The 48,168-nt window shown below is 43.2% G+C and carries 42 protein-coding genes and 4 tRNA genes (1 of these 46 running past the window's edge); 27 read left to right on the top strand and 19 right to left on the bottom strand.

Annotated elements, in window-relative coordinates; genetic code table 11:
- Window positions 1-97, top strand: a 97-nt coding sequence (locus tag EYW48_RS05310; RefSeq protein WP_130200936.1) for an IS3 family transposase, incomplete at its 5' end; no start/stop codon positions are given.
- A 56-nt stretch (window positions 98-153) separates the two neighbouring features.
- Here the strand turns inward: EYW48_RS05310 and EYW48_RS05305 are convergent.
- Window positions 154-2,112: a methyl-accepting chemotaxis protein gene (locus EYW48_RS05305; protein ID WP_261927408.1), complete on the bottom strand. Its 1,959-nt coding sequence runs from the start codon at window positions 2,110-2,112 to the stop codon at window positions 154-156.
- 222 nt (window positions 2,113-2,334) lie between these two features.
- Here EYW48_RS05305 and EYW48_RS05300 point away from each other — a divergent pair, with 222 nt between their 5' ends.
- From EYW48_RS05300 to purT, 9 genes are all read left to right on the top strand, one after another.
- Entirely contained in the window at window positions 2,335-3,018 is a 684-nt protein-coding gene (locus tag EYW48_RS05300) for an NAD(P)H-binding protein (RefSeq protein ID WP_277431972.1), read from the top strand.
- 220 nt (window positions 3,019-3,238) lie between these two features.
- Complete coding sequence (locus tag EYW48_RS05295; RefSeq protein ID WP_171979627.1) at window positions 3,239-4,606, top strand: L-cystine transporter; 1,368 nt, start codon at window positions 3,239-3,241, stop codon at window positions 4,604-4,606.
- Between the two features lie 154 nt (window positions 4,607-4,760).
- Window positions 4,761-6,185: an exodeoxyribonuclease I gene (sbcB, locus tag EYW48_RS05290; RefSeq protein ID WP_277431971.1), complete on the top strand. Its 1,425-nt coding sequence runs from the start codon at window positions 4,761-4,763 to the stop codon at window positions 6,183-6,185.
- 135 nt (window positions 6,186-6,320) lie between these two features.
- Window positions 6,321-6,686: a CidA/LrgA family protein gene (locus EYW48_RS05285; protein ID WP_053309370.1), complete on the top strand. Its 366-nt coding sequence runs from the start codon at window positions 6,321-6,323 to the stop codon at window positions 6,684-6,686.
- A complete protein-coding gene (locus tag EYW48_RS05280; RefSeq protein ID WP_053309369.1) occupies window positions 6,686-7,366 on the top strand; it encodes an LrgB family protein in 681 nt (226 codons plus the stop codon). The genes EYW48_RS05285 and EYW48_RS05280 overlap by 1 nt, the downstream gene beginning before the upstream one ends.
- 209 nt (window positions 7,367-7,575) lie before the next feature.
- Window positions 7,576-8,463 (top strand): cytidine deaminase, encoded by an 888-nt coding sequence (gene cdd / locus EYW48_RS05275; protein WP_053309368.1) that lies wholly within the window; start codon window positions 7,576-7,578, stop codon window positions 8,461-8,463.
- Window positions 8,464-8,635: 172 nt separating this feature from the next.
- On the top strand, window positions 8,636-9,511 hold the full coding sequence (locus EYW48_RS05270) for an AEC family transporter (protein ID WP_176245723.1): 876 nt from the start codon (window positions 8,636-8,638) through the stop codon (window positions 9,509-9,511).
- A gap of 118 nt (window positions 9,512-9,629) precedes the next feature.
- Complete coding sequence (locus EYW48_RS05265; RefSeq protein ID WP_171979623.1) at window positions 9,630-10,943, top strand: ferric reductase-like transmembrane domain-containing protein; 1,314 nt, start codon at window positions 9,630-9,632, stop codon at window positions 10,941-10,943.
- Window positions 10,944-11,048: 105 nt separating this feature from the next.
- Window positions 11,049-12,224 (top strand): formate-dependent phosphoribosylglycinamide formyltransferase, encoded by a 1,176-nt coding sequence (purT, locus tag EYW48_RS05260; RefSeq protein WP_277431970.1) that lies wholly within the window; start codon window positions 11,049-11,051, stop codon window positions 12,222-12,224.
- 51 nt (window positions 12,225-12,275) lie between these two features.
- Here purT and EYW48_RS05255 read toward each other — a convergent pair whose 3' ends face one another.
- A complete protein-coding gene (locus EYW48_RS05255) occupies window positions 12,276-12,926 on the bottom strand; it encodes a thiopurine S-methyltransferase (RefSeq protein WP_176245720.1) in 651 nt (216 codons plus the stop codon).
- A 350-nt stretch (window positions 12,927-13,276) separates the two neighbouring features.
- Here EYW48_RS05255 and EYW48_RS05250 point away from each other — a divergent pair, with 350 nt between their 5' ends.
- Window positions 13,277-14,053: a phosphoribosylglycinamide formyltransferase gene (locus EYW48_RS05250; protein WP_176245719.1), complete on the top strand. Its 777-nt coding sequence runs from the start codon at window positions 13,277-13,279 to the stop codon at window positions 14,051-14,053.
- A 56-nt stretch (window positions 14,054-14,109) separates the two neighbouring features.
- Here the strand turns inward: EYW48_RS05250 and ihfA are convergent, their stop codons facing one another.
- The 3 genes from ihfA to pheS form a co-directional block, all read right to left on the bottom strand.
- The gene (ihfA, locus tag EYW48_RS05245; RefSeq protein ID WP_053309362.1) at window positions 14,110-14,406 is read right to left on the bottom strand and encodes an integration host factor subunit alpha; all 297 of its coding nucleotides are present in this window, start codon (window positions 14,404-14,406) and stop codon (window positions 14,110-14,112) included.
- Window positions 14,407-14,826: 420 nt separating this feature from the next.
- The gene (pheT, locus tag EYW48_RS05240; RefSeq protein ID WP_277431969.1) at window positions 14,827-17,214 is read right to left on the bottom strand and encodes a phenylalanine--tRNA ligase subunit beta; all 2,388 of its coding nucleotides are present in this window, start codon (window positions 17,212-17,214) and stop codon (window positions 14,827-14,829) included.
- A 19-nt stretch (window positions 17,215-17,233) separates the two neighbouring features.
- Window positions 17,234-18,217: a phenylalanine--tRNA ligase subunit alpha gene (pheS, locus tag EYW48_RS05235; RefSeq protein WP_053309359.1), complete on the bottom strand. Its 984-nt coding sequence runs from the start codon at window positions 18,215-18,217 to the stop codon at window positions 17,234-17,236.
- A gap of 251 nt (window positions 18,218-18,468) precedes the next feature.
- On the opposite strand from pheS, the gene EYW48_RS05230 reads away from it, so the two are divergent.
- On the top strand, window positions 18,469-18,951 hold the full coding sequence (locus EYW48_RS05230; protein ID WP_277431968.1) for a GNAT family N-acetyltransferase: 483 nt from the start codon (window positions 18,469-18,471) through the stop codon (window positions 18,949-18,951).
- On the opposite strand, the gene EYW48_RS05225 is transcribed toward EYW48_RS05230, so the two are convergent.
- The 8 genes from EYW48_RS05225 to uvrY all read right to left on the bottom strand — a co-directional run bounded on the left by EYW48_RS05225 (window position 18,952) and on the right by uvrY (window position 24,355).
- Entirely contained in the window at window positions 18,952-20,061 is a 1,110-nt protein-coding gene (locus EYW48_RS05225) for a GGDEF domain-containing protein (RefSeq protein ID WP_261927416.1), read from the bottom strand. It abuts the gene before it with no gap.
- Between the two features lie 533 nt (window positions 20,062-20,594).
- Window positions 20,595-20,670: transfer RNA gene (locus tag EYW48_RS05220), tRNA-Gly, on the bottom strand.
- 23 nt (window positions 20,671-20,693) lie between these two features.
- Window positions 20,694-20,780: transfer RNA gene (locus tag EYW48_RS05215), tRNA-Leu, on the bottom strand.
- Between the two features lie 86 nt (window positions 20,781-20,866).
- Window positions 20,867-20,942: transfer RNA gene (locus tag EYW48_RS05210), tRNA-Gly, on the bottom strand.
- Between the two features lie 3 nt (window positions 20,943-20,945).
- Window positions 20,946-21,019: transfer RNA gene (locus tag EYW48_RS05205), tRNA-Cys, on the bottom strand.
- A gap of 255 nt (window positions 21,020-21,274) precedes the next feature.
- Entirely contained in the window at window positions 21,275-21,832 is a 558-nt protein-coding gene (pgsA, locus tag EYW48_RS05200) for a CDP-diacylglycerol--glycerol-3-phosphate 3-phosphatidyltransferase (protein WP_168521808.1), read from the bottom strand.
- Window positions 21,833-21,878: 46 nt separating this feature from the next.
- A complete protein-coding gene (gene uvrC / locus EYW48_RS05195; RefSeq protein WP_274678124.1) occupies window positions 21,879-23,711 on the bottom strand; it encodes an excinuclease ABC subunit UvrC in 1,833 nt (610 codons plus the stop codon).
- Window positions 23,711-24,355 (bottom strand): UvrY/SirA/GacA family response regulator transcription factor, encoded by a 645-nt coding sequence (gene uvrY, locus EYW48_RS05190; protein WP_053309355.1) that lies wholly within the window; start codon window positions 24,353-24,355, stop codon window positions 23,711-23,713. The genes uvrC and uvrY overlap by 1 nt, the downstream gene beginning before the upstream one ends.
- Before the next feature lie 441 nt (window positions 24,356-24,796).
- On the opposite strand from uvrY, the gene EYW48_RS05185 reads away from it, so the two are divergent.
- Window positions 24,797-27,160 (top strand): DNA polymerase II, encoded by a 2,364-nt coding sequence (locus tag EYW48_RS05185; RefSeq protein ID WP_277431967.1) that lies wholly within the window; start codon window positions 24,797-24,799, stop codon window positions 27,158-27,160.
- Between the two features lie 81 nt (window positions 27,161-27,241).
- Here EYW48_RS05185 and EYW48_RS05180 read toward each other — a convergent pair whose 3' ends face one another.
- The gene (locus EYW48_RS05180) at window positions 27,242-28,009 is read right to left on the bottom strand and encodes a nucleotidyltransferase domain-containing protein (protein WP_171979619.1); all 768 of its coding nucleotides are present in this window, start codon (window positions 28,007-28,009) and stop codon (window positions 27,242-27,244) included.
- A 134-nt stretch (window positions 28,010-28,143) separates the two neighbouring features.
- Here EYW48_RS05180 and yeiP point away from each other — a divergent pair, with 134 nt between their 5' ends.
- Both yeiP and EYW48_RS05170 read left to right on the top strand, forming a co-directional pair.
- Entirely contained in the window at window positions 28,144-28,710 is a 567-nt protein-coding gene (gene yeiP, locus EYW48_RS05175; protein WP_168521802.1) for an elongation factor P-like protein YeiP, read from the top strand.
- Window positions 28,711-28,712: 2 nt separating this feature from the next.
- Window positions 28,713-29,033, top strand: a complete 321-nt coding sequence (locus EYW48_RS05170) for an HI1450 family dsDNA-mimic protein (RefSeq protein ID WP_053309351.1) — start codon at window positions 28,713-28,715, stop codon at window positions 29,031-29,033.
- 90 nt (window positions 29,034-29,123) lie between these two features.
- On the opposite strand, the gene yqfB is transcribed toward EYW48_RS05170, so the two are convergent.
- The gene (yqfB, locus tag EYW48_RS05165; protein WP_053309350.1) at window positions 29,124-29,459 is read right to left on the bottom strand and encodes a N(4)-acetylcytidine aminohydrolase; all 336 of its coding nucleotides are present in this window, start codon (window positions 29,457-29,459) and stop codon (window positions 29,124-29,126) included.
- A 175-nt stretch (window positions 29,460-29,634) separates the two neighbouring features.
- Here yqfB and hutC point away from each other — a divergent pair, with 175 nt between their 5' ends.
- The 6 genes from hutC (at window position 29,635) to EYW48_RS05135 (ending at window position 36,844) form a co-directional block, all read left to right on the top strand.
- Window positions 29,635-30,348: a histidine utilization repressor gene (hutC, locus tag EYW48_RS05160; RefSeq protein WP_168780604.1), complete on the top strand. Its 714-nt coding sequence runs from the start codon at window positions 29,635-29,637 to the stop codon at window positions 30,346-30,348.
- Between the two features lie 127 nt (window positions 30,349-30,475).
- A complete protein-coding gene (hutI, locus tag EYW48_RS05155; protein ID WP_168786669.1) occupies window positions 30,476-31,690 on the top strand; it encodes an imidazolonepropionase in 1,215 nt (404 codons plus the stop codon).
- The gene (hutG, locus tag EYW48_RS05150; RefSeq protein ID WP_277431966.1) at window positions 31,683-32,696 is read left to right on the top strand and encodes a formimidoylglutamase; all 1,014 of its coding nucleotides are present in this window, start codon (window positions 31,683-31,685) and stop codon (window positions 32,694-32,696) included. Before hutI ends, hutG begins: the two co-directional genes overlap by 8 nt.
- Window positions 32,697-32,768: 72 nt before the next feature.
- A complete protein-coding gene (gene hutU / locus EYW48_RS05145; RefSeq protein ID WP_168521793.1) occupies window positions 32,769-34,466 on the top strand; it encodes a urocanate hydratase in 1,698 nt (565 codons plus the stop codon).
- Window positions 34,467-34,477: 11 nt separating this feature from the next.
- Window positions 34,478-36,010 carry a histidine ammonia-lyase gene (gene hutH / locus EYW48_RS05140; RefSeq protein ID WP_277431965.1) on the top strand — a complete coding sequence of 511 codons (1,533 nt, stop codon included), beginning with the start codon at window positions 34,478-34,480 and terminating at the stop codon, window positions 36,008-36,010.
- A gap of 108 nt (window positions 36,011-36,118) precedes the next feature.
- Window positions 36,119-36,844 carry a DUF3581 domain-containing protein gene (locus EYW48_RS05135; protein ID WP_277431964.1) on the top strand — a complete coding sequence of 242 codons (726 nt, stop codon included), beginning with the start codon at window positions 36,119-36,121 and terminating at the stop codon, window positions 36,842-36,844.
- 39 nt (window positions 36,845-36,883) lie between these two features.
- Here the strand turns inward: EYW48_RS05135 and EYW48_RS05130 are convergent, their stop codons facing one another.
- The gene (locus tag EYW48_RS05130) at window positions 36,884-37,345 is read right to left on the bottom strand and encodes an isoprenylcysteine carboxylmethyltransferase family protein (protein WP_168521789.1); all 462 of its coding nucleotides are present in this window, start codon (window positions 37,343-37,345) and stop codon (window positions 36,884-36,886) included.
- A gap of 103 nt (window positions 37,346-37,448) precedes the next feature.
- Window positions 37,449-40,484, bottom strand: coding sequence for an FAD-binding and (Fe-S)-binding domain-containing protein (locus tag EYW48_RS05125; RefSeq protein WP_277431963.1), 3,036 nt, complete (start codon window positions 40,482-40,484; stop codon window positions 37,449-37,451).
- 204 nt (window positions 40,485-40,688) lie between these two features.
- Here EYW48_RS05125 and EYW48_RS05120 point away from each other — a divergent pair, with 204 nt between their 5' ends.
- The 6 genes from EYW48_RS05120 to EYW48_RS05095 all read left to right on the top strand — a co-directional run bounded on the left by EYW48_RS05120 (window position 40,689) and on the right by EYW48_RS05095 (window position 45,696).
- Window positions 40,689-41,378, top strand: coding sequence for a DUF3334 family protein (locus EYW48_RS05120; RefSeq protein ID WP_053309342.1), 690 nt, complete (start codon window positions 40,689-40,691; stop codon window positions 41,376-41,378).
- A gap of 126 nt (window positions 41,379-41,504) precedes the next feature.
- Window positions 41,505-42,188 carry a DUF2786 domain-containing protein gene (locus EYW48_RS05115; RefSeq protein ID WP_053309341.1) on the top strand — a complete coding sequence of 228 codons (684 nt, stop codon included), beginning with the start codon at window positions 41,505-41,507 and terminating at the stop codon, window positions 42,186-42,188.
- Between the two features lie 86 nt (window positions 42,189-42,274).
- Window positions 42,275-43,273 carry a J domain-containing protein gene (locus EYW48_RS05110; RefSeq protein ID WP_277431962.1) on the top strand — a complete coding sequence of 333 codons (999 nt, stop codon included), beginning with the start codon at window positions 42,275-42,277 and terminating at the stop codon, window positions 43,271-43,273.
- Between the two features lie 165 nt (window positions 43,274-43,438).
- Complete coding sequence (locus EYW48_RS05105; protein ID WP_080996297.1) at window positions 43,439-43,621, top strand: hypothetical protein; 183 nt, start codon at window positions 43,439-43,441, stop codon at window positions 43,619-43,621.
- A gap of 323 nt (window positions 43,622-43,944) precedes the next feature.
- Complete coding sequence (locus EYW48_RS05100; RefSeq protein WP_053309339.1) at window positions 43,945-44,343, top strand: hypothetical protein; 399 nt, start codon at window positions 43,945-43,947, stop codon at window positions 44,341-44,343.
- Between the two features lie 249 nt (window positions 44,344-44,592).
- A complete protein-coding gene (locus EYW48_RS05095; RefSeq protein ID WP_176312151.1) occupies window positions 44,593-45,696 on the top strand; it encodes a phosphoribosylaminoimidazolesuccinocarboxamide synthase in 1,104 nt (367 codons plus the stop codon).
- A gap of 66 nt (window positions 45,697-45,762) precedes the next feature.
- On the opposite strand, the gene EYW48_RS05090 is transcribed toward EYW48_RS05095, so the two are convergent.
- Entirely contained in the window at window positions 45,763-46,140 is a 378-nt protein-coding gene (locus EYW48_RS05090) for a hypothetical protein (protein ID WP_053309337.1), read from the bottom strand.
- 203 nt (window positions 46,141-46,343) lie between these two features.
- Window positions 46,344-48,168, bottom strand: the 3' portion of a protein-coding gene (locus tag EYW48_RS05085) for a helicase-related protein (RefSeq protein ID WP_277431961.1). The gene runs 524 nt beyond the window's last position; 1,825 of the gene's 2,349 nt are visible here — the last part of the coding sequence; its start codon lies off the right edge, out of view; it ends in the stop codon at window positions 46,344-46,346.

Below are 48,168 nucleotides of genomic sequence, written 5' to 3'. Positions count from 1 at the left end.
CTTCGAGTACATAGAGGTTGATTATAATCGGACGAGAAGGCACAGTGCTCTTGGGTATCTAAGCCCTGTTAACTTTGAACAGCAAAATGTCGCTTAATGTGGTGTCCAGTCTTGCTGGAGCAGATCAGTCTTTTGTTGTTCTAACACCATTTATTAGTGGGTTTTGAACTTACTCACCAAATTATTTAAATCAACCGCTGAACTCGCAAGGCTTTGTGAGTTCAACTGAGCTCTGCTAGATACATCATCAACTTTTTGTGTATCTTCATGCACTTGCTGAATATTGCGATTAATTTCTTCAGCAACAAGGTGTTGCTCTTCTGCTGCGGTTGCAATTTGCGTATTCATGTCATGGATTGCTGATACTGATTGATAAATACCACTGAAACTCTCATTAACTGATTCCGTGGTTATCACTGTTTTTTGTGATGCATTTAAGCTAATTGTCATTTGTTCTGCTACCTCTTTAGTCCTATTTTGCAGACGAACAACTAAACCGTTTATCTCTTCAGTTGAATCCTGTGTGCGTTTAGCAAGAGCACGAACCTCATCAGCCACCACCGCAAACCCTCTCCCTTGATCACCAGCACGAGCGGCCTCTATCGCTGCATTTAATGCTAGCAGGTTAGTTTGTTCGGCAATGCCGCGAATAGTATCTAAGATCACGGTGATACCTTGGCTATCACCCTCGAGCTCTTCAATCGTTATTGAAGATGCTGAAATATAATCGGCTAATTGATTCACGCTAGAGACAGCGGTATGAATATTTTGTTGGCCTTCACTAACCAATTGCTGACTATCATTAGCGGCTTGTGCCGCCGAACTACAGAGTGTTGCTACTTCATTGGCCGTTGCAACCATCTCATTAAATGCCGTTGATACCATTTCAACAGCTTGATTTTGGCGTTGAGAAACTGCCAATAAATCTTCAGAAATCGTCGCTGCTCTTTGCGCCGATTCTCCCATTTGTTCTCCAGCTTGCCCTATTTGCTGTACAAGTTGTCGAATTGCTTTCAAAAAAGCATTGAAATAGCCAGCTAATTGGCCAGTTTCATCATTCGAACGAATTGCCAGTTCTTTAGTCAAATCTCCCTCACCTTCAGCAATCTCTTGTAACCCCTTTGAAACCAAACTAAGTGGTTTAGCTATCAATCCGGCTAAGAAAAGAGCACCAATAATAAAAATTACAGCCAAAACAAAAACAATCGCTAGAATGTATTTGATTAAGTTATTGCTTTCTGCCATGACCTCTTCGGCGGTGATAAGACCGACAAATTTCCAGCCTAATTTTTCAGAAGGTAAAACATTTGCCATATATTCGACACCATCAATCTGAACATCAATAAACCCTGAAGAGGTTTGGCCTATGGTTTTATACGCTGATGCTAAAGAATTAAGTGCTTTAAAATTATTGTTGGGGTTTTTAGCATCAACCAGCACATTACCACTATCTTCTACCATCATGATGTAACCGGTCTCACCTAGCTTTATCTCCTTGACAATATCGGTAAGCGTTTTTAGCGATACATCAATTGCAACTACGCCAGCATTTTGAGTTGTACTTGTATTGAAAGAAAGCACGTTACTGACAATTGTTGCATCATCAGGCTCCCAGTAATAAGCTTGAGTGCGTTTTATCTCTCCTGGATTGGACATCGCGGTTTTGTACCATGGACGAACACGAGGGTCGTAGTTGTTTGATGCTTTACCTGTTGGCCATTGTATGTATCCCCCCTCTCTCGTCCCCATATAAACGTAAGCGTAGCCCTTATGTGACTTACCCATGAGATCGAGCTGTTGATAAATTCCACGCTCCACTATGCCATTTTGATCTGGTGTCATCGTTACTGATTGTTTATCAATATATTGGGTAATGGAACTGTCCACTTTTTGTAATGAAGGCGAGTTTGCTAACATTTTTACATTTTGCTCAATACCCGAAAAATAGATGGCGATGGCGTTATCAACCTGGCTCATTTCCCCATGACTTCGTTCAATAAAATCACCAACAGCTTGCGCACGTAAGTTCATCACCATTACTGTTGAAACAATCGCAACAGGGATAATAGTCGCAGAGACCAATCCGAGCAGAAGTTTGGATTTAATTTTCATCGTTGGTACACCTTATCCCTGTGTTTTGTTGAGGCTTATTTTACCCCTCCATATTAATAAGTTAGTTAATAAATGTGAGTATGCAATGTTACTTAAGCACTAATTCTAAAATAATAGTACTGCTATACTGAGATACCATCGGCTAAACCCCCTAACAGAAATACACGCAAGTAATCTGTATTGACATACAATAACGATAAGTAGAAAAAAATAGAGGCAACGATGGATAAGCGAAGTATGGCTGTGATCATGGCTGGTGCGTCAGGTCTGGTTGGACAGCACGTGCTAGAAATGATGCTAAAGGAACAAGCCGTCTCTCGTATCTATTCGCTGGTACGAAAAAGCTCTGGAATTAAACACAAGAAACTGCACGAGTTTATTCAAGCTGATTTACAAATCACTCATTGGGATGAAGAAAATATCAGCCCCGAGCTTGGTGTTATTACTTTAGGCACTACATTAAAACAAGCAGGCTCAAAAAAGGGGTTAGAAAAAATAGACTACGAATTAGTATGCCAAGTCGCGCAAACTATGAAAACACTTGGCGTAAAGCGTTTAGCGGTGGTTTCAAGCCTTGGGGCCAAAGTACGATCATCATCTCATTACTTAAGATGTAAAGGACGTATGGAAGAAGCTATACGTCGCATGGGTTTTGAACAAATAACCTTTGTTAGGCCTGGACCACTGGTTGGCAAAAGAGCTATTGAACGTACCGATGAAAAATGGACACAGCGTATCCTTTGCTTGATGAAACCACTATTGGTCGGACGGATGAGAAACCTAATTCCGATCTCAGCTCAAGATGTAGCGCGAAGCCTTTTATATAGCCTTTTTCAACAGCAAGTTCGCCATATTGAAGTTCTACATTCTTCCGAGATGTTAACACTGCTTAACAAATACCGATAAATAAGTCAGATTTCAACCAAAGTGCATTAAAATCAATCAAAACAAAGGTATTGATAACCTTTTGTTCTAAATAATATTTATTTCATATTTTCATTCACGCTATTTGTCCGATATGTTCACCCTCAATTACTCTTTCTTTTATAAAACCCAAAGTCGGTGAAGTTGTTTTAAAAATGCAACGTTATCGCACTGGGTACCCCAGTTTTTAAGGATGTCTCACATGTCAGTTGCAGTTATCGCCTCATTAGCGGTATTTGTTGGCATTCTGTTTTTTCTATTCGGACAACAGAAAAAAGCCCACACTCTTTCTCGCCTAGTGCTCCTCGGTTTAATCTTTGGTAGTGCCTTTGGTCTCGCTTTACAGCTCGTTTTTGGTGAAGGTAACCCTATCATCAAAGAAACATTAAGCTGGGTAAATGTTGTTGGTAACGGTTACGTTGGGCTACTAAAAATGGTCATCATGCCGTTGGTCTTAGTTTCCATGATCGCCGCGGTGGTGAAATTAGATAAAGGTGGCTCACTGGGTAAAATCTCGGGACTGACAATTTCTATCCTCCTGTTCACAACTGCAATCTCTGCGTTGATTGGTGTTGCTGTCACACAAACTTTTGGCCTCACCGCCGAAGGTTTGGTTGAAGGTGCACGAGAAACCGCGCGCATTGCGGTATTGGAAAGTCGAGTTTCAACGGTGAGTGATCTCACCATTCCTCAAATGCTATTGAGCTTTATTCCAACTAATCCTTTTGCTGATTTAACAGGGTCTCGTTCGACCTCTATCATTGCCGTGGTGATTTTTGGTGTGCTAACCGGTGTTGCAGCACGAAAAGTGATGCAAGAAAAAGAGGAGCTCGCGTCTCCGATTCGCACTTTTGTTGAAGCGGCGCAATCAATTGTGATGCGTCTAGTAAAAATGGTTATGGCGCTGACCCCTTATGGTATTGCCGCTTTAATGGCGAAGGTTGTTGCAACATCAAGCGCTGGTGACATTCTGAACTTACTCGGCTTTATCGTCGCATCTTACGTCGCAATTGCACTTATGTTTGTCGTACATGGCATATTAGTGTCGTTTGTCGGTGTAAACCCAAAAGAGTATTTCCAAAAAATTTGGCCAGTACTGACTTTCGCGTTTACTTCACGCAGCTCTGCGGCCACCATTCCTTTGAACGTAGAAGCTCAGATCACTAAACTTAATGTTCCACCAGCAATAGCAAATCTCTCCGCTTCTTTTGGTGCGACAATTGGCCAAAACGGTTGTGCGGGGATTTACCCTGCAATGCTAGCGGTAATGGTTGCGCCGACGGTTGGTATTAACCCAATGGACATCCACTTTATTTTGTCTCTTGTTGGTATTATTGCGATTAGTTCGTTTGGCATTGCCGGTGTGGGTGGCGGCGCAACCTTTGCGGCGCTTATCGTACTACCTGCCATGGGTTTACCTGTAACAATTGCCGCTTTGCTTATCTCGATCGAACCACTGATCGACATGGCTCGTACCGCATTGAATGTCTCAGGGGCGATGACTGCGGGGACAATTACTAGCCGTCTGCTTGGTGATAAAAGACCACAAGTACAACAGCAGCAAGCGTAAGCGCTTACTGTTGATTACTCGTGAACAACCGATGCCTATGCATCGGTTTTTTCTTTTTCGCTGATGATTACAGATCCATATCGCTTCACACATTGCTATGTAAGACGGGCAATGGTCTAATAAACCTAACCTTTCAGCAACTGGATACTATTGAATGCGACAAGAGCACACGCCTACTTTCTTCTTTTTTGATTATGAAACTTGGGGAGTAAGCCCAGCAAAGGATCGCCCTAGCCAATTTGCTGGTGTTCGCACCGACATGGATTTCAATATTATTGGCGAGCCGTTGGTTATCTATTGCCAACTTCCTGCTGATTACCTCCCCTCTCCAGAAGCGGCGCTTATTACTGGTATTACCCCACAAAAAGCGATGAGTCATGGTATTAGCGAGCCAGAATTTATAGCTAAAATACACGCTGAGCTATCAACCCCTAATACCACCAGCCTTGGCTATAACAGCATTCGATTTGACGACGAAGTCACACGCTACACTTGCTACCGAAATTTTATTGATCCGTATGCATGGAGCTGGCAAAAAGGCAATTCACGTTGGGATTTACTTGATGTTATGCGTGCATGCCATGCATTACGTCCAGAGGGTATCAACTGGCCAGAAAATGAAGATGGGTTCACCAGTTTTAAATTAGAGCATTTATCTGTCGCTAACGGTATCGAACACGCGAATGCTCATGATGCAATGGCCGATGTTATCGCTACTATCGAACTTGCAAAAAAAGTCAAAGCCGCGCAGCCTAAGTTGTTTGATTACTTTTTCAATATGCGCCACAAACGTAAACTCAATGACCTCGTTGATATAGTCAACATGACGCCACTGATGCACGTTTCTGGCATGCTCGGCCGTGAATGCCAATACACCAGTTGGATCGTACCAATCGCCTGGCACCCCACTAACCAAAACGCGGTGATTGTGGTTGATCTTGCGAAAAACCCGCAACCATTGATAGACCTAAACGTCAAAGAGTTACAGCAACGCTTATACACAAAACGAGACGATCTTGCACCGGATGAGCTGCCCGTACCAATCAAGCTGGTGCACCTTAATAAATGCCCCATTTTAGCACCGGCCAAAACGTTAACCGCGGAAAATGCAGAAAAGATAGGGATTGATCGAACGGTATGTTTGCAAAACTTAGCCGTGATTAAACAACACCCTGAAATCCGAGAAAAACTGGTTGGCCTTTACAGTATCGAGCGAGAGTATCCGGCCAATGATGATGTCGATAGCCAGCTGTATGACGGATTCTTTTCGCCTTCGGATAAAGCCGCTATGGATATTATCCGTGAGACCGACCCGGTAAATTTATCTGCTTTAGAGATTAGCTTTAGTGATAAACGGATTGAGCCCCTACTATTTCGTTATCGCGCGCGCAACTACCCTTTGACACTGAGCGATGAAGAACAACAGCGTTGGGCTGCATATTGCCGTGAATATTTTGAAAATCGTATTGAAGAATATAGCCTCAATTTGGAAAACTTAGTTCATACCTATGAGAGTGACGAAAAGAAAATCGCTATTTTAAAATCCGTTTACCATTACGTGGAAACTATTACCCGTTGAAAATATGACTAGCTGGCAGTAAGACGATTTAACTATTTAGGCAACAGCATGCGAAGCGGTTGCCTAGCTCATTCAGTCTTACCTTGTTAACCAACAGCACTCAACGTTTCTGACTTAGACACGGCACAATTTTTTATGTTGAATACATTCGCAAAATACATTGTCTCATTAGGCCTAATTCTACTTTGCCTACTAGCGGGCATTAACCTACAAACTTGGCTTGGTATCTCTATTCCAGGCAGCATCATTGGTATGCTGATCCTATTTGCACTAATGGCCAGTGGATTGGTCCCTGTAGAGTGGGTTAAACCAAGTGCTAGCCTGTTTATTCGTTACATGATTTTGCTTTTTGTTCCGATAAGCGTTGGCTTAATGGAGCATTTTGAGATACTCATTAACAATGCGTTACCGATACTTGCTAGTGCCGTTGGTGGCACATTAATTGTGCTTGTTTCTCTTGGCTGGCTGCTGGATCGTTTTTTGAAAAAGGGGAATAAGTAATGTGGCTGCTAGTAACTATCTTGGTGTTTTTTTTCACGCGCTGGCTTAGCAAAAAATGCAAAACACCACTGATGAACCCTTTATTAATCAGCCTTGTAATCATTATTCCTATTTTGCTGTTTTTTAAAGTCCCTTTTGAAACCTACTATGCAGATAATCAATGGTTAAGTTTGCTATTGCAACCTGCCGTGGTAGCCCTTGCTTATCCTTTGTATGAACAACTGCCACAAATACGTTTGAACTGGCGCATCATTACATTGGCCTGTGGTGTAGGCAGTGTTATGTCGATGCTGACCGCCAGTATGATCGCTGTGTATATGCAAGCCGATATTCAGTTAATCGCCAGTTTGCTGGGTAAATCCGTAACTACACCGATCGCAATGGAAGTGTCGAGTAACTTAGGAGGAGAACCTGCGGTTGCCGCCATTTTGGTGGTTATAGTTGGATTATTTGGAGCGATTCTCGCCTACCCTATCTATAACCTGTTAGGTATTACGCACCCGATCGCTAAAGGATTAACAATGGGAACCGTATCGCACGCCTTGGGTACCGCCACCTGTGCTGAGAAAGATCCTCGTGATGCCGCTTTCAGCTCTCTGGCTTTAGTCGTGTGCGGTGTCATTACATCGGTTTTAGCGCCAAGCTTTTTTGCCTTTTCAGTGTGGTTAGCAAGCCTATAATCATTACAATAACCGATAGATTACAAACAAACATTGACAGGAAGTATTTGACATCTTTCACTTAATCTCAGGCTGCAATCGATATCATGTGTGACCTCACTCTAATTATGAAAAATGAAATATCGTTACATTTATCAATGTGATCACAATCACGGAGAATTTTCATTTGTCACCTAGAATAGACTTCAATACATTGATAAGGATTCACTATGAAAAGCCGTATTGAACAAGCACTAGCTGATACACCAAAACCGATTGCAGAGTTTTTGGCCGCTATTATGCTGTCAGATGACTTTGATGCAACTCTATCACCAGAACAGTTTGAGCAGTTGCTTGCAATATCTGGATTAGAAGACTCGGAATTACGCCTCGCCTTGCTGCCTTTCGCTGCAGCTTATGCTTATGTGCCACTTTCTAACTTCTATGTGGGAGCAATTGTAAGAGGCTTATCCGGTCGCTTATATTTTGGTGCCAATATGGAGTTTTCCGGCGCACAGTTAGGCCAAACCGTTCATGCGGAACAGTGCGCAATCAGCCACGCTTGGATGAAAGGTGAACAAGGTATAACTGATGTCACCGTGAATTTCAGCCCATGTGGTCACTGCCGTCAATTTATGAATGAGCTAACCACCGCTAAATCACTGACCATCCAATTGCCAGAACGTGACGAAAAATCTCTCGATGAATACTTACCTGATTCCTTCGGACCTTCTGATCTTGGTATCGAATCAGGCCTGATGGCGAGTGCAGATCATGGCAAAATGACCAGTGAGGGTGATCAATTAATACTGGCCGCGCTAACAGGTCTAAACCGCAGCTATGCTCCTTACACAAAGAACCTAAGCGGTGTTGCCTTACGAGTCGAAAGTGGCAAAACCTTTATTGGCTCTTATGCTGAAAACGCGGCTTTCAATCCGAGCCTACCACCACTACAAGTTGCCTTGACACAGTTAATGATGAGCGGTGAGAGTTTTGACCAAATTACTTCCGCGGCACTAGTAGAAATGGCCGAGGGAAATATTAGTCACCTCGCAGATACACAATCAACTCTCGAAGTGATTAACCCTGACATTCCCGTTTCCTACCTGATGGTTTAACCACATCATAGTGGCATAAAAAATCCTCGAGCAATCGGGGATTTTTTATTGGCGGAAAAACAACAAGCGATACTCATACCATTTAATAAAAATCCCTTCAAAACCATGACGGCATTGTGAAAGGCTGTTAATTTAGCGTAAGGGTTTCATTTAAAGATCAACGGATTGATTTATGTTTGAGCAAGTGGTTAATATTCTTTTCCCGGTCATAGCCTTAGTGGGCGTAGGGTTCATGATAGGTCGTTGGCAAAAACCAGATTTTCGCCCCATTAATCGCATCAATATGGACGCTTTCGTTCCGGCTCTTGTTTTTTCATCTCTAGCAACCATGCCACTCGACACTCAGCAACTTCCCTTGATTGTAGCTTCTTTAGTGGCCGTTTTGATCCCCGCTCTTTTGATGATTCCCATTTGTTTGATGATGAAAATTAACTATAAGGCGTGGGCTCCATTACACATGTTTCGCAATAGCGGTAATTTAGCGATTCCGCTTTTCACCTATACATTCGGCGAGTCTGCATTAGGGTCAGCCGTCTTATTATTTGTGGTTTCAGCATGTCTACATATTAGCCTTGGCCTAGCACTTCTTAGTAAAGGCAATCCATTTAAGCAGATCATTTCTACGCCGTTATTCATCGCTGCCGCTATTGCTATGACATTGAATGTATCGGGCATTACCGTTTGGAAACCTCTTTATGAAGCGACATCATTACTGGGGCAAGCCGCGGTTCCCGTGATGTTAATTTCTCTCGGTTCTCAGATGATCAATTTGAAATTATCAGGGTTCAAAGTCGGGGCGATTTCTAGCTTGTTATCTTTAGCCACTGGGGCAGTGAGTTTTCTGCTGATTTACTACTTCATTCCATTACCCACTATGCAGCTACAAATGATGGTTTTGTTCACCATGCTCCCCCCTGCCGTCATGAACTATCTGTTTGCAGAACGTTTTAATATTGAACCAACAAACGTCGCGTCAATGGTATTGTTTGGTAATTTCTTTTGCCTAATTACACTACCAATTCTACTCACTGTTGCCCTCTTGCTATAGTTTATCTTACTTATAGAACAAGCAAGAACCATTGAATGTAAAGATTGGTGAATTAGGTTCACAGAGCATCACCAGAGGTCTAAGATAATAACCATGTCAATTTTGTGGGTTATCAGTCATGAAAATGATCTTCTTGGTTTGCCTATTGCTTTGGTTGCCCTCAGTGGTGGTGACATGGGATAACACCGTAGACTTCTTCTACTGGCGACATCACTTTGTTATCTTGACTGGCTTCCTTGCTTTAGCCTATATGAGTGTTGCAATGCTGACCGCAATGCGCTTTTCGAAAGTGGAGCAATGGCTAGACGGGCTGGATAAAAGCTACGCGGTACATAAATCGCTCGGGATACATGCCACAATAGCTTTAACCTGCCATTGGCTACTTATGAAAATTCCCAAATGGCTAATATTATTGGGTTGGCTCGAACGACCGCACCGACAAAATCGTATCCACCAAATACAAGATGCTATTCCTTGGGCCGCACTAGCTAAAGATGTGGGAGAGTTCGCTTTCTACGCATTCGTTATTTTTGTTGGAATCAGTTTGTTTCAGGCGATCAGCTATCGCCATTTCAAATTCACACACAAACTTGGCGGTGTCATCTTCATGGCCGGAGCGTTCCACTCCATTGTCTTAATTGATATTAGTTCGGAAACGATGGGCATGAATATCGTCATTGTTAGCCTAGCGCTACTTGGTTCGGTTTGCGCCCTGATCTCCTTATCAGGACGCATCGGGCAAGCAAACAAAGTGACCGGGCAAGTTAGCCATGTTCAACCGATCTTAGATGAAAGCGGTCATGGTGATATTGTGCACTTTTCAATTCAGCTATCTAAACCTCTCTCTTACCAAGCTGGGCAGTTTGCTTATTTAAGTTTTGATGATAAAGAGCCACCTCACCCATTTTCCATTTTGTCTTACCAGAGGCATAACAATCACATTGAGTTTGCCGTAAAAGATCTTGGTGATTATACCCACCACTTAGTCACCTCTATCTTCGTGGGACAAAAGGTAACGGTTGAAGGTGGATATGGGAAATTCAACATACCCACTAGTCGTGAGCAAGTATGGGTTGGAGCTGGCATTGGTATCGTACCTTTTCTTGCTTGGTTACAAAGACTTAGCTCTACTCCCCATAATAATAGCCAGCACATCACACTCTATTACTGCCGTGAATCAGACCATCAACAATATTTTGTTGAATTACTCAATCGGCTGGTTCCAAAACTACCCAATGTGACGTTGCAAGTGTATACCGCCAGTCATAACCAACGTTTATGTGCCCAACGAATCGCAAACCAATTAGATTTACAACAAGGTGAAGTGAGTTTTTGTGGCCCAAAAATTTTTGGCCAAACGCTCAAAGAGCAGTTAATCAGCATGGGGTTAGATCGCTGTCATTTTCATAATGAACTCTTTAACATGCGCTAAAAACATTGATTGCAGCACAAAAGCAAACGTTTGCTTTTGTGCTGATTTTCAGTATCATTCTGGCTGTTTTCGCTATTACTTTTTGCATGAATGTAAGGATTCACTATGTTTGGTACTGCTACACGTGAAAATGCCACTCGCGTTTTACTGCTTGGTTCAGGAGAATTAGGTAAAGAAGTGGCGATTGAATGTCAACGTTTGGGTTTAGAAGTGATCGCATGTGATCGTTATGCCGACGCACCAGCGATGCAAATTGCACACCGTAGCCATGTAATAGATATGCTCGATGGTGATGCGTTACAAGCAATCATTGAACTAGAAAAACCAGACTACGTTGTACCAGAAATCGAAGCGATTGCCACCAGTAAACTTGTCGAATTGGAAGCGCAAGGCCTTAACGTTGTCCCTACAGCTAAAGCTACTCAACTGACGATGAACCGAGAAGGAATTCGTCGCCTTGCCGCAGAAACACTCTCCTTACCGACATCGCCTTACCAGTTTGCCGACAGTCACGACGATTTTATCGCAGCAGTAGAACAAGTTGGGATTCCATGCGTAGTAAAACCCGTCATGAGCTCGTCTGGTAAAGGACAAAGTGTGATCAAGTCTTCCGAGGATGTGGAAAAGGCATGGACTTACGCTCAAGAAGGCGGCCGAACAGGAGCTGGTAGAGTCATCATTGAAGGTTTTATCGATTTTGACTACGAAATTACGCTACTCACTGTGCGTGCCGTTGATGGTGTGCACTTTTGCGCCCCAATCGGACATCGCCAAGAAGACGGTGACTACCGCGAATCTTGGCAGCCTCAAGCGATGTCAGCTAATGCCATTAAAGCCGCAGAGTACGTAGCAGAACAAGTTGTGAATGAATTGGGCGGTTACGGTCTGTTTGGAGTAGAACTGTTCGTAAAGGGTGATAAAGTGATTTTTAATGAAGTCTCACCTCGCCCGCATGATACAGGAATGGTGACCTTAATTTCTCAGGACATGTCTGAATTTGCTTTGCACGTGCGAGCTTTTACCGGCATGCCAATCCACTCCATCACTCAATATGGTCCCAGCGCTTCAGCGGTAATTCTTGGACAAGGTTCATCAAACAATATTCGCTTTGATGGCATTGATGAAGCTCTTGCCATGCCGAAAACTCAAATTCGCTTGTTTGGTAAACCTGACATTGATGGCCGACGTCGACTCGGTGTGACCTTGACGCGTCGCTCTTGTATTGAAAGCGCAATTGAAGATGCGATTGATAGTGCCAAAAAAGTCAAAGTCATTTATTAACTTATATTGACCTCTAAGTAAAATAGGCAGATACCCTGCCTATTTTACTATTTAATTTGCTTCAATAAGCCATACGTCTTCAGCAAAACGAGTCAACCCTTGCTTATTGATTTTAGGGTGTGATTCATCAGCATCATCACGTGATAAATGGGTCACTGTATAACCCGAATACAACTGGCGTATTTCCTCTTCAGACACACTAAAAGGAGGGCCAGGCATTTCATCTTGCACATAATCCAAACTAACCAGCAAAATACGACCTTTGGGCTTTAAAAGTGATTTTAGCCTATTTGCATATTCAATTCGCATTTCTGGCGGTAAAGCAACCAAAGCTGCTCGATCATAGATGATATCAACCGCTTCCATAGGGGCTGTAAAATAATCACCTGAATAGATCGATAATTCATCAAACTGGTAAAGTTCATGCCAACTGTTAATGCGTGTCACTTGTGGTGTATAAAAATGTTCGGAAAAAAATGAACGAACCGCGATTTCACTCAGCTCTACACCTTGAACGGCATCGTGCTTGGAGGCTAACCAAATTAGATCTTCACTCTTTCCGCACAAAGGAACAAATACACTATCTTCTCGCTGCGGCTTAGTATACCCCCAAAACTCAATCAACAACGGGTTTACATCCTCTAAGTGGAAACCTATTTGGTTAGCAGCCCATTTGTTGTGCCAAAATTCAGGATCTTTCATCTTATTGCTTGCTCTCATCACTCATGTATACGTGCCGTTAAACGACGTAAGTTAACTAGCCTAACCTATCTATTGCGCATCTGGTAGCATCAAAACAAATTCATTCATGTTTGGTTAATCTTCACCCGATATACTTGGTTACAACTTGATGAGAACAAAACCACTGCCTCAACGTCAAACTACGTGAGCAACTTCAAAGTTAACAGTTTTACTGATTCATCAAGATTGAGTTTCACTGATTGAACCCAAGATAATCTTTAGATATCTCCGGTTCGTTACAGAATTCGGACTAGACGTTTTTAGGATCTTTTAAGTTTCCCTTTTGCCTAAACGTCCCGTAAGGAGAGTCAATGAGCTTATTTCTACGTACCACAGCATTGATGCTACTGGTATTAAGCCGTGCACCAGCGTTTGCTGCCGTTCCACTGATTCCGGAAAGTACTCCTGAAATCAACGAATCTCAACAAGATCAATTATCATCAAAACTCTTCAAACATAGCCTTAGCGGTCTCTACGGAATTCAATCGATCAACACTCAGCCCTTACAACCTTATAACGATTTTGAAGTACTCTATAGCAAAGCGCATCAAGCTCAGTTTGAACTTGAAACTCTATGTAAGAGTGCAGCGCTATTAACGTCAACTGAAGCATATTTCGCGGGTGTTAAATCAAGAGATCGAGCACTGACAAAAATTGAACATGAACTCGATGGACGCGCAGATAGGATTACCGATTTAGCTCGAGCAACCATTGTCGCTAACGACGTGCCTAGCCTAGTTGAAGCTTATGAAGTATTAAACCGTGAAGCGACGATTGTTAAAGTAAAAAATCGCTTTAAATCACCAGGCGCTTCTGGCTATCGCGATTTAAACTTGCTAATACAACTGCCTAAGACCAATGTCATTGCAGAGGTACAATTACACCTCAAAGCGATTGCCGATGTGAAAAATGGCCCAGAGCATGAGTTGTATGAAAAAATTCAACAATTTGAGCGTAATGCTGCCAGCGAACGCCGTGCGTTGAATGAATTTGAAATGGCGAAGATAAATCAGTTCAGACGTCAATCTATAGAGCTTTATCAAAATGCATGGCAACCCTATATAACCACTCATATTCAAGCAGCTTAAGACTCCACTTAAGATAAATGCAAAAAGACCACGCTAGGCGTGGTCTATTGCTCGGTCTATTTTTCGACTTTAATGTTCTCGACTCGGGCTTTCAATTTCTGCCCTGGGCGGAACGTTACGACACGTCGAGCGGAGATAGGAATATCCTCACCTGTTTTTGGGTTTCGACCCGGACGTTCATTCTTGTCTCGAAGGTCAAAATTACCAAAACCAGATAGTTTTACCTGTTCGCCACTTTCAAGCGCCTTGCGAATCTCTTCGAAAAACACTTCAACCGTTTCCTTGGCATCCCGTTTACTGTATCCAAGCTTTTCAAACAGGTTTTCAGCCAATTCGGCCTTTGTGAGCGCCATAAAACTTCCCTCAAAGCTATGTTAAACCTTGCTGCCTGTCAGCAGCACCAAAGCATTTTCGCTTAGCCAATCAACAACATATCGGCTCTACTTGAAAAGTGTATGCCAAGCTTCTGATTTTCGCCAACTTTTTTATTCTCAACAAAATTAATAATTTCATCAAAAAGACGCATATCATGGCTATATAGCTAGTGTTTGACATTAAAGATTTCAAAAAAGTACTGATAATTTAGTGGGTTATGTCGAATTTACAAACCAACACAGAATTTCACACTATGGATGACTATCAAAATTTTTTATGAAAAAATTTATTTTCTATAAAATCATAGACTTGTTGGCTGGAAAATTCATTGTTCAACGCAATAAAAAAAAGCAGGCTCTAGTGAGCCTGCTACCTATAGCTAATTTATTAACTAGTGATTAATCACGCAGTGCGGCACCATATTGCTCACCAACGGCAGAGACAATCGCATCTACCGCGTTGACAATATCGGCTTCTTCTAATGTGCGTTCAAGCGACTGAAGGCTAAGCGCAATAGCCAAGCTCTTCTTACCCTCTTCCACACCTTTGCCTACGTAAACGTCAAACAGTTTTGCATCTTTTAGCAGTTCACCACCTGCAGCGCGACATGCATTTACTATGTCACCGGATGCTACTGAATCATCGACAACCAATGCGATATCACGACGGTTAGATGGGAACTTAGAAAGCGAAACCGCTTCTGGAATTACTCGGCTGTCAATTGCAGACCACTCGATTTCAAATACAACCGTACGACCATTCAAACCGAATTTGCGTTCAAGTTCTGGATGCACAGTACCAATAACACCAATAACTTCACCATCAACAATAACCGCAGCAGATTGTCCAGGGTGTAACGCAGGGTGCTTAACTGCGGTAAAGCTGTATGCTTTACCATTAGCCGTTAGTTCTAGAATCGCCTCTAGGTCGCCTTTCAAGTCAAAAAAGTCAACCGTTGCCGTTTCCATATTCCAATGCTCTTCACCACGAGTGCCAGAGATAACACCCGCTAGCATCGGTTCTTGACGCATGCCATTTTCTGCCGTTGCTTCAGGAATAAAACGCAGGCCATATTCGAATAAACGAACACGTGGCTGCTGACGTTTTTGGTTATGAACAACGGTATTTAATAGACCTTGAATTAAACCTAGGCGCATTGCTGACATATCCGCAGAGATTGGATTTGGCAGAACCAATGGCTCAACACCAGGAACCACTAACTTTTGCTGTTCAGGTTCAACAAAGCTGTAAGTAATAGCTTCATGATAACCACGATCAACCAGAAGGTTACGAACGCGTTTAAGCGGTAAGTTAGCTTCTTTATGATCATTCATGCTCAATGCAGCAATAGGGGCTTGATTTGGGATGTTGTTGTAACCGTATATACGACCGACTTCTTCGACCAAGTCTTGCTCTATCGCAATATCGAAACGCCATGTCGGTGCGGTTGCACTCCAACCTTCATTAGTTACTTCTACCGACAAACCAAGGCGCTGTAGAATCTCTACAACATCAGCATCTGAGATAGAGTGGCCTAGTAAATTGTCTAACTTAGTACGACGTAATGTAACCGTATTTGGCGTTGGAAGGTCTGTTGCAGACTCTACAGCAACCACAGGCGCGACTTCACCACCACAGATTTCAACTAGAAGCTCCGTTGCGCGCTCCATTGCGCTTGCTTGTAGTGCATAGTCAACACCACGTTCAAAACGCATTGAAGAATCTGTATGTAAACCATAACTGCGCGCACGACCACGAATATGATCCGGAGCAAAGAATGCACACTCTAGCAATACATCTTTTGTTTCTGAACTAACGCCCGAACCTTCGCCACCAAAAATACCTGCAATCGCTAATGCTTTACTGTGGTCGGCAACTACGAGTGTATCGGCATTTAATTCAGCTTCTGTGCCATCAAGAAGCGTCAGCTTTTCACCTTGCTCAGCCAAACGAACGACAATACCACCATCGATCTTAGCCAGATCAAAAGCATGCATTGGTTGACCTTGTTCTAGCAAGACGTAGTTCGTAATATCCACGACAGGGTCGATAGAACGAATACCACAACGACGCAGTTTTTCTTGCATCCATAGTGGAGTTTGCGCTTGAACATTCACGTTCTTAACCACTCGGCCAAGATAACGTGGACACGCCGCTGGTGCCTGCACATCAATAGCGACAACATCATCAATAGATGGCGTAACACCTTTAGCCATTGGCTCTGTAACATCTGCACGGTTTAGAACGCCCACTTCACGCGCAAGACCACGAATACTGAAGCAGTCTGCACGGTTAGCGGTTAAATCTACGTCTACCGTTACATCATCGAGATTAAGGAATTCACGGAAATCGGTACCGATAACGGCATCTTCAGCCAATTCCATAATACCATCTGATTCAACGTCAATACCTAGCTCAGTAAATGAGCAAAGCATACCGTGAGAAGGTTGACCACGTAATTTTGCTTTTTTGATTTTGAAATCACCTGGCAGCACGGCGCCAACCGTAGCCACGGCAACTTTAATTCCTTGACGGCAGTTAGATGCACCACAAACGATGTCCAGTAGCTCTTCTTCGCCAACGTCAACTTTGGTGACGCGCAATTTGTCTGCGTCAGGGTGTTGAGCACACTCAACTACCTGGCCTACTTTTACGCCAGTGAATTCGCCAGCTACAGGTAGAACATCGTCTACTTCTAAGCCAGCCATTGTGATTTGGTGTGTTAACTCGTCAGTTGTAACCGCAGGGCTTACCCACTCACGAAGCCATGATTCGCTGAATTTCATTGTATCTCTACCCTTTGAATTACTTGAACTGTTTAAGGAAACGTAAGTCGTTCTCGAAGAACGCACGTAGGTCATTCACGCCATAACGAAGCATCGTCAAACGTTCAACACCCATACCGAAAGCAAAACCAGAGTATTTTTCAGGGTCAATACCAACACTACGAAGTACATTCGGGTGGACCATACCGCAACCTAAAACTTCAAGCCACTTACCGTTTTTACCTTTTACATCCACTTCTGCTGAAGGCTCTGTAAACGGGAAATAAGACGGGCGGAAACGAACCTCAACTTCTTCTTCAAAGAAATTACATAGGAAATCGTTGAGAATACCTTTTAGCTGCGCAAAGTTTACATTCTCATCAACTAACATACCTTCTACTTGGTGGAACATTGGCGTGTGAGTTTGATCGTAATCATTACGGTAAACGCGACCTGGAGCGATAAAGCGGAAAGGTGGCTTGCCGTTTTCCATGGTACGAATTTGCACACCAGAAGTATGGGTGCGCAGCATCAAATCAGGGTTGAAGAAGAAGGTGTCGTGATCAGTACGAGCTGGATGATCTTCCGCAATATTCAACGCGTCAAAGTTGTGAAACGCATCTTCAATTTCTGGACCAGACTCAGTATTAAAACCAAGCTCACCAAAGAATTGCTCAATACGCTCAACCGTGCGAGTCACTGGGTGAAGACCACCATTTTCAATACGGCGACCAGGCAAAGTAACATCGATGGTTTCAGCGGCTAATTTCGCTTCTAGTTCAGCACGTTGTAGCTCATCTTTACGAGCGGCAATCGCTTGTTGAACCGTTCCTTTTGCAACGTTGATCTCTTGACCTGCTGCACGACGTTCTTCTGGTGGCAATTTACCTAAGCTTTGGAGTTGAGTCGTTAACTCGCCTTTTTTGCCTAGGTACTGAACACGCACTTCATCAAGTGCGACTAACGAATCCGCCGCGTTGATCGCAGCGGTCGCATTAGCAATAATCTCTTCTAGATGTTGCATCGTTTCCTCATCTACCCGTTGGTAGTGTCCGTATCGGATGTTTTGTATTTTTCAGATAGCTACACATAGTATCTAAAGCCACAACTAAAGCCAAATTGAAATGATATCAAGCCTTTCTATTGATGAAAAAAAACACATTATCTTTGCTTTGTTGATTTGTCGCGGTCCATACGTCTATCAATAGCTTGATATTTCCATTCGTAAGACCAATAACTATACCCAAACAATCATGTTTAATAAGAGAAACACATATGGACATTACCATTACCGAAATCACACCCACCGATGATCAAGATATCTGTCACATCATCAAATCGGTAGGTGCAGAATTTGGCGCTGTTGGTGAGGGTTTTGGCCCTTCAGATGCAGAAGTTGAACAAATGAGCCAATACTACGGCATAGAAACAAAAAGTATTTATCTGGTCGCAAAAATGGATGGAAAAGTAATGGGGGGGGCTGGTATCGCTGCATTTAATAGCAGTCAAGAGGTTTGCGAACTCAAAAAATTGTTCTTGTTGCCTGAAAGGCGCGGCCACGGATTAGGGATAAAACTCAGTAAAACCTGCATGAAATACGCTAAAGATATGGGCTATCAATCGTGTTATTTAGACACATTATCCAATATGACATCGGCCATTCGTCTATATGAGAAACTTGGGTTTTCCCACTTAAATGAGCCGATGGTGGGTACGGAGCACAATGGTTGCGATGTCTGGATGATCAAGGAGCTTTAGTTACATCGTTGGATAAACGCAATTCTTACCAGCTTGTTTAGCCTTATACAGTGCGTTATCCGCCTCTTTGATTAATTCATCGTATATTTTCATATCGGCACTGATTGCCGCGACACCAATACTGATACTTCCACGCCAATCTGTTGCCCCTGTACTAACACGCATTTTGGAAACACGTTGGCGCGTTGATTCAGCGATATGCAGACCGCCTTTTAGATCAGTATGCGGGCATATAACGAAAAACTCATCGCCCCCAAGACGACATACAATGTCATCACTACGGAAGGCATATTTTAATTCGTGAGCCAGCTCAATCAACACCTTATCTCCTGCATCATGACCACAGCTATCATTAATTACTTTAAAATGATCGGCATCGATCATGATGCAAACTAATGGATATCGATGTTGCACAGCTTCTGTCCAACATACATGCAAGTGATGCATAGCACTACGGCGATTAGGAAGCGACGTCAGTGCATCGGTTAGCGACAACTCTTCTAAACGTTTATTCGCCTCTAATAGCTGTTTAGTCCGTTCCTCAACTTTATATTCAAGTGATTGGTTGAGTTTTAGTAGCTCCTTATTGCGCATCGATACTTGTTCAAATAAACCATTCAACGCATTTAACAGTGGCTCTGTTGCAGAGTCTCGCTGCCGTTCTTCTTGTCTGTACGCTTCTTCAGACGATAGACCTGACTCAATAGCCTTTATCTGCCGAGCCAAGTTTTGATCAATACCGAGTATGTGATAAGCCAACCAGTGAATTAAAAAATCCAACAATTGTTCTGCCGAGCCGTCATCCTGTTGATGAATAAAACTCTGCATACTCGCAACTTCAGCCATAAAAGCTCTATGGACCTTAATATGCTGTTCTATATGGCTAGGATAAACTCCTTTGTTTCTCATCAATTGCTCTTCTTCCTTAAAATGGAATTCGGCATATCGAGAAAGTTCAAAAAGTGCGACTCGAACATCTTCTTCTGCAATATTATTTTCAGAAATAAGCGCACCATATTGGTTGATGATCCCAACCAAATATTGATGTTGTTCATCAACATCACCAATTCCCGTTTCAAAATGTTTATCCCAAAGAAATGATTTCGTCACACTATCCACCCATAAAGCCTGCAACCATACAGACAATAAACACTAATCCATGAAAATATATACCCAAACTACTAGGAGTTGCAGGTAGGCGGCAAGTGAGAGAATCCCCATGAGCATAGACAAACTATGTGATTGGGGTGAGCAAACGTAGCCAACACCGCTGCAACTTCAAATAGGAAGGGTGTAGTGGAATTATATATCAATTTATTCACAGCCACTGAGTCAGAAATGAAAACTATATGTTCTCTATCAGCATCATCGATCACAGATTAGAAATTTAAGATAGGGGAACAAAAGCGTGACCTCAACCTTGTCAAGGTTGCGCTACGCACAAGGAAAAATGCCGAATATTTAGATGTAAAAAAGCCCCAGCATTTCTGCTGAGGCTTTAATTTTGGAGCGACACACGAGGTTCGCTTTCTTTTGAACTAAAAGCTTGACCTCAAACTTGCCAAGGTTGCGCTACGCGCAAGGAAAAATGCTGAGTATTTAGATGTAAAAAAGCCCCAGCATTTCTGCTGAGGCTTTAATTTTGGAGCGACACACGAGGTTCGAACTCGTGACCTCAACCTTGGCAAGGTTGCGCTCTACCAACTGAGCTAGTGTCGCATACTGCTTATGCAGTTAAAAGATGGTGCCCCGGGCCGGACTTGAACCGGCACGACTCGAAAGTCGAGGGATTTTAAATCCCTTGTGTCTACCAATTTCACCACCAGGGCACGCAATTCTTGATTGCGATGCTGTTTACAAAATTAAGTAACACCATCTTAAAGATATCGAAATTAGATTCAATATCGCAAAATTTTGGAGCGACACACGAGGTTCGAACTCGTGACCTCAACCTTGGCAAGGTTGCGCTCTACCAACTGAGCTAGTGTCGCAAATGGAGGCGCGTCCCGGAGTCGAACCGAGGTCCACGGATTTGCAATCCGCTGCATAGCCCCTCTGCCAACGCGCCTCTGTTACTTCAATCGAAGCGCTACTTTGTTGCGTTCCTCTTGAGTACGGGATGCATTCTACGGATTCGATGAAATGAGTCAACACTATTTTTTTAGTTTTTAAATCGTTTGACTACTTTGCATTCAAAAACGGCTGATTTGCTCAATTTAATAGCAAAATATGGCGTCATTTCTATGAGATAACTGTACTTTACCGCAGATAAAAACCGATAACAGAACCGACTAAACGTAAAAAACGGGCCGTAGCCCGTTATTTAATGATGTTCTTCATTGAGGAGGTCATCTTTGGCCGCCATCAAATATTGAGCCATAGACCAATAGGTCAAAACTGTGGCGACATAAAGCGCGGCATAACCTAACCAGACCATCCAATCATCATAGCGCCAGATAAGGATCCATAGTGCGAACATCTGCGTACCGGTTTTAACTTTCCCCACCCAAGAAACAGCGACACTTGCACGTTTGCCAATTTCTGCCATCCACTCTCTTAGTGCGGAGATAATAATTTCACGAGCAATCATTGTGACCGCAGGAATGGTAATCCAAATACTATGATAATGTTCAGTAATCAAAATAAGCGCTGTAGCAACTAAGACTTTATCAGCAACAGGATCGATAAAAGCACCAAAACGAGAGGTTTGGCCTAGTTTACGCGCCAACATTCCATCAAGCCAATCGGTAAACCCTGCGACCCAAAACACCATTGCTGCCGCAAAAGGCCCCCAGCCATAAGGAAGGTAGAATACAACGACAAATACCGGTATTAGGAAAAGTCGTAGCAAAGACAAAATGTTGGGAATATTTAAACGCATATTTTTAGGCTCTTATCCATGGCGCGTTAATGTTGCGTCATTTTACTTATTGTTTCAATGCCTGATAAATGTTTTCAGCTAAAGAATGGCTGATCCCCGGCACTTTGGCGATTTCTTCAACAGTTGCCCGCTTCAACTCTTGTAATCCACCCATATACTTTAATAAGGATTGTCGGCGCTTTGGTCCTACCCCTTCAATCTCTTCTAACGCACTCGTTCTACGGGTTTTTCCGCGCTTAGCTCGATGACCAGCAATGGCATGGTTGTGGCTTTCATCCCGAATATGTTGGATAAGGTGTAAAGCAGGCGCATCACTAGGAAGATTAAACTCCTCACCTTCTATAGTCACCAGTGTTTCCAAGCCCGGTTTACGAGTTATCCCTTTAGCGATACCAATCAATATCGGCCTTTTAGGCCAATCTTGCCAATGCGTGGTGATGATTTGATGCGCTCGATTGAGTTGGCCTTTACCGCCATCAATAAAAATCACATCCGGTATTTTTTCGACATCAATTTGTTTTGAATATCGACGTTCTAGTACCTGCCCCATCGCGGCGTAGTCATCACCTCCGGTAATACCAGTGATGTTATAACGACGATATTCTTGCTTCACCGGACCTTCTTGATTAAAGACCACGCAAGATGCAATGGTGCTTTCTCCCATGGTGTGCGAAATATCAAAACACTCCATGCGCATAATATTTTCAACGCCTAATACCGACTGAAGTGCTTTAAAGCGCTGGCCGATGGTCATCCGATGATTAATTTTGGTTGTAATTGCGGTCAATGCATTGGTGTTCGCCAATTTCAAGTATCGACCACGTGTACCAGTAGGACTGACATGAAAAGAGATTTTACGACCAGCGACACTTTGCAATGCATCTTGTAATGGCTTTGCATCTTCAAGCAATCCTGAATTTAAAATAATGCGGCTAGGGATCGTACGAGCCTCATTGTGGTTTAAATAGTATTGACTTAAAAAGCTATCGAACACCTCTTCTTGAGTGGTGTTATTGGGAATTTTAGGGAAATGGCTGCGGCTTCCGAGGATTTTACCTTGGCGGATCATTAAAATATGAATACACGCAATGCCACTTTCTTGAGCAAAACCTAAGACATCCATATCGTCCATGCTATCTTCGGAAACGAACTGTTGCTCTTGAACGCGTCGTATGGCTTGAATTTGGTCTCGAAATTGAGCCGCTTGCTCAAATTGAAGCGTTTGGCTCGCTTGCTCCATTTTCTGAATCAAGATTTCCAATACTTGATTGTCTTTGCCTTGTAAGAATAAGCGCACGAAATTGACTAACTCAGCATACTGTTGATCAGAAATGATGCTGCTGACACAAGGCGCAGCACAACGGCCAATTTGATACATTAGACACGGTCGCGTTCGGTTACTGTACACCGTATCCTCACACTGCCGTACTGGGAATATTTTCTGGATGAGATGCAAAGATTCCCGAACCGCACCCGAGTCAGGATACGGGCCAAAATACTCTCCTTTGCGCTTTTTTGCACCTCGGTGCAAAGAGAGCCGAGGGTGTTTATGCCCACTGATAAAAATATACGGATAAGACTTGTCATCGCGCAATAACACATTGTATTTAGGTAAATACTGCTTAATATAATTGTGTTCGAGGATCAACGCTTCCGTTTCAGTATGCGTTACGGTAACGTCAATTTTGGCGATATGGCTAACAAGCGCGCGCGTTTTCTCGCTATCGATGTTTTTCCGAAAGTAACTAGAAAGGCGCTTTTTGAGGTCTTTAGCTTTGCCAACATAAATAATATCAGCCTCGGCGTTATACATTCTGTACACACCGGGCTGATTAGTGACTGTTTTAAGGAAAGCAGCCGAATCAAACGGAGTCGTCACTACAGAGTCTCAGTGTCTAACATTCCGTGTCGAATAGCTAAGTGAGTCAACTCTACATCACCATTAATAGCCAGTTTGCTAAATAGACGGTAGCGATAACTGTTCACCGTTTTAGGGCTAAGGTTAAGCTGCTCAGAAATATCCGTCACTTTCTGACCTTTAGTGATCATCATCATGATCTGCAACTCTCTTTCTGAGAGATCAGCAAATGGATTTTCAGAAGCTGGTGAAAATTGGCTTAATGCCATTTGCTGAGCGATCTCTGGTGAAATATAGCGTTGACCGCTATTCACTATCCGAATCGCATTAACCATTTCGTCAGGACCAGCCCCTTTGGTTAAATAACCGGCGGCTCCTGCTTGCATCACTTTGGTAGGAAACGGGTTTTCAGTATGAACAGTCAACACTATAATTTTTACGTCTGGGTTAAAACGTAAAATCTTTTTCGTTGCTTCTAAACCACCGATCCCCGGCATATTCATATCCATTAAAACAACGTCGACATGATTGTTGCGACACCATTTTACAGATTCTTCACCGCTGACAGCTTCCCCTACTACGTTCATTCCACGGACGTCTTCAATAATACGTCGTATCCCTGTGCGAACCAGCTCGTGATCATCTACAAGGAAAACACTAATCACTCTTGTATCTCCACACTCATCTATTGGCTCTGCACCCACTTGGTAGTGGATAACAGCATGGCTGCCTATATTAACTTAAAATCTGGTTTTTGCTTACACTGAATATGTGCTCTAACCGAAATTTTGGCAAGTACTTATTTACCTTGCTAATCAATCCATGAGAATTTATCAACAAATCAATAGTTTCATTATATTAGCAAATAACTGTCTGTCGATTGAGATCATTTTTTGACAAATTTGAAGCTCACCATAAAAATGCAACCAGCCTCATAGCAAAGCAAAATAAAAGCAAATCAATTGGTTATTAGTGATTGACACGGTATATCGAATTGTCGCAGGCAACAACATATCATTAACCAGAATATGAGAAGCTAAGTATTTGGCTCCGAGCTCTGATATGATGCAGCTTAAGAAAATGACTACAATCTGGATCAACCACGCTTGAGTATTCAACAAGGCTTTTTGCTCACTCGTCATGCAAGAGACATCAAAGGTGCCACTCATATCGAACTTTGGCTAGCAACTCCGCAAGGACCGAGCCAGTTGATCATCCGTGGCGAAAAGCCAGTATTTTTCATCTCCCAACTGGAGATAGAACAGGTTCAGAGTTTGGCAAGCCAACACAGCTTGTCTGTCAATTGTAAGGCATTGGAATTAAAAGATTTCGAACATAACCCATTGGCCGCCTGCTATTGCCCGACGCTCCACACCTATGCAGCACTGATTACCCTCTTAAAACAGCAACAGATTCAAACTTTAGAAGATGATATCAAGCTGGCCGATCGCTTTCTGATGGAACGCTTCATTAAAGGCAGTGTTGAATTCACCGGTTTACTCACTCACCAAAGCCGTTATTTAAAAGTTGAACAGGCCAAATGTCGCTCTGGGCATTACATTCCTAGCCTCAAAGTCGTCTCTCTCGACTTAGAATGCTCAGAAAAAGGCATTCTCTACTCAATTGGCTTTGATAGCCCAATGGATAGCCGTGTGATTATGATTGGCGAACCGCAGCCCAGTGAAACAGCGATCCAATGGGTAAAAGATGAACGTGCCTTATTGCAAGCGCTTACCGACTGGTTTAAGGCGTTTGATCCGGACGTCATCATTGGTTGGAACGTGATTGACTTTGACTTCCGGTTATTACACAAACGAGCAGAATGGCACAACACCAAATTAACCATCGGACGTGGTAATCAACACAGCTTCTTTCGTACTTCAAACCAAAGTCAGCAAGGTTTTATCACCATTCCAGGACGTGTAGTACTTGATGGAATTGATACTTTAAAAACGGCGACTTACCACTTTCGCTCATGGTCGCTCGAAGCCGTTTCTCAAGAATTACTGGGTGAAGGCAAAGACATCCACAACGTGCATGATCGTATGGATGAAATAAATCGCATGTTTAGAAAAGACAAACCGTCGTTAGCTAAATACAACCTGCAAGACTGTGCGCTAGTAAATAAGATTTTCCAACATACGCATTTACTGGATTTTGCTATAGAGCGCTCACGTCTCACTGGGGTTGAGTTAGATCGCGTTGGTGGTTCAGTGGCTGCATTCACGAATCTGTATCTACCGCAATTGCATCGTGCCGGTTATATTGCGCCCAATTTACAGCCAGAAAACTGGGTTGCTAGCCCCGGTGGCTATGTTATGGATTCTATCCCTAACTTATATGATTCAGTGTTGGTGCTCGATTTTAAGAGTCTTTATCCCGCTATCATCCGCTCATTTCTCATCGATCCGCTAGGGTTAATTGAGGGATTACAGCTCACAGTGGGTAACAATGAAAACGAAGCAGTACCAGGCTTTCGTGGTGGGCAATTTCATCGTAACAAACACTTTCTGCCCGAGATGATCGAAAATTTATGGGCAGCTCGAGATCTCGCTAAGAAGAACAATGAAAAAGCTTTTTCTCAAGCGATAAAAATCATCATGAACTCATTTTATGGGGTATTAGGGTCTTCAGGTTGCCGCTTTTTCGATACACGTTTAGCTTCGAGCATCACTATGCGTGGGCATGAGATCATGAAGCAGACCAAAAAGCTGATTGAAGAAAAGGGTTATCAAGTCATTTACGGTGATACCGATTCAACCTTTGTCTCTTTAGGTGGCGAATTCTCACAGCAGCAAGCGGATGATATCGGCAACGCACTGGTCGACTTTATTAATCAATGGTGGGCCGAGCATTTACAGGAAGAGTATCAGCTTAGCTCAATTTTAGAGCTTGAATACGAAACCCACTACCGTAAGTTTCTTATGCCAACGATCCGTGGTTCAGAAACCGGCTCTAAAAAACGCTACGCTGGATTAATTGGTGAAGGTGAACAAGAACGGCTGATTTTTAAAGGGCTTGAAAGTGCGAGAACCGACTGGACACCGCTCGCACAACGCTTTCAATATCGGCTGTATTCGATGATTTTTAAAGGTGAAAACCCCGAAGCTTTCATCAAAGAGATTGTCGAGCAAACACAAAGTGGGCAACTCGACCATGAGCTGGTTTATCAAAAACGTCTACGACGTAAGCTACATGAATATCAAAAAAATGTGCCACCACAAGTCAGAGCAGCTCGCTTAGCCGATGAGATCAACATGCAACTCGGACGACCACTGCAATATCAAAACCGTGGGCGCATCGAGTACTTAATCACTATTAATGGTCCTGAGCCTAAAGAGTATTTAAAAAGTCCTATCGATTATCAGCACTATATCGATAAACAATTGCAGCCCGTCGCAGAAGCCATTTTGCCTTTTGTTGAACTGAATTTTGAACAGCTTAGTCAACCTCAGTTGGGCCTCTTCTAAAATAGAGGCTAGCAACGAAATATCTAAGTACTACCAACGTCATCATTTATCATGCGCTAATACGATGGTACCAGCGCACGATCAGCCAATCCGAAATTCTGTCTTTTTGTACTGCTTTACAAGCCAGTGACCATAGGAATCTAAAATACCGATCACCGAACGTTTGGCAATAGGCCGCCCAGATAACAAAATACCGAGCCTATCGATTTCAACTTCCTTTTCTGGGTGATAACGAAGAAATTGTTGGCCACATTCAATCGGGTCATCAAACCAACCTTTGTCACGGTACATCACCAGAGCATAACTTGCCCGCAATAGCTTTTTAGCAATCACAATCTGTGCTTTGCTCTGCTCACTGGCGGAATTGGCTTTGGCGATTTTATCGCGGTAAAAAAGCACCCAATCTTCAACATCCATATTCCAGTGCTTGGCAATCTCCCAACTGGGTTCAAAATCACCAAAGCACTCAGCTAAGTCATCCCCCCAAACACAAACACAGCAGTGGCGAAGCATAAAGCCCCACGTAAAAATACTATCGAGCGAGGCAACCTCCGATACTAACGCCGTTTTTATCGACACTTCCGTTATGTGTGGAAAACTCTTTTGGAAACGCCATTTAATGGTGTTGAGTAACGTGGTTCGAGTTTCGGGGAAATCCGCGTGTGTGACCACCACAACGTCTAAATTTGAGCGACCATAACGTGCTGTTTTTCTCGCCACACTGCCATACAAATAAACACTGTGCAGATTGTCCCCCAAACCCGCACGAAGAAACCTGATGAGATCATCAATCGCTGCTTGGTATTCAGTTTGAAAAGCTTGTTTAGGGTCGATAACCGATAAATACATAACAAAAAACGTTAATTAATAGAGAAATGGAACACGCACGCCATGTTCTACCATGCAAACCGATCAATCAAGATATTCCTTTTCTAGAGCTGCAAGGTATAATGCGCCGAAATTAAGTATGAAGGAAAAATTCCATGCCAAAGGCGAATGAATTAAAGAAAGGTTTTGCCATCGTTTCTGGTGGTAAAACACTACTCATCAAAGATATCGAAGTGACTACTCCAGGTGGTCGTGGCGGTTCTAAAATCTACAAGTTGCGTTGTACTGATTTAAACACTGGTGCGCGTGTTGATGAACGTCTAAAAGCTGACGATTTTGTTGATACCGTAGATATGAACCGTCGCGCTGTATCGTTTTCTTATGTTGACGGTGACGAGTACATTTTCATGGACAATGAAGATTATACTCAGTTCACGTTCAAAAAAGACGAGATCGCAGACGAACTACTGTTCATCACTGAAGAAATTCAAGGTATGTTCGTCGTCGTTGTAGACGGTTCAGCGGTTGCGCTAGATGTACCTTCATCAGTAGAACTTGTGATTGAAGAGACTGACCCTTCTATTAAAGGTGCTTCTGCATCAGCTCGTACGAAACCTGCGCGACTAAGCACTGGCCTAGTTGTTCAAGTACCAGAATACGTAGCAACGGGTGATCGCATTATTGTGAACACTGCTGAACGCAAATACATGAGCCGAGCATAATAATGTCTGATTTAATTTCTTACGACGACGCGATCGACGCTGCCTATGACATCTTCCTTGAGATGGCTCCTGACAACTTAGAACCAGCAGATGTAATCCTATTTACCATGCAGTTCGAAGAGCGCGGAGCTGCCGAGTTAGTTGATGTAGGCGATGATTGGGTTCAACACGTGGGTTTCGACGTTGATAAGGAAGATTACGCGGAAGTATTGATCGGCCTTGTGAATGAACAAGACGATGTGCTAGATGATGTGTTCGCAAGAATGCTCGTCAGCCGCGACCCAGACAAAAAGTTTTGCCATATCCTATGGAAACGCGATTAATCGTATCCATATCGGAATACAACGCCAATCGCTTTGATTGGCGTTGCTGTTTCTAACCTAGGTAACGCATATCTTTACTTTTAAGTCGTGCTATTTGTGTCTGGCATCGCTTTCCACCAGTTGGTAATGAATCACATACAACTGCTCTATCCCAGGGTAAATATCTTGGATAACTTGCTTGAGCGTTTCCAAGCTCATGTTTTCTTGCGCAGCGTGAAACTCACTCAGTTCACTGAATAAAATAGGCTCTACCGCGTCAATTTTCAGTCGACAAAACCACTTCCCTTCTTCCAACGTGCTCACATCTACGATCGAACCAGCCTGATAGTGGCTCTCACTTTCATCTCGAATGGTGATCACTTTCTTTTTTGCCAAAATATCCGCTTCGAAACGCGCGAAAAAAGTCATTTCAGTGGGTATAGTCATTTATATTTTCTCTAATTTATCAAACAAAAACATTCTAAGGGGTTATTCACCAAAGCCCAAATAAGTTTATTGATGTGAGATGAGTGGTAACATCACGCATCGACAGTATCTAAACATTGCATTTTTCAGTCACTTCATTAATTATTTGTATATTCAATTAAAACCGATAATACCGATGTCAGCCTCACCATTATATAAACAAATAAAACAGTTTATTTTAGATAATATAGAAACGGGTCACTGGCCGGTAGGTCATCGTATTAGTACTGAGTTAGAACTGACTGAGCAATTTAATGTCAGTCGAATGACCGTCAATAAAGCGATTAGAGACTTGGTTTCTGATGGCAAACTACAACGCCGGCCTAGGCTCGGTACATTTGTTTGCGCCCCTGAAGAGAAAGCAGAATCACCGCTACTGGATATCCGCAACATCGCTGATGAAGTGATTAGCCGCGGGAAAAATTACCACAGCAAAGTGCTCAAACAAGTAGCATTAGCCGCCGACGAAAATGTAGCGACCAAACTTGGCGTCATGCTTGGGTCACAGGTCTTTTACAGTGAAATCATACACTTTGCGAATAAATCCCCCTTACAGCTAGAGGTGCGTTGGGTCAATTGCCGCTATGCACCTCACTACCTTGAGCAAAATTTCTCTTTAATCACTCCTAATCAGTATTTATCGCAAAACTGCCCGTTAAGCGCCATTGAGCATACCGTAGAAGCGATTATCCCTGATTCTCATACCAAGCAATTATTACAGTTAACGAGCAATGAGCCTTGCTTGCTGTTAAATCGAAGAACATGGAGTGGCGATAAGTTAGTCAGTTCTGCACTGCTTTATCATCCAGGTTCTAAGTACAAATTAACCTCTAAAGTACTGCTCAGCTAAAGTTTAACATTCCACCATTTGATCACAGTTCCGCAACATTACTCTTGCACAAGCTGCCTTTTTGCCTTATTTATTTGTATATACATTTAAGCATTTGTAAACTTGCATAGAGAAAGTGAGAGCAACCATGGATTTGATACTGACTAATGCTCGAGTTGTCAGCATGGAAAAGGGTAAACAAGGCTACCGGCCCAGTGCGCCTCAAACCATTTATATTCAAGCAGGAAAAATTCACTCTCTGCTCAGTGCTAACGAACCTATCTATCCTAACTATGACTGCCCTATTATTGATTGCCAAGACAAGCTAGTAACTCCGGGGTTGATCGATTGTCATACACATCTGATCTATGCCGGTAACCGTGCCAATGAGTTTGAAATGCGCTTGCAAGGTATTCCCTATCAAGAGATCGCAAAACAAGGTGGCGGTATTTTATCAACCGTCAACGCGACAAGAGCGGCTTCGGTTGAAGAGTTGGTTGAGCTTGCTCTGCCTCGTTTAGAGGGGCTCATCCGATCAGGAGTCACCTCTGTAGAGATCAAATCTGGCTACGGTTTAACGCTTGATGATGAAATAAAAATGCTCAAAGCAGCTAAGATGCTGGAAAGCCATCGCCGCATTAAAGTCGTCACCACGCTACTCGCCGCCCACGCCATTCCACCAGAATTTCAACACCGCGCCGATGACTATATCGACCATATTTGCCAAACAATCATCCCGCAAGTTGCTGAACAAAAGCTAGCAACCAGTGTCGATGTGTTTTGCGAATCGATCGGCTTTAATCTCTCGCAAACAGAAAAGGTCTTCCAAGCAGCAATCAAACATGGTTTACAGGTTAAAGGCCATACCGAGCAACTATCAAATTCAGGTGGAACCGCTTTAACGGCGCATTATCAGGGTTTATCAGCTGATCACATCGAGTATCTGGATGAGCAAGGCGTAAAAGCGTTAGCACAATCCAACACGGTAGCAACATTGCTACCCGGCGCATTTTACTTCTTGCGTGAAACCCAAAGCCCACCAATAGAGTTACTGCGTAAACATACTATTCCCATGGCGATTGCCACCGACATAAACCCTGGTACTTCACCATTTGCAGACCTTACATTGATGATGAACATGGCCTGTACTCTCTTCAATTTAACCCCAGAGGAAGCATTACGTGGTGTGACTCAGCATGCAGCGCAAGCACTCGGTTTTGCGCAGTCGCGGGGGGTCATCGCAACAGGGTATGACGCCGATTTAGCCATTTGGAACATAACCCACCCTGCTGATTTAAGTTATCAAGTGGGTATTCCTCGTTTATATGCTCGCGTAGTTGATGGAGAACTCACCCATGACTAACCCAAATTTACCTAGCGCCCAACATAGCTTTAACTGGCAAGGTCGTGATGATGTGGAAGATGGCGAGTTAGGCACTCGTGTTCATCATCAGGTCCACCGCTGCCAAGCCGATGAACTTCAAGCACTGCCTATAGAACGTCATCACGCCGTCGCTGTAGTCGGTTTTGAATGCGATGCAGGCGTTGCGCGTAATAAAGGCCGTATTGGAGCCCAACATTCCCCCAACCTTATCAGACAAGCACTGGCTAATTTAGCGTGGCATAAAAAATCAACATTTTACGATTTAGGTAATATTCGCTGCGAAGGGGACGAACTTGAACAGGCTCAAGCAAGCTGTGCAGATATCGTTGCTGAAGCACTCAATCATATGCCCGTCATAGTACTAGGCGGGGGACATGAAGTGGCGTGGGCCAGTTTTCAGGGCCTTGCTCGACATTTTAAACACAACCAAACAAAACAACCGACAATCGGCATCATCAACTTCGATGCACATTTTGATTTACGCGTGTTTGAATCAGACACGGCAGAGATCAAACCAAGTTCAGGCACACCCTTCAATCAAATTCACTCATTTTGTCAGCAGCAGGGTTGGGATTTTAACTACGCCTGCTTAGGTGTGAGTCGTGCCAGTAATACTCCAGCGCTGTTTAAACGAGCTCAAGAACTGGGGGTTTTGTATATGGAAGACTCTCAATTTTCGACATTAAGCCCAATTGATCACCTCCGTGAATTACAGCATTTTATCAACCGATGTGATTATCTTTACCTCACCATTGATTTAGACGTTTTCCCCGCGGCTACCGCGCCAGGGGTCAGTGCCCCAGCGGCTCGCGGTGTCAGTTATGACGCGCTAGCCCCTTATCTCGATAAAATTCTTTATCACAAAAACAAATTGCTGATTGCCGATATCGCCGAGTACAACCCTCAATTTGATGTCGACAACCAAACTGCACGCCTTGCCGCACGGCTGTGCTGGGATATCGCCAACGCGATGACCAACGATTAATTTTTTTGAACAACCCTACACTTGGCGACATAACAACAATAGCCAATGGAACCAAACACAAGGAGTCTCAACATGACGCAGCACCACTCTCAAGGTCAACGTCTGGATACCACACGTACTATTCGTGCGCCGCATGGCACCACACTGCGCGCTAAATCATGGCTAACCGAAGCACCACTTCGCATGCTGATGAATAACTTAGATCCTGATGTAGCCGAACACCCGCACGCGCTCGTCGTTTATGGCGGTATTGGCCGAGCGGCTCGTGACTGGGCATGCTTTGATAAAATTGTAGAAGTGCTAGAACGTCTGGAGGAAGACCAAACCTTGCTGGTTCAATCCGGTAAACCCGTGGGCGTATTCCCTACCCATAAGAATGCGCCTCGGGTGTTAATTGCGAACTCTAACCTAGTACCACACTGGGCAAATTGGGAACATTTTAATGAGCTCGATAAACAAGGGTTAATGATGTACGGCCAGATGACCGCAGGTTCGTGGATTTACATCGGCTCACAAGGCATTGTTCAAGGAACCTATGAAACCTTTGTCGCAGTTGCCAAAAAACACTTTGCTGGTAATGCGAAAGGCCGCTGGGTATTAACCGGTGGTCTGGGTGGAATGGGTGGCGCACAACCGTTAGCTGCCACTATGGCGGGCTTTTCAATGATTGCTGTTGAGTGCGATGAGTCACGTATCGACTATCGTCTTCGCACTGGTTATGTCGACAAAAAAGCCACCAGCATAGATGAAGCTTTAACGATGATTGCGCAATCAGACACGCCGATTTCTGTTGGCTTGCTCGGTAATGCGGCGGACGTTTTCCCGCAGTTAGTCGAACGCAATATCACCCCAGATGTGGTGACTGACCAAACATCAGCACACGATCCGCTAAACGGCTATTTACCACTCGGCTGGAGCATGGAACTCGCCTCTCAAACTCGTTTAGAAGATGAAGCCAAAGTGGTAAAAGCGGCCAAGCAATCAATGGCGATCCAAGTTCGAGCAATGCTTACCTTGCAACAACGTGGCGCTGCAACTCTTGATTACGGTAATAATATCCGCCAAATGGCATTAGAAGAAGGCGTTGAAAACGCGTTCGATTTCCCTGGTTTTGTCCCTGCTTACATTCGCCCATTATTCTGTGAAGGGATTGGGCCATTCCGCTGGGCCGCGCTTTCTGGCGACCCAGAAGATATTTATAAAACCGATCAAAAAGTCAAAGAGTTGATCCCTGACAACCCTCATCTACATAACTGGTTAGATATGGCACGTGAGCGGATTCACTTCCAAGGTCTCCCTGCACGTATCTGCTGGGTTGGTTTGAAAGATCGTGAACGTCTCGGTCAAGCTTTTAACGAAATGGTTAAAAATGGCGAACTCAAAGCACCAATCGTTATTGGTCGCGACCACTTAGATTCAGGTTCAGTCGCGAGCCCGAACCGCGAAACCGAAGGCATGCTGGATGGGTCAGACGCCGTCTCCGATTGGCCATTGCTCAATGCATTACTCAATACTGCTGGCGGTGCAACATGGGTCTCTTTACATCATGGTGGCGGTGTCGGGATGGGCTTTTCTCAACACTCTGGCATGGTTATTTGTTGCGATGGAAGTGACGATGCATCACAACGTATTGCTCGCGTACTACACAACGACCCTGCAACTGGCGTGATGCGCCATGCTGACGCGGGTTATGACATTGCAAAACGTTGTGCTAAAGAACAAAAACTGGATCTACCGATGCTTAACCAAGAGCTTGCGCAACTGAAGTAAGGACCATGAAAATGTTGAATCTTGTTATTACACCAGGGCAACTAAGCCTAAAACAATTGCGCCAAATCAGTCGTTCACCGGTTATGGTATCGCTTGATCCAAGTGCTATACCAGATATTGAAGCCAGCACTCGAGTGGTCGAGCAAGTTATCGCCGAAAACCGTACTGTTTACGGCATCAACACCGGCTTTGGCCTGCTCGCCAATACCAAAATCGCACCTGAAGATCTGGAAACTCTGCAAAGAAGCATTGTTCTTTCACACGCAGCTGGTATCGGTAAATTCATGTCGGATGAAACCGTTCGTTTGATGATGATATTAAAAATCAACAGCTTATCTCGAGGCTTTTCAGGTATTCGCCTTGCAGTGATTAACGCATTGATGGAGCTGGTAAATAGCCAAGTCTACCCTTGTGTACCACAGAAAGGTTCCGTGGGTGCTTCTGGCGACCTTGCGCCACTGGCACACATGAGCACCGTGTTACTGGGCGAAGGTCAAGCACGCCACAACGGTGAGGTGATTTCCGGTTTAGAAGCATTAAAAATTGCAGGTTTAGAACCCATTACCCTCGCACCAAAAGAGGGACTGGCTTTACTAAACGGCACACAAGCCTCTACCGCTTTTGCACTCGAAGGGTTGTTTGCTGCTGAAGATTTATTTGCATCAGCAACTGTGTGCGGTGCCATGTCAGTTGAAGCGGCGCTAGGCAGCCGTCGACCATTCGACCCACGCATTCATCGTGTTCGCGGTCATCGTAGCCAAATGGACGCCGCTACAGCTTATCGACATATGCTGGATATTAGTAGTGAAATTGGCGATTCACACACCGCGTGTGAAAAAGTACAAGACCCTTATTCACTGCGCTGCCAACCGCAAGTTATGGGTGCTTGCTTACAACAAATTCGCAATTCTGCTGAAATTTTGCAAGTTGAAGCCAATGCGGTTTCAGACAATCCATTAGTCTTTGCCGATGACGGTGACATTATCTCTGGCGGCAACTTCCACGCAGAGCCTGTTGCTATGGCTGCGGATAACTTAGCACTCGCGATTGCCGAAATCGGCAGCTTATCTGAACGACGTATGGCACTTTTGATTGACAGTGCACTCAGCAAGCTGCCTCCATTTTTAGTCGATAATGGCGGCGTCAACTCCGGCTTCATGATTGCGCAAGTTACAGCAGCAGCGCTTGCCAGTGAAAACAAAACCCTTGCCCATCCGGCATCGGTTGATAGCTTACCAACCTCAGCTAATCAAGAAGATCACGTATCCATGGCCACTTTTGCAGGCCGCCGTTTACGTGATATGAGCGAAAACACACGGGGAATTTTGGCTGTTGAATACCTTTCAGCAGCTCAAGGGTTAGATTTCAGAGCGCCCAACAAATCATCAACACGAGTCGAAGAAGCCAAACAAATCCTGCGCGAGAAAGTGCCGTTTTACGATAAAGACCGTTACTTCTCACCGGATATTGAGCAAGCCAATATGCTACTCAAGCTAGCCGTTCATAACCACTTAATGCCGGATATGCTACTGCCGAGTTTTTAAGCATCGACCTGAGCCTCACCTTTTGTGAGGCTCATCTCACTGGATAGACCATTCATCCGACTTTCTTCGCTTATAATCATTCGCAGTTTTGGCTAGAAAGCGTAAATTATGTTTCTTAATCCTTATTTTTCACATCAAGACAAGCAATTCCAATTCACTCGCCAGCAAGCGAGCCATTTTGCAAAAAAAGTGGCGGGCGATTTTAATCCGATTCACGACGAAGATAGTAAACGCTTCTGTGTTCCGGGTGATCTTCTCTTCGCCGTACTATTGCAAAAAGAAGGCATCAGCCAAAAAATGCGTTTTAATTTTTCTGGCATGGTGAACGACGGTATAGCGCTGCATATTGAAAATAAGTGTGATAAAGAAAGTGCTGTCGTTGATGCGGGTGGTAAAGAATACTTGCATATGAACCGTGAAGGCCAAGTTAGTCATGATTCTGCCTTTATTGAGCATGTGGTGACGAATTACGTTCAGTTTTCTGGTATGAACTTCCCACACATCATGGTTCCGCTAATGGAAGAAGCGCAGATGATGATCAACTGCCAACGTCCATTGGTTATTTATGAAAGCATGGAAGTAGAATTTGACCGCTTAGATCTAACTCATCCTGAAGTGTCGTTTTCGGGTGCATCCTTTGATGTTGATGGCAAGCGTGGCGTTGTTACTCTGAATTTTGTCTTTAAAGAGGAAGACGAAGTTGTCGGTAAAGGAGTAAAACGCATGGTGGCAAGTGGCCTCAAGCCCTATGACCAAGATGCCGTAGACGACTTAGTTAACCGCTTCAATGAGCGCAAAGAGATGTTTCTAACTAAGTTTTCTGAAGCTGCATAACAGCCATACATAAATAGCCCTGCCAACTTGGTGGGGCTTTTAAATCCAGCGTCTCACACGCTGTTTATAATCAACATACTCCTCACCAAACAGTCTCTCCAAAACCCGTTCTTCTGGGAGGATCTGTAAACGATTCATAAACCACACAAACAAAAAGACAATGGCAAAACTTAGTATGTTTTGTTGCCAATAAGCCGTAGCAAAAAGTAGTAAAAGCAACCCTAAATACATAGGATTGCGTGAGTAACGATAAATTCCACTATCAACAACACATGATGCGTTTTCCGGTTTAGTTGGATTAACTGTCGTTTGCACTTTGCGAAATTCATGAATGCCCCACAAGCCGACAATGCCGGACAGCACGAAGCAAATCGCAAATACCACCGCAGGTAAAGGCAATGTAATGCTGGCAAAAACAAAGAGGTGGGAAAGACGATTCATCAACACCAGTGCTACGATAAACACCGCGACTGGTGGAATCTTAAGTTCTAATTTATCCATCGTTTACTCTCTCAATCTTACTGCAACTCCAAGTATAGCCATAAAATCTAGAAAAAAGCCCAGTCACAAACTGGGCTATTTGCTTAACCAACACTCGGATAATCTACACCAAGGCTAACAACGCTTGTAGAGGATGCTTTGGTTTAAAGTGCTCGAAGCGTTTAACTTGGCTACGACACGAATAACCAGTGATCAAACAGCGCTCCTTCGGCAATTTTTCTAAACTTGGTTGCCAACTTAAACCATAAATATCTTTGGACATTTCAAGTTTATCAAGTTCATGACCAAAGGTTCCAGCCATGCCACAACAACCGACAGGAACGGTATGAAGTTTTGCGCCAAAGTGAGTAAAAATCATCCCCCACTCTTTTTCTGCATTAGGCAACTTTGTTTTCTCGGTACAATGAGCAAACAAATACCAAGCCTCGGTATCTAAAGCTTCACTAGCATTAAACTCGGCCAAACGAGGCAACAACCATTCATGCACAGTCAATACATCAAAATCACCACGCTTATCGCCCAGAATCTCGTTGTACTCATCGCGATAACAGAGCACAAGTGCCGGGTCAACACCGACCATCGCAATATTAAGATCAGCCACTTGTGATAAAAATGTCGCGGTATTTTGCGCCGTTGAGGTAAACTGTTTTAAGAAACCTTTAATATGTTGTGCTTTACCGTTAGGTTTAAACGGCAACAGAATTGGATTTTTGCCCAATTTGATCAGTAATTGGATAAAGTCTTCAACCACGTCTGCATCGTAATAGCTTGTAAATGGATCTTGCACCACAATCACATGTTGATCGCGATCTTGTTGAGACAATCCAGCCAAACGCTGCAAGTTAAAATCAACGCTATGGCCAATCATACGTTTTGCCAAAGTTGGCACAGACAACAGAGGTGCATCGACATACCCAACAGTTGATGCGGTCAAACTTTGCACCCACTTTTGGGAAAGCGCCCCGTTTACCACTCGTGGCACCTTGGCCATTAACGGCAACATGCTTTCAATGTTTGCAACCAAGTAATCTTTTGCTGGGCGTTGATAGCGTGAATAGTAGATATTGAGGAAACGCGAACGAAAACTCGGTACATCCACTTTGATTGGGCACTGACTAGCACATGCTTTACATGCCAAGCAGCCATTCATCGCTTCATAAACTTCGTGAGAAAAATCGTATTGATGGCGTTTATTTAATGAATTACGAACACGCTCAATCATTGTTTTGATGGTAGGTGATGATTCTAGCACTTGTTTTTCAAGATCAAGAATATCAACACCTTGCTCCGTTAATTGGCGTAACCATTCACGGACTAACCCTGCACGACCTTTTGGTGAGTGACGACGATCAGCGGTAACTTTCATCGATGGGCACATCGGAGAGCTAGTATCATAATTAAAACAGAGACCGTTTCCGTTACACTCCATCGCTTGCTTGAAACTGTCACGAACCTGAACATCGATTTGGCGATCAAAATACCCACGTTTAGTATCCGTTACTTTCACTAATTCAAAATTAGTGTCGAGAGGAGTACATATTTTACCGGGGTTCATTTTATTGTGTGGGTCAAATGCCGCTTTAACTCGTCGCAGTTCAGTAAACAGTTCCTCACCAAAAAATTCAGGACCGTATTGTGAGCGATAACCTTTACCATGCTCACCCCACATCAAACCGCCATATTTAGCGACTAGCTTGACGACTTCATCCGACACTTCATGCATCATCAGTTCTTGTTGGGGGTCACACAAATCTAATGCTGGTCGAACGTGAAGAACTCCTGCATCCACATGACCAAACATGCCATAACTGAGCGATTTGCTATCAAGTAAGGTTCGAAATTCAGCAATAAAGTCTGCTAAGTTTTCTGGCGGTACACACGTGTCTTCGGCGAATGCGACTGGTTTTGCTCGGCCTTTTGCCGCGCCCAATAAGCCAACCGCTTTTTTACGCATGTTATAGATACGGTTGATACTAGCTAAATCACTACACACTTGGTAGCCAATAATGCCAGCTTCTTGATTGGTAAGCATTTTCTCAAGGCGCGCTGTTAGTGCTTGAACTTGCTCCGAAACCTCTTGTTCATCTTGCCCTGCAAATTCAACCATGTTGATGCCTTGCATCTCCTTGCCTGGGACATCTGCGAGCAAGTCACTAACACTGTGCCAAACGATGTCTTGCTTGGCCAGGTTCAGTACTTTTGAATCAACCGTTTCAACCGATAACGCTTTGGCTTCGACCATCAAAGGAGCATTACGCAGTGCTGAATCAAAAGTGTTGTACTTCACATTGACTAACGTACGTGCTTTAGGGATAGGGGTTAGGTTTAGCGTGGCTTCGGTAATAAATGCCAGAGATCCTTCTGCACCACACAATACACGGGTCAGGTTAAACGAATCACTTTCTTCATCAATGGCATTTTTGAGATCATAACCGGTCAGAAAACGGTTAAGTGCTGGGAATTTCGCAACAATTTGCGCCCGCTTTTCACGGCACACCGCTTCGGTCACTTGTAACGCTTGCTCTGCAAATGAACCTTGTTCAGCCATACCAAGTGACATATCAGACTCAAGCTGTGATCCATCGGCAAATACCGCTTGTAACGACAGCACATGGTCTGAGGTTTTGCCATATTTCAACGACCCTTGCCCAGAAGCATCAGTATTAATCATGCCACCCAATGTAGCGCGATTACTGGTTGAAAGGTCGGGCGAGAAAAAATAGCCATAAGGGCGTACCGCATCATTAAGCTGATCTTTCACAACACCAGCTTGAACACGTACCCATCCTTCTTCTGCATTAATTTCAATAACTTGGTTCATATGGCGAGACAAATCAACCACAACGCCTTTCGTTAACGATTGGCCGTTGGTCCCCGTACCACCACCGCGCGGTGAAAATGTGACTCTCTCAAATTCAGGTTTTGAACTAATCTTACCTATAAGAGATACATCATGCGTCGATTTTGGGTGGACCACCGCTTGAGGTAATTGCTGGTAAACGCTGTTGTCAGTAGCAACGGCGAGTCGACTAGAGTATTGTGATTCAATATCGCCGCTAAACCCCTCTGCTTTGAGTTGTTGTAAAAAGCTCAAAACAACGGGATCGACGTCTGATTGGTGGTGAAGTCTTGGTAACATTTGCTTCCTGCCCCTACTGCGCTGATCCAATCAGCTGTGGGTTAATGGTTAATTTGATATTAATCTTTGAATTTCGTCACTTTACAACATTTAAAAAGGTGATCAAATCAGAATCTCAATGCAAGAATGGATCTATGGGTTGCATTTTTCTTATTGGATTCAATATCAGCCTTTTTTAAGCCATTGCACATTACGGATATAAGAATGAAAAAAAATAAAATTGTTACGACCGAAGACATCTTGTTGAAACTTTGCCAATCTGTATCGGGCGTACTCAGCTCAGCGACAGCAACCAATGTCGCCTACTCAGCCATGGTGCAAAAAATCAACAAGACATCACTAAAGCCCGATTTCGGTTGTTTTGTACTGTTTGATGGGGGGTTCTCTGGACTGGTGGTGATTAACTTTACAGCTAAAGCAGCATTAGAAATATACACCAGCTATATGCGCAATATGGGGATGCCAGAGGAAGAACTTGCGGTATTACACACTTCCGATGAAGTGGGTGACGTGCTTGGTGAATTGATGAACCAACTCGTGGGTGATTTCACCAACAAAATCCGTAAAGAACTGCAAACTAACATCACTCAAAACCAACCCAAAATGCTGTCGTTAAATAAACAGGTTATTTTGTCTGTTGATACGAATTTAGACCGACCTCAAGCCCGCCGAGTAACCTTCTCGACAGAAAATAACAATATTTTCTATCTTGAGTTAGCGATGGATAAAACAGAGTTTATCCAACTTGAAGAGTTTGAGATCCAAGAAGATGAAAGCCCTGATTCCATTTTAGAAGCGACTCAACAAAAACTTTCAGAGAAAGCAAAACGCGACGAACAACAAAATAGTAATACAGATATTACCACTGACTTACTTGATGAACTGGGGATTTAACGCCCTTTAATCGCTACTCTCGCTGCCTAAAACTAGGCAGCGACTTCTGCTTGGCTTTCACTTCCCACTTAAAACCGCTAAAATGCCGAACTTTTCTAAAAGTTGAAGCACTGTATTTGCAAATTGATGGATAAACAAAAAGCCTTAAAGAAAATCGCTAAATGCCTTGAGCTTGGTAATTCCGCTAATGTGAATGAGGCGGCTAATGCCATCAAAATGGCTCACCGCCTCATGCTCAAGTATGGACTTGATAAAGATGATATTGAATTTATCAAGATGGGCAAAACCCAATCCACTCACTTATTGCCTACTTCTATTGGCTCTTCATTGCTACGTGTCATTCGTGGTATTAACACCAAGTTTGGCGTTGAAGCGGTACTGCTGAACCATAAAGGTCTTAAGCGTGTCGAGTTTATTGGTGAGGCTGATCGCGCTATTTTTGCCGCTTTTGCTTTTGACATCATTTATCGTGAAATGAATGAGCACACAGGTCAATTTAGAAATAGTTTTGCAGGCAGTGGCACGTCTAACACAGAGGTCACTCGTCGCGTCAATTCGTTTGTATCGGGTTGGATAGAAGGAGCTCTCGAAAAGCTGCCAACCATTACCGCTGATGATGAATCGAATAATAAAATCAATAATTACATCGACAAAGAATTCAAGAACATTGATCGCGAAACCTTCAAACAGCAACTTAGAGATGCGATGAAAAATATCACCGCAGACTACGAAACGGGGCTCAAAAAAGGTCGCAAGATATCGGTGAGTCGCCCTATAGATGGCGCTCCAGTCCCCAAGAGACTCAAATAATCAGAAATACTTGTTGATGTTCTGTTTATCTGATGCAATTCAACTAAAGTGTGTATAGCCATAACCCGTAACTTGAAGGTGATAATTTGAGATTTGTCCTGAGTTTATGCCTATTAATCTCTTCATTTGTTATGGCTGATTCATTGACAGAACTGACCGCTCAAGCACAGCAGCAGAACCCGAATGCACAATATCAGTTAGCCTTGAGTTACCAACAAGGCAATGGTGTTGTGAAAAATCTGGACAATGCTTTTTATTGGTATCAACAAGCGGCGCATAATGATCACCCTCTGGCTAAACTCAAATTGGCCGATGCCTATCTCAAAGGTTTAGGAACGACCCAAAGTACCTCCCAAGCTATTTTCTGGCTAACCGATCTGGCAACCACTGGCAACATTGATGCTCAACTGCGACTTGCTCAGCTGTATGAAACACTGCCATCATCCCCATCGCCACTTGAACTTTCAGAAATTTGGTACCATGCTGCGGCAGCCGAAAATACTCAAGCTGAAGAAGGTTATGCTCGAGTGCTCGAGGAAAAATTTAATAAACAACGAGCCAAACAAATTTCATCTATTGAACAACTAAATAGTGCATTCACCACCACTTCTGAAGAAGAAGCATCAATAAGTTCAGCATCAACAACAAAACCGCAAGCCGATATCATGGCTGATTACTTATCATTGATTGTGCTAGCGATCATCTGCTTAGTCACTTGGTACATCTATCGATTTTTGATTAAAAGACACCGCGAAAATAAGAATCAAGCAAACAATAAATTACAAAAAGACAATCAATCCCAAGCTTTCGTCATCAAACAACAAAAGAGACAATTAGAAACCCTATTTAGAGAACTCAAAAGACTGCAACAGCTGCATGCAAACCAATCTCAAGATCAAAAACTGTTGCTGGCATGTACGCTATTTGGATTCAAACCCTCGGCTCTTCCCGATGAAAAAGCCATTAAGCTCCGTTATAAACAACTTTCAAAAATCTATCATCCTGATCTAAAAGGTTCTCAAGATGAAATGAAACGTTTGAATACTGCGTTAAAAATCATCCTGCGCAGTGTTAATAAAAAGTAAATTTTATTTCTGGATGTTTCATAGCTAACCTTCACCCTAATAAAATAAAGGTAATGCAATCGATCCCCATCTCAATTTTAGTAACAAATAGTTAACTTATCTGTTTTGAATATGGGATAATCTCGCGTGAGAATTGCACCTAAATAGTCTAGGTGGGGAGATAAAATGTTTACGATTGAAGGTATCTGCGATTGGTGTAAACAACCAAAGCTACTAACTAAACACAACTATATTGATGGGAAATCGCACAACTCATGTGAAAACTGTAATGAGTTTGCAAGAATGGACGTAAGACAATTTAATATTGCAGAACAAGCAGTAAGAGAACGACAGTCACTTTCACAGTAAAGTCATATATGTTCGACAGAAAGGCGCCTTTTGGCGCTTTTTTGATTTATCCACGTAAGCTATCGAACTTCAATCCCGCGTAACTGATGGATATACAGGTATTACTACGGTCATCCTTAGTCTATCTAGATCACAAAACCTGTAATGTCGTTGTTTTTTTAAACAGCCAAAATTTTCAAAAAATTCAAACTAAATCAATAAATTAAAACAAAAACCATAATTAAATCGATCTTTTTTGCTGATAAAAACAACAAAAATAACTTGATCAAACCAACCTCTTAAAATACTGTATACACATACAGCATGTGTAAAAGGACAGTGTTATGTTTCAAGCAAATTTTAGATCACACACTCTAGTTAGACATCATCGGTATACTTCTTCACGTCCGCAAAAGGGTACTGTAGAGAACATGATGTCAACATTGGCTGGACTGTCTCAACAGCAACAACAGTGGATCTTATTTACCGCTGAATGCCCTCGTCCTCAATACCAACAATTTGCTTCCTTTAACATACATTGCGATAGAGTAATTCATATGAAACCTTCTCAATCTCTATCTGAGTTAGAGATTGTGATTAAAGCAATTCGATCAGGTAATGCTAGCGCCGTTATCGCCTCAAACGGCATCGAAACGGTTAACCAAGCATTATTGAAACAGTTGGCGGCAGAACATCAATGTGAAGTGTTTTTCGTTGAAGGCAGACATCCACAATTCCATTAATTAAGATCAACGTTTATACACTGTCTTTTGCCTTCCCTCTGGGAAGGTTTTTTTCATTATTTTTCTCCTTTATTTCTTTCTATAAACTCAAAATTCAATAAAGTAGCCAGATAAAAAGCAAACGATTGCTATTTATCTGGCAGCGAGCAATAGTTCTGGTATGATGCGCACAGTTAATCGATATCCATACCTGCTTTATGCTAGAGATATCTTCTCTGTATGACGTTTGAAAAAGATAGGAATGTCTAAATGAGCCTCGCTGATCAAGTTCTTGCCGTCAATGACGACCTCCCAATTCGCACTCACCAACCTGTTCACAGTGGTAAAGTCCGCTCCGTTTATTGGCTAACGGCAGAAGACAGCCGCCGTTTAATTCAAGAAAAAGGATACAACGTCGCACCAGATGCCCCTTTGGCAATTATGGTCATTAGCGACAGAATATCGGCCTTTGATTGTATTTGGCACGCTGAAGGTGACATCAAAGGTGTTCCCGGTAAAGGTGCAGCATTGAATGCGATATCAAACCATTGGTTTAAATTGTTTAAAGATAATGGCTTAGCTGATAGCCATATCCTAGATATCCCTCACCCTTTCGTGTGGATTGTTCAAAAAGCCAAACCAGTAAAAATTGAGGCTATTTGCCGCCAATACATTACTGGTTCAATGTGGCGTGCGTATGAGAAAGGCGAGCGTGAATTCTGTGGTATTCAGCTTCCGGAAGGGCTACAAAAAGATAAAGCCCTACCTGAAATGCTAATTACACCATCAACAAAAGGCATTTTAAAAGGCATACCGGGCGTACCTGAAGCTGACGATGTAAACATAACCCGCCGCAACATTGAAGAAAATTTTTCTGCCTTCAACTTCAACAGCGCTGACGATATTGCACTTTATGAGAAACTACTGAAGGAAGGTTTTGGCGTTATAAGTCAAGCACTTGCAAAGGTGGATCAAATATTCGTTGATACTAAATTTGAGTTTGGTTACGTGGCTGATACCAACGGTGTTGAAAAGCTGATTTATATGGATGAAGTCGGTACGCCAGATTCATCTCGTATTTGGGATAATAATGCTTACCAGCATGGGGAAATCGTTGAAAATTCCAAAGAAGGTTTCCGCCAATTCTTACTTAACTATTTTCCTGATCCCGATATCTTACTTAATAAAGAAAGAATGACTGAGCGTGAGGCACTCGCTCGTGATAATGCTTTACCTTTGGAAGCACTGATGGACATTTCAAAAACATACTTAGGAATTGCGGAAAAGATCATTGGTCGCCCTGTCGAACTTAGCAAAAATCCAAAACAAGAGATCATTGATATTTTAAGTACGCAATATGGCTTAATTAACTAGGTCGATAGGCTGGTATTTAAGACAACGGGGCTATACGCCCCGTTATTATATGTAGACATATACTATCTATAGCGTAATGACAAACTCATCTGGTTTGGTCGTTCGAATGAGTGTTTTGCTTTTACTCTCAATCGCCTGAATCTGCTCCGAGTCTAATGGATATGGCATCACTAAAGTTAGCTCATCGATCCCTTCTAGCTTCGCAAGTTTCACTAATGAAATGAGATTAGATTCATCACTACGACGTGGTGACAACGATTTTAGCGCCATTTCCCACAAGCGATCTTCTGGAGTCGATAATTCTTTAATGCTGTCTTTCCACATCATCCCAAAGATCGGCGCAAATGACGTCATCGCTTCAATAAAAGTCCATTTTTTATTACACGAAGCACCAAGAAATGTCGTGTAATCGAACACGGCACGATTTATTTCTTGTGTATTCATTTTGTCCTCCGACAAATTAGCAGCATACTGTACTCAATATCATATAAGCTTATCTATATAGCAATAGGATATAAAAAAATCGTCTTTTATGCCCAAACTTCCCGCGAAATAGCTATATAAAAATCAGTTATGTAACAAAACACAAACAGACTTTACGACATATGTGCCTGATTGATTAATATTTCAAACAGTGAAGGAAAACATCACCTTATATCGACAATACGACTCGCTTTTTTATATTGAATTCTAAAGCCTTGCCATCTTGGTAACTCCCAACGTTTAGGATCACCTTTTCGTAAACCACTTTTATACACAAGATAAATGAGCTTCTTAGCAACATGGTATTCAACGCTTAAGTTAAGATCACCTAGATAAAGCTCAAAGGGGTAAGTATTAGCAAAATCCTCATACTGCCAATATGGAATACCATCAAACTCAAAATCGTCGACATCAAATATCGATAGATCTTCTAAGCTGCTAACTTCTAATGTTTTAAGCTGATCTTTAAACCAACGATCAAAAGCCATGTTGTGGTGGGAAGTCTTTGTTTCATCCAAACCAAGCTCAACATATAAGCGCCAATGCGCAATCTCTGTCATCCGAGTCTGAGCTAAACCCGGTAGAATATCGCCATTTTTAACCGCTTCAACTAAGGGGATAATGGCAAACTCACCACAAGCTTCAACCTGTCGACTTACAATTTTGCGTCCCGCGTAGATCAGATTCAAACGAGTATTGAGTTTGCCATTCTCATAAATAACATCATCTTGCTGCCACTCTCCCAAATTAAGTTCATCAATTATCGCCAGATTAATTGGCATCATTACTGTCGCTAAGGTCAGCGTTTGCTTAACGCCTCGCCCGGCCAAACTGTGTTGGTCTAATACCAATGCTGCTTGACACTCTTGGCTAAAACGGCTGTTTCTTGCTGGCATAACTTCCATTTGGCCATTACCAAGCGCATCTCGACGTTTTTCTCGACGAACAAAAACGAGTTCAGGGTGTAAACGAGCGATTTCTTTTGCCAAACTAGATCTTTGATAACGGGAGGCAACGTCTAGGTGGGGCAACACGAAGATTGCTCTCATTTGTGCTGAAAGTCCCTTTGCTTCCTTAAGAACCTGTTGATCAACCGTTACCCCGCTAAAAGTTTCTCCACGAACTATTCGGATCAATAATTGCCCATCGCACTGACAAGGTTCTTGCTGTACTAAGGAATCTAATGCCTCCTCATTACTGGATAACGAATAGAGTGAAGCAGAGACCGAAAGGGCAGCGGTTAAATCAACCATCGCTTCTTTCAATGCTTTTGAAGGCATTCGCGTGACTAAATCGGCATATAAGCTGTCAATAGGAAGTGGCGCGAGTTGTAAGCCATGCTCTGTAACTTGGCCATCTTCATCAATGGCGTCCATCTGGCGCAATATCGTCAGTGCACTCTTTAGTGCTTTTTCTGGCAGCGGTTCTAGAAACGTTAATCTCGGCAGTGGATAACCACAACTCGCGCTCGCAAGCATAGCTTCAACCAATTCCTCGCGTTGTAGCTCTGGTGGCGTGACATTAGCAAGCGCGGCATGTTGACCATATAGCCGCACTGCGGTTCCATCCATCACACGCCCTGCCCGTCCCGAGCGCTGATTGGCACTAGCTTTAGAAATATGCTTTAAACTTAAAGTGGTACGACCGTTGCGTTGCTCAGTTCTGCGCTCTAAGCCACTATCAATAACAACTGTCACATTAGGAATAGTGAGTGAGGTTTCCGCTACATTGGTAGCAAGAATGACTTTTTGTTGCGGTTGGATCGTTAACGCAAGCTCACGTTCATGCTCTGACACCGACGCATGAAGTGCCAGCACCAGTAAATCTTCGATGTTAGATAATGCCTGTTGGCATTGCTGAATTTCTTTACGACCAGGGAGAAAAACTAGGATATCACCTTGAGTTGCTCCATAAGCACTAACGACCTCCGCCTTCACTCGCTGCTCTAAATGTCTTGCATCTGGAAGCTGGCGGCTGTCATTGGCACGG

It is taken from the genome of Vibrio sp. 1180_3 (assembly GCF_029478545.1).
GTDB classification, from domain to species: domain Bacteria; phylum Pseudomonadota; class Gammaproteobacteria; order Enterobacterales; family Vibrionaceae; genus Vibrio; species Vibrio aestuarianus.
The sequence above is the reverse complement of the archived record's forward strand: the minus strand, read 5'-3'. Positions and strand labels throughout refer to the sequence as shown.

What these genes read in the sequence shown, in the direction of transcription:
- purT (WP_277431970.1), top strand. Translation starts at nt 11,049, where the DNA reads ATGTTTGGTACTGCTACACGTGAAAATGCCACTCGCGTTTTACTGCTT.
- hutH (WP_277431965.1), top strand. Translation starts at nt 34,478, where the DNA reads ATGTTGAATCTTGTTATTACACCAGGGCAACTAAGCCTAAAACAATTG.
- EYW48_RS05295 (WP_171979627.1), top strand. Translation starts at nt 3,239, where the DNA reads ATGTCAGTTGCAGTTATCGCCTCATTAGCGGTATTTGTTGGCATTCTG.
- pheS (WP_053309359.1), bottom strand. Translation starts at nt 18,217, where the DNA reads ATGCAACATCTAGAAGAGATTATTGCTAATGCGACCGCTGCGATCAAC.
- EYW48_RS05230 (WP_277431968.1), top strand. Translation starts at nt 18,469, where the DNA reads ATGGACATTACCATTACCGAAATCACACCCACCGATGATCAAGATATC.
- hutC (WP_168780604.1), top strand. Translation starts at nt 29,635, where the DNA reads ATGTCAGCCTCACCATTATATAAACAAATAAAACAGTTTATTTTAGAT.
- sbcB (WP_277431971.1), top strand. Translation starts at nt 4,761, where the DNA reads ATGCGACAAGAGCACACGCCTACTTTCTTCTTTTTTGATTATGAAACT.
- EYW48_RS05250 (WP_176245719.1), top strand. Translation starts at nt 13,277, where the DNA reads ATGAGCTTATTTCTACGTACCACAGCATTGATGCTACTGGTATTAAGC.
- hutG (WP_277431966.1), top strand. Translation starts at nt 31,683, where the DNA reads ATGACTAACCCAAATTTACCTAGCGCCCAACATAGCTTTAACTGGCAA.
- EYW48_RS05105 (WP_080996297.1), top strand. Translation starts at nt 43,439, where the DNA reads ATGTTTACGATTGAAGGTATCTGCGATTGGTGTAAACAACCAAAGCTA.
- EYW48_RS05130 (WP_168521789.1), bottom strand. Translation starts at nt 37,345, where the DNA reads ATGGATAAATTAGAACTTAAGATTCCACCAGTCGCGGTGTTTATCGTA.
- EYW48_RS05115 (WP_053309341.1), top strand. Translation starts at nt 41,505, where the DNA reads ATGGATAAACAAAAAGCCTTAAAGAAAATCGCTAAATGCCTTGAGCTT.
- hutU (WP_168521793.1), top strand. Translation starts at nt 32,769, where the DNA reads ATGACGCAGCACCACTCTCAAGGTCAACGTCTGGATACCACACGTACT.
- EYW48_RS05100 (WP_053309339.1), top strand. Translation starts at nt 43,945, where the DNA reads ATGTTTCAAGCAAATTTTAGATCACACACTCTAGTTAGACATCATCGG.
- cdd (WP_053309368.1), top strand. Translation starts at nt 7,576, where the DNA reads ATGAAAAGCCGTATTGAACAAGCACTAGCTGATACACCAAAACCGATT.
- EYW48_RS05090 (WP_053309337.1), bottom strand. Translation starts at nt 46,140, where the DNA reads ATGAATACACAAGAAATAAATCGTGCCGTGTTCGATTACACGACATTT.
- EYW48_RS05265 (WP_171979623.1), top strand. Translation starts at nt 9,630, where the DNA reads ATGAAAATGATCTTCTTGGTTTGCCTATTGCTTTGGTTGCCCTCAGTG.
- ihfA (WP_053309362.1), bottom strand. Translation starts at nt 14,406, where the DNA reads ATGGCGCTCACAAAGGCCGAATTGGCTGAAAACCTGTTTGAAAAGCTT.
- EYW48_RS05285 (WP_053309370.1), top strand. Translation starts at nt 6,321, where the DNA reads ATGTTGAATACATTCGCAAAATACATTGTCTCATTAGGCCTAATTCTA.
- EYW48_RS05280 (WP_053309369.1), top strand. Translation starts at nt 6,686, where the DNA reads ATGTGGCTGCTAGTAACTATCTTGGTGTTTTTTTTCACGCGCTGGCTT.
- EYW48_RS05120 (WP_053309342.1), top strand. Translation starts at nt 40,689, where the DNA reads ATGAAAAAAAATAAAATTGTTACGACCGAAGACATCTTGTTGAAACTT.
- EYW48_RS05170 (WP_053309351.1), top strand. Translation starts at nt 28,713, where the DNA reads ATGTCTGATTTAATTTCTTACGACGACGCGATCGACGCTGCCTATGAC.
- EYW48_RS05305 (WP_261927408.1), bottom strand. Translation starts at nt 2,112, where the DNA reads ATGAAAATTAAATCCAAACTTCTGCTCGGATTGGTCTCTGCGACTATT.
- EYW48_RS05125 (WP_277431963.1), bottom strand. Translation starts at nt 40,484, where the DNA reads ATGTTACCAAGACTTCACCACCAATCAGACGTCGATCCCGTTGTTTTG.
- pgsA (WP_168521808.1), bottom strand. Translation starts at nt 21,832, where the DNA reads ATGCGTTTAAATATTCCCAACATTTTGTCTTTGCTACGACTTTTCCTA.
- yeiP (WP_168521802.1), top strand. Translation starts at nt 28,144, where the DNA reads ATGCCAAAGGCGAATGAATTAAAGAAAGGTTTTGCCATCGTTTCTGGT.
- EYW48_RS05270 (WP_176245723.1), top strand. Translation starts at nt 8,636, where the DNA reads ATGTTTGAGCAAGTGGTTAATATTCTTTTCCCGGTCATAGCCTTAGTG.
- EYW48_RS05180 (WP_171979619.1), bottom strand. Translation starts at nt 28,009, where the DNA reads ATGTATTTATCGGTTATCGACCCTAAACAAGCTTTTCAAACTGAATAC.
- hutI (WP_168786669.1), top strand. Translation starts at nt 30,476, where the DNA reads ATGGATTTGATACTGACTAATGCTCGAGTTGTCAGCATGGAAAAGGGT.
- yqfB (WP_053309350.1), bottom strand. Translation starts at nt 29,459, where the DNA reads ATGACTATACCCACTGAAATGACTTTTTTCGCGCGTTTCGAAGCGGAT.
- EYW48_RS05135 (WP_277431964.1), top strand. Translation starts at nt 36,119, where the DNA reads ATGTTTCTTAATCCTTATTTTTCACATCAAGACAAGCAATTCCAATTC.
- EYW48_RS05095 (WP_176312151.1), top strand. Translation starts at nt 44,593, where the DNA reads ATGAGCCTCGCTGATCAAGTTCTTGCCGTCAATGACGACCTCCCAATT.
- pheT (WP_277431969.1), bottom strand. Translation starts at nt 17,214, where the DNA reads ATGAAATTCAGCGAATCATGGCTTCGTGAGTGGGTAAGCCCTGCGGTT.
- EYW48_RS05300 (WP_277431972.1), top strand. Translation starts at nt 2,335, where the DNA reads ATGGATAAGCGAAGTATGGCTGTGATCATGGCTGGTGCGTCAGGTCTG.
- EYW48_RS05255 (WP_176245720.1), bottom strand. Translation starts at nt 12,926, where the DNA reads ATGAAAGATCCTGAATTTTGGCACAACAAATGGGCTGCTAACCAAATA.